Origin of the sequence: Streptomyces sp. NPDC018026, assembly GCF_044327745.1 — a bacterium.
GTDB lineage: Bacteria > Actinomycetota > Actinomycetes > Streptomycetales > Streptomycetaceae > Streptomyces > Streptomyces rubrogriseus.
The window spans coordinates 225,193-280,798 of sequence record NZ_JBIRFY010000003.1; the positions used below are offsets into that span (position 1 = coordinate 225,193).

Annotated in this window: 54 protein-coding genes (2 of these 54 running past the window's edge); 21 read left to right on the forward strand and 33 right to left on the reverse strand. The window is 73.2% G+C overall.

Annotated features, from left to right (window positions below; genetic code table 11):
* Positions 1 to 481, forward strand: partial view of a GNAT family N-acetyltransferase gene (locus tag ACH4D3_RS11145; RefSeq protein ID WP_398319556.1) — the 3' portion only. It extends 164 nt beyond the left edge of the window; 481 of the gene's 645 nt are visible here — the last part of the coding sequence; the start codon falls outside the window, past its left edge; the stop codon is at positions 479 to 481.
* Between the two features lie 15 nt (positions 482 to 496).
* On the opposite strand, the gene ACH4D3_RS11150 is transcribed toward ACH4D3_RS11145, so the two are convergent.
* The 3 genes from ACH4D3_RS11150 to ACH4D3_RS11160 are packed head-to-tail and all read right to left on the reverse strand — an operon-like array spanning position 497 to position 2,186.
* The gene (locus ACH4D3_RS11150) at positions 497 to 1,225 is read right to left on the reverse strand and encodes a metallophosphoesterase (RefSeq protein ID WP_398319559.1); all 729 of its coding nucleotides are present in this window, start codon (positions 1,223 to 1,225) and stop codon (positions 497 to 499) included.
* Positions 1,222 to 1,479 carry a BON domain-containing protein gene (locus ACH4D3_RS11155; protein ID WP_398319562.1) on the reverse strand — a complete coding sequence of 86 codons (258 nt, stop codon included), beginning with the start codon at positions 1,477 to 1,479 and terminating at the stop codon, positions 1,222 to 1,224. Before ACH4D3_RS11155 ends, ACH4D3_RS11150 begins: the two co-directional genes overlap by 4 nt.
* Complete coding sequence (locus tag ACH4D3_RS11160) at positions 1,476 to 2,186, reverse strand: nucleotidyltransferase family protein (protein ID WP_398319565.1); 711 nt, start codon at positions 2,184 to 2,186, stop codon at positions 1,476 to 1,478. Before ACH4D3_RS11160 ends, ACH4D3_RS11155 begins: the two co-directional genes overlap by 4 nt.
* A gap of 147 nt (positions 2,187 to 2,333) precedes the next feature.
* On the opposite strand from ACH4D3_RS11160, the gene ACH4D3_RS11165 reads away from it, so the two are divergent.
* The 4 genes from ACH4D3_RS11165 (at position 2,334) to ACH4D3_RS11180 (ending at position 6,473) form a co-directional block, all read left to right on the forward strand.
* On the forward strand, positions 2,334 to 2,645 hold the full coding sequence (locus ACH4D3_RS11165) for a hypothetical protein (RefSeq protein ID WP_398319568.1): 312 nt from the start codon (positions 2,334 to 2,336) through the stop codon (positions 2,643 to 2,645).
* A gap of 296 nt (positions 2,646 to 2,941) precedes the next feature.
* The gene (locus tag ACH4D3_RS11170; protein ID WP_398319571.1) at positions 2,942 to 3,355 is read left to right on the forward strand and encodes an SRPBCC family protein; all 414 of its coding nucleotides are present in this window, start codon (positions 2,942 to 2,944) and stop codon (positions 3,353 to 3,355) included.
* Positions 3,356 to 4,516: 1,161 nt separating this feature from the next.
* The gene (locus ACH4D3_RS11175) at positions 4,517 to 5,848 is read left to right on the forward strand and encodes a cation:proton antiporter (RefSeq protein ID WP_398319574.1); all 1,332 of its coding nucleotides are present in this window, start codon (positions 4,517 to 4,519) and stop codon (positions 5,846 to 5,848) included.
* Between the two features lie 181 nt (positions 5,849 to 6,029).
* The gene (locus tag ACH4D3_RS11180; protein WP_398319577.1) at positions 6,030 to 6,473 is read left to right on the forward strand and encodes a hypothetical protein; all 444 of its coding nucleotides are present in this window, start codon (positions 6,030 to 6,032) and stop codon (positions 6,471 to 6,473) included.
* A gap of 158 nt (positions 6,474 to 6,631) precedes the next feature.
* Here ACH4D3_RS11180 and ACH4D3_RS11185 read toward each other — a convergent pair whose 3' ends face one another.
* Positions 6,632 to 7,810: a S1 family peptidase gene (locus ACH4D3_RS11185; protein ID WP_398319580.1), complete on the reverse strand. Its 1,179-nt coding sequence runs from the start codon at positions 7,808 to 7,810 to the stop codon at positions 6,632 to 6,634.
* Between the two features lie 285 nt (positions 7,811 to 8,095).
* Between ACH4D3_RS11185 and ACH4D3_RS11190 the strand changes: the two genes are divergently transcribed.
* From ACH4D3_RS11190 to ACH4D3_RS11205, 4 genes are all read left to right on the forward strand, one after another.
* Positions 8,096 to 8,602 carry an SRPBCC family protein gene (locus ACH4D3_RS11190; protein ID WP_398319583.1) on the forward strand — a complete coding sequence of 169 codons (507 nt, stop codon included), beginning with the start codon at positions 8,096 to 8,098 and terminating at the stop codon, positions 8,600 to 8,602.
* Positions 8,595 to 10,214, forward strand: coding sequence for a phytoene desaturase family protein (locus tag ACH4D3_RS11195; protein WP_398319586.1), 1,620 nt, complete (start codon positions 8,595 to 8,597; stop codon positions 10,212 to 10,214). The genes ACH4D3_RS11190 and ACH4D3_RS11195 overlap by 8 nt, the downstream gene beginning before the upstream one ends.
* 43 nt (positions 10,215 to 10,257) lie before the next feature.
* On the forward strand, positions 10,258 to 11,136 hold the full coding sequence (locus tag ACH4D3_RS11200; protein WP_398319589.1) for an SDR family oxidoreductase: 879 nt from the start codon (positions 10,258 to 10,260) through the stop codon (positions 11,134 to 11,136).
* A 174-nt stretch (positions 11,137 to 11,310) separates the two neighbouring features.
* Complete coding sequence (locus ACH4D3_RS11205) at positions 11,311 to 12,249, forward strand: DMT family transporter (protein WP_398319592.1); 939 nt, start codon at positions 11,311 to 11,313, stop codon at positions 12,247 to 12,249.
* Here the strand turns inward: ACH4D3_RS11205 and ACH4D3_RS11210 are convergent.
* The 14 genes from ACH4D3_RS11210 to ACH4D3_RS11275 form a co-directional block, all read right to left on the reverse strand.
* A complete protein-coding gene (locus ACH4D3_RS11210) occupies positions 12,213 to 13,700 on the reverse strand; it encodes an MFS transporter (RefSeq protein ID WP_398321079.1) in 1,488 nt (495 codons plus the stop codon). The two genes, ACH4D3_RS11205 and ACH4D3_RS11210, sit on opposite strands and share 37 nt — an antisense overlap.
* 137 nt (positions 13,701 to 13,837) lie before the next feature.
* Positions 13,838 to 15,175 (reverse strand): lipase family protein, encoded by a 1,338-nt coding sequence (locus tag ACH4D3_RS11215; protein WP_398319594.1) that lies wholly within the window; start codon positions 15,173 to 15,175, stop codon positions 13,838 to 13,840.
* 158 nt (positions 15,176 to 15,333) lie between these two features.
* The gene (locus ACH4D3_RS11220; protein ID WP_398319597.1) at positions 15,334 to 15,930 is read right to left on the reverse strand and encodes an exonuclease domain-containing protein; all 597 of its coding nucleotides are present in this window, start codon (positions 15,928 to 15,930) and stop codon (positions 15,334 to 15,336) included.
* Positions 15,931 to 15,991: 61 nt separating this feature from the next.
* Positions 15,992 to 18,076: a siderophore ABC transporter permease CdtC gene (gene cdtC, locus ACH4D3_RS11225; RefSeq protein ID WP_398319600.1), complete on the reverse strand. Its 2,085-nt coding sequence runs from the start codon at positions 18,074 to 18,076 to the stop codon at positions 15,992 to 15,994.
* 7 nt (positions 18,077 to 18,083) lie between these two features.
* The gene (gene cdtB, locus ACH4D3_RS11230) at positions 18,084 to 19,067 is read right to left on the reverse strand and encodes a siderophore ABC transporter substrate-binding protein CdtB (RefSeq protein WP_398319603.1); all 984 of its coding nucleotides are present in this window, start codon (positions 19,065 to 19,067) and stop codon (positions 18,084 to 18,086) included.
* A complete protein-coding gene (gene cdtA / locus ACH4D3_RS11235) occupies positions 19,064 to 19,942 on the reverse strand; it encodes a siderophore ABC transporter ATP-binding protein CdtA (protein ID WP_398319606.1) in 879 nt (292 codons plus the stop codon). The genes cdtB and cdtA overlap by 4 nt, the downstream gene beginning before the upstream one ends.
* A 102-nt stretch (positions 19,943 to 20,044) precedes the next feature.
* Positions 20,045 to 20,611 (reverse strand): MSMEG_1061 family FMN-dependent PPOX-type flavoprotein, encoded by a 567-nt coding sequence (locus ACH4D3_RS11240; protein ID WP_398319609.1) that lies wholly within the window; start codon positions 20,609 to 20,611, stop codon positions 20,045 to 20,047.
* 110 nt (positions 20,612 to 20,721) lie between these two features.
* Complete coding sequence (locus ACH4D3_RS11245) at positions 20,722 to 21,513, reverse strand: SAM-dependent methyltransferase (RefSeq protein ID WP_398319612.1); 792 nt, start codon at positions 21,511 to 21,513, stop codon at positions 20,722 to 20,724.
* Between the two features lie 111 nt (positions 21,514 to 21,624).
* Positions 21,625 to 22,272, reverse strand: a complete 648-nt coding sequence (locus tag ACH4D3_RS11250; RefSeq protein WP_398319615.1) for a sugar O-acetyltransferase — start codon at positions 22,270 to 22,272, stop codon at positions 21,625 to 21,627.
* 41 nt (positions 22,273 to 22,313) lie between these two features.
* Positions 22,314 to 24,371, reverse strand: coding sequence for an RICIN domain-containing protein (locus ACH4D3_RS11255; RefSeq protein WP_398319618.1), 2,058 nt, complete (start codon positions 24,369 to 24,371; stop codon positions 22,314 to 22,316).
* Positions 24,372 to 24,495: 124 nt separating this feature from the next.
* Positions 24,496 to 26,541 (reverse strand): beta-galactosidase, encoded by a 2,046-nt coding sequence (locus ACH4D3_RS11260; RefSeq protein ID WP_398319621.1) that lies wholly within the window; start codon positions 26,539 to 26,541, stop codon positions 24,496 to 24,498.
* Between the two features lie 26 nt (positions 26,542 to 26,567).
* Positions 26,568 to 27,923, reverse strand: a complete 1,356-nt coding sequence (locus ACH4D3_RS11265) for an ABC transporter substrate-binding protein (protein ID WP_398319624.1) — start codon at positions 27,921 to 27,923, stop codon at positions 26,568 to 26,570.
* A gap of 98 nt (positions 27,924 to 28,021) precedes the next feature.
* The gene (locus ACH4D3_RS11270; RefSeq protein ID WP_398319627.1) at positions 28,022 to 28,972 is read right to left on the reverse strand and encodes a carbohydrate ABC transporter permease; all 951 of its coding nucleotides are present in this window, start codon (positions 28,970 to 28,972) and stop codon (positions 28,022 to 28,024) included.
* Between the two features lie 7 nt (positions 28,973 to 28,979).
* A complete protein-coding gene (locus ACH4D3_RS11275) occupies positions 28,980 to 29,906 on the reverse strand; it encodes a carbohydrate ABC transporter permease (RefSeq protein ID WP_398319630.1) in 927 nt (308 codons plus the stop codon).
* 192 nt (positions 29,907 to 30,098) lie between these two features.
* Between ACH4D3_RS11275 and ACH4D3_RS11280 the strand changes: the two genes are divergently transcribed.
* The 3 genes from ACH4D3_RS11280 (at position 30,099) to ACH4D3_RS11290 (ending at position 34,115) form a co-directional block, all read left to right on the forward strand.
* Positions 30,099 to 31,205: a LacI family DNA-binding transcriptional regulator gene (locus tag ACH4D3_RS11280; RefSeq protein ID WP_398319633.1), complete on the forward strand. Its 1,107-nt coding sequence runs from the start codon at positions 30,099 to 30,101 to the stop codon at positions 31,203 to 31,205.
* Between the two features lie 61 nt (positions 31,206 to 31,266).
* Positions 31,267 to 33,069: a thiamine pyrophosphate-requiring protein gene (locus ACH4D3_RS11285; protein WP_398319636.1), complete on the forward strand. Its 1,803-nt coding sequence runs from the start codon at positions 31,267 to 31,269 to the stop codon at positions 33,067 to 33,069.
* A complete protein-coding gene (locus ACH4D3_RS11290; protein WP_398319639.1) occupies positions 33,066 to 34,115 on the forward strand; it encodes an SDR family oxidoreductase in 1,050 nt (349 codons plus the stop codon). Before ACH4D3_RS11285 ends, ACH4D3_RS11290 begins: the two co-directional genes overlap by 4 nt.
* 27 nt (positions 34,116 to 34,142) lie before the next feature.
* Here ACH4D3_RS11290 and ACH4D3_RS11295 read toward each other — a convergent pair whose 3' ends face one another.
* The gene (locus tag ACH4D3_RS11295) at positions 34,143 to 34,949 is read right to left on the reverse strand and encodes a ribonuclease BN (protein ID WP_398319641.1); all 807 of its coding nucleotides are present in this window, start codon (positions 34,947 to 34,949) and stop codon (positions 34,143 to 34,145) included.
* Positions 34,950 to 35,101: 152 nt separating this feature from the next.
* On the opposite strand from ACH4D3_RS11295, the gene ACH4D3_RS11300 reads away from it, so the two are divergent.
* A complete protein-coding gene (locus tag ACH4D3_RS11300) occupies positions 35,102 to 36,259 on the forward strand; it encodes an enolase C-terminal domain-like protein (protein ID WP_398319644.1) in 1,158 nt (385 codons plus the stop codon).
* 18 nt (positions 36,260 to 36,277) lie between these two features.
* On the opposite strand, the gene ACH4D3_RS11305 is transcribed toward ACH4D3_RS11300, so the two are convergent.
* The 8 genes from ACH4D3_RS11305 to ACH4D3_RS11340 form a co-directional block, all read right to left on the reverse strand.
* The gene (locus tag ACH4D3_RS11305; RefSeq protein WP_003971727.1) at positions 36,278 to 36,682 is read right to left on the reverse strand and encodes a hypothetical protein; all 405 of its coding nucleotides are present in this window, start codon (positions 36,680 to 36,682) and stop codon (positions 36,278 to 36,280) included.
* A 98-nt stretch (positions 36,683 to 36,780) separates the two neighbouring features.
* A complete protein-coding gene (locus ACH4D3_RS11310; RefSeq protein ID WP_398319647.1) occupies positions 36,781 to 38,004 on the reverse strand; it encodes a cytochrome P450 in 1,224 nt (407 codons plus the stop codon).
* Entirely contained in the window at positions 38,001 to 39,242 is a 1,242-nt protein-coding gene (locus ACH4D3_RS11315; protein ID WP_398319650.1) for a cytochrome P450, read from the reverse strand. Before ACH4D3_RS11315 ends, ACH4D3_RS11310 begins: the two co-directional genes overlap by 4 nt.
* The gene (locus ACH4D3_RS11320; protein WP_398319653.1) at positions 39,239 to 39,880 is read right to left on the reverse strand and encodes a GTP-binding protein; all 642 of its coding nucleotides are present in this window, start codon (positions 39,878 to 39,880) and stop codon (positions 39,239 to 39,241) included. Before ACH4D3_RS11320 ends, ACH4D3_RS11315 begins: the two co-directional genes overlap by 4 nt.
* The gene (locus ACH4D3_RS11325) at positions 39,861 to 40,208 is read right to left on the reverse strand and encodes a DUF742 domain-containing protein (RefSeq protein WP_003971723.1); all 348 of its coding nucleotides are present in this window, start codon (positions 40,206 to 40,208) and stop codon (positions 39,861 to 39,863) included. The genes ACH4D3_RS11320 and ACH4D3_RS11325 overlap by 20 nt, the downstream gene beginning before the upstream one ends.
* Positions 40,205 to 40,612 carry a roadblock/LC7 domain-containing protein gene (locus tag ACH4D3_RS11330; RefSeq protein WP_361008784.1) on the reverse strand — a complete coding sequence of 136 codons (408 nt, stop codon included), beginning with the start codon at positions 40,610 to 40,612 and terminating at the stop codon, positions 40,205 to 40,207. Before ACH4D3_RS11330 ends, ACH4D3_RS11325 begins: the two co-directional genes overlap by 4 nt.
* Positions 40,609 to 42,183 (reverse strand): sensor histidine kinase, encoded by a 1,575-nt coding sequence (locus ACH4D3_RS11335; RefSeq protein WP_398319658.1) that lies wholly within the window; start codon positions 42,181 to 42,183, stop codon positions 40,609 to 40,611. Before ACH4D3_RS11335 ends, ACH4D3_RS11330 begins: the two co-directional genes overlap by 4 nt.
* Positions 42,184 to 42,339: 156 nt before the next feature.
* On the reverse strand, positions 42,340 to 43,032 hold the full coding sequence (locus ACH4D3_RS11340) for a GAF and ANTAR domain-containing protein (RefSeq protein WP_398319661.1): 693 nt from the start codon (positions 43,030 to 43,032) through the stop codon (positions 42,340 to 42,342).
* 131 nt (positions 43,033 to 43,163) lie between these two features.
* Between ACH4D3_RS11340 and ACH4D3_RS11345 the strand changes: the two genes are divergently transcribed.
* Entirely contained in the window at positions 43,164 to 43,616 is a 453-nt protein-coding gene (locus ACH4D3_RS11345; RefSeq protein WP_398319664.1) for a MarR family winged helix-turn-helix transcriptional regulator, read from the forward strand.
* Positions 43,613 to 45,334: an MFS transporter gene (locus tag ACH4D3_RS11350; protein WP_398319667.1), complete on the forward strand. Its 1,722-nt coding sequence runs from the start codon at positions 43,613 to 43,615 to the stop codon at positions 45,332 to 45,334. The genes ACH4D3_RS11345 and ACH4D3_RS11350 overlap by 4 nt, the downstream gene beginning before the upstream one ends.
* 12 nt (positions 45,335 to 45,346) lie before the next feature.
* Here ACH4D3_RS11350 and ACH4D3_RS11355 read toward each other — a convergent pair whose 3' ends face one another.
* Positions 45,347 to 46,249, reverse strand: a complete 903-nt coding sequence (locus tag ACH4D3_RS11355; protein ID WP_398319670.1) for an oxidoreductase — start codon at positions 46,247 to 46,249, stop codon at positions 45,347 to 45,349.
* A gap of 115 nt (positions 46,250 to 46,364) precedes the next feature.
* Here ACH4D3_RS11355 and ACH4D3_RS11360 point away from each other — a divergent pair, with 115 nt between their 5' ends.
* A complete protein-coding gene (locus tag ACH4D3_RS11360; RefSeq protein ID WP_398319673.1) occupies positions 46,365 to 47,225 on the forward strand; it encodes a helix-turn-helix domain-containing protein in 861 nt (286 codons plus the stop codon).
* On the opposite strand, the gene ACH4D3_RS11365 is transcribed toward ACH4D3_RS11360, so the two are convergent.
* Positions 47,226 to 47,663 carry a hypothetical protein gene (locus ACH4D3_RS11365; protein ID WP_398319676.1) on the reverse strand — a complete coding sequence of 146 codons (438 nt, stop codon included), beginning with the start codon at positions 47,661 to 47,663 and terminating at the stop codon, positions 47,226 to 47,228. It abuts the gene before it with no gap.
* A gap of 149 nt (positions 47,664 to 47,812) precedes the next feature.
* On the opposite strand from ACH4D3_RS11365, the gene nsrR reads away from it, so the two are divergent.
* Together nsrR and ACH4D3_RS11375 are read left to right on the forward strand one after the other, a co-directional pair.
* Entirely contained in the window at positions 47,813 to 48,259 is a 447-nt protein-coding gene (nsrR, locus tag ACH4D3_RS11370; protein ID WP_398319679.1) for a nitric oxide-sensing transcriptional repressor NsrR, read from the forward strand.
* Positions 48,260 to 48,331: 72 nt separating this feature from the next.
* The gene (locus ACH4D3_RS11375) at positions 48,332 to 49,528 is read left to right on the forward strand and encodes a globin domain-containing protein (RefSeq protein ID WP_398319682.1); all 1,197 of its coding nucleotides are present in this window, start codon (positions 48,332 to 48,334) and stop codon (positions 49,526 to 49,528) included.
* Positions 49,529 to 49,590: 62 nt separating this feature from the next.
* Here the strand turns inward: ACH4D3_RS11375 and ACH4D3_RS11380 are convergent, their stop codons facing one another.
* Positions 49,591 to 49,941, reverse strand: coding sequence for a hypothetical protein (locus ACH4D3_RS11380; RefSeq protein WP_398319685.1), 351 nt, complete (start codon positions 49,939 to 49,941; stop codon positions 49,591 to 49,593).
* A 190-nt stretch (positions 49,942 to 50,131) separates the two neighbouring features.
* Between ACH4D3_RS11380 and ACH4D3_RS11385 the strand changes: the two genes are divergently transcribed.
* Positions 50,132 to 50,824, forward strand: coding sequence for an adenosylcobinamide amidohydrolase (locus ACH4D3_RS11385; RefSeq protein WP_398319687.1), 693 nt, complete (start codon positions 50,132 to 50,134; stop codon positions 50,822 to 50,824).
* Between the two features lie 70 nt (positions 50,825 to 50,894).
* On the opposite strand, the gene snpA is transcribed toward ACH4D3_RS11385, so the two are convergent.
* Entirely contained in the window at positions 50,895 to 51,578 is a 684-nt protein-coding gene (snpA, locus tag ACH4D3_RS11390) for a snapalysin (protein ID WP_398319690.1), read from the reverse strand.
* Positions 51,579 to 51,818: 240 nt separating this feature from the next.
* Between snpA and ACH4D3_RS11395 the strand changes: the two genes are divergently transcribed.
* Both ACH4D3_RS11395 and ACH4D3_RS11400 read left to right on the forward strand, forming a co-directional pair.
* Positions 51,819 to 52,805, forward strand: a complete 987-nt coding sequence (locus ACH4D3_RS11395; RefSeq protein WP_398319693.1) for a LysR substrate-binding domain-containing protein — start codon at positions 51,819 to 51,821, stop codon at positions 52,803 to 52,805.
* A 67-nt stretch (positions 52,806 to 52,872) separates the two neighbouring features.
* Positions 52,873 to 53,634 carry a PepSY domain-containing protein gene (locus ACH4D3_RS11400; protein ID WP_398319696.1) on the forward strand — a complete coding sequence of 254 codons (762 nt, stop codon included), beginning with the start codon at positions 52,873 to 52,875 and terminating at the stop codon, positions 53,632 to 53,634.
* Positions 53,635 to 53,710: 76 nt separating this feature from the next.
* On the opposite strand, the gene ACH4D3_RS11405 is transcribed toward ACH4D3_RS11400, so the two are convergent.
* Entirely contained in the window at positions 53,711 to 54,946 is a 1,236-nt protein-coding gene (locus ACH4D3_RS11405; protein WP_398319699.1) for an MFS transporter, read from the reverse strand.
* 89 nt (positions 54,947 to 55,035) lie between these two features.
* Positions 55,036 to 55,606, reverse strand: the 3' end of a protein-coding gene (locus ACH4D3_RS11410) for a benzaldehyde dehydrogenase (RefSeq protein WP_398319702.1). 884 nt of this gene lie beyond the right edge of the window; the window shows 571 of its 1,455 coding nt (coding positions 885-1,455); the start codon falls outside the window, past its right edge; it ends in the stop codon at positions 55,036 to 55,038.

The following is a 55,606-nucleotide window of genomic DNA, read 5'->3' on the forward strand; positions in this document are numbered from 1 at the left end:
GGGCCTGGCCTTCGTGCTGGACGACGGGCGGGGCCGCGCGGTCGGCTACGTCCTCGGCACGGCGGACACCGCGCGCTTCGCCGCCGACTTCCGGGCGAAGTGGCTGCCGAGGGTCGCCGACCGGTATCCGGCCCCGCAGGGCCCGCCCGGCACCCGGACCCCGGACGAGGTCATGGCCGGGCTGCTGCACGACCCGGAGCGCATGGTCGTCCCGGAGCTGGCGGCCTACCCCGCCCATCTGCACATCGACCTGCTGCCCGACTGGCAGGGCCAGGGCCACGGCCGGACCCTGATGCGGACGTTGTGGCGGGCCCTGCGCGAACGCGGCGTCCCCGCCGTCCACCTGGTCATGGCGACGGCCAACACCCCGGCCAGGGCCTTCTACGACCGCCTGGGCTTCCACGAGATCACGGCGTCCGGGCTCGACCCCGCGGACGTCACCTGCCTGGGACGCACGACGCGGGACGCCGAACCGAGCTGACGGCCGGTCAGGCAGTCAGGCAGCCTCCAGCCGATAGACGTTGAAGGCCCGGCGGATGACGGGCTGCGCCACATTGCGCACCCGGACTCCGCCCGCCGTCATCCCGTGCTCCGTGCCCAGGTGGGCGTGTCCGTGGACGGCCAGGTCGGCGCCGGCCGTGTCGATCGCCTCCGCCAGGAGGTAGCTGCCGAGGAACGGATGGATCTCCGGCGGCTCCCCGGCGAGCGTGTCGGCGACGGGGGAGAAGTGGGTCAGCGCCACCCGCGCCGCGCAGTCCTCCTCGTCCAGCCGCTTCAGCGCGGCGTGCAGGCTGTCCGCCGAACGGCGGGTGGTCCGCACGAACTCCTTCATCACCGGCTCACCGAACTCACCGGCGCTGCGCCCCACGAACCCGCCGCCGAACCCCTTGGTCCCGGCGATCCCCACCCGGCCCCCGGCGCACTCCACGACGGTCGCCCCGCCCTCCAGCACGGTCACCCCGGCGTCCCGGAGGATCGCGGTGACCTCCTCGGGACGTTCGTCGTGGTGGTCGTGGTTGCCGAGGACCGCGACCACCGGCACCGGCAGACCGCGCACCTCCCGGGCGACCACCCGTGCCTCCTGAGAGGTGCCGTGCCGGGTAAGGTCCCCGGCGAGCAGCAGCAGGTCGGCGCAGTCGGGCAGGGTCTCGAACGCCGGCCGCAGCAGCCCTTCGCTGTCGGGTCCCATGTGGATGTCCCCGACGGCGGCGACCCGGATGGTCACAGCTCCTCCGCGTGGTCGGGGCGGGTGGCCTCGGCCACCACGACGTCGGCGTGCACGGTCAGCCCGGCCAGCTCCTGACGGGCCAGGCGCAGCACGGTCTCGCGGCACTGCGCCGAGGGCACCGTCCCGGTGAGCGCGACCGCCCCGGCCCGCACCTCGGCACGGACACCGAGTTCACCCAGTTCCTCCGCGGCGAGCCGGTCCTGCAGGTGCGCCACACGGTATTCGACGTTCTGGCCGCCGGAGTCGCTCATCGCGGACCCTCCTTCGAGGCCGTGGCCGGGGGACCGGCCGGAGGGATGATCTCCAGCCGTTCCAGGATGAAGAAGAACGCGGCGGGCATCGGATCGTCACCGCAGTCGCGGCGCAGCGCCGCCCAGTCGATCTTCTCGCGCAGGGTGCGGGCGATCGGCAGTACCGCACCGAAGTCGCAGTGGTGCTCCGAGAAGGCGGCCAGCAGACCGCGCAGCAGGTCGGTCGGCGACAGGACCGGCATCAGGACCGAGTCGACCGACAGGTCCCGGGCCCGGTCCAGCAGAGCCGTCGTGACCGGCTCGTGCGCCAGCTCGAAGATCAGGTCGACCTGCTGCCCGAGGCAGTCCGCCTTGAGCAGCCAGTCCTCGGGCGGCGTGTACACCGTCAGCCCCGCCTCCCGCAGCGTCGCGGCGACGGCGTCCGCGTCCTGCGGCCGGATGCAGAAGTCGACGTCGTGCTGGAGGTTCTGGGTGCCGCCGTGCGCGTACACGGCGACGCTGCCGGCCAGCGCGAACGGGTGCTCCGCCTTCTTCAGGGTCGAGCCCACCTGCTTGGCGGCCTGGAGGATCGCCTGGTTGCGGTCGAGCGGGAGATCCTCGCGAGGTGCCTCGCGGCGGGGGACGGGGCCACGGTCCCCGTCGGCCGGGCGCAGCTCGGAGACGCCGGCCCGTCGGCCGCTCGCGTGATCGTCGGCGGGCTGCCTCATCGCTGTCCCCTTCCCGGGCTGTCGCCGTCGGCGGAACGGACCGGACCGGCCCTCCCCTTCTCGCCGGGCGGGTACCCGGCGCCGTACCGCCGACACCGCGGCACGTGCCGGTGTGAGGCGCGCAGGTATCGCGGGCACTCGGCCGGCATGAGCGACGAGCGGATGCGACAGCGGACCGACTCCGCCGGCCGCCGGACCGTGGAACGGCTGGTGGCGGCCTGGCTGGCCGAGACCGAGCGGCACGATCACGAGGCCGCCGGGGAGGCCCGGGACGGATGGGAACGGGACGCGCTGTCCGACCGGTCCGCCCAGGACCTGGCCACCTGGGTCACCGCCAGGGTCACGGACACCGGCTTCACCGAGGACGAGGGCCCCTATGTGGCGGGCCCCGTGCGGATCACCCCGGCGGACAAGGACACCGTGCACGCCTGGCTGCGCGCCCGCGGGCACGCCGTGTGAGGCGGACACCGGTGCCGCCTCACGAAGGCGGCCGCCACTCGGACATCAGCAGCCTCGCGTCGTCCCGCAGCCGCCCCTCCTGCATCGCCAGGATCGAGTGCATCAGACGGCGCAAGGACTCGGTACGCCCACCCCGCCGCCGAGAGTCCGCCGCGGCGGGGACGAGTGCCCAGCAGTCTGGCACCGCCCGGCCCGCGCCGCCCGTCGGACCGAAGCGCCCCGCGCGAGCGCTTCGGCCCCGGCAGAAGGGGCACGCGTCCCCTCGTACGATCCCGAGCGCCGAGGAGTGGTGCCGCATGACCGAGTACGAGCGTTCCCGCACCATGCCCGCCCAGCCGGAGCAGGTCTTCGACCAGGCCGCGAACGTCGGACAGCTGGAGACCTGGCTGCCCCGGGACCTGCACGTGGAGCCGGAGGAACCACCCGCCGTCACCGTGCACGAGGACCGCACCGACCACGACACCTCGGCGCTGCTGAGCGCCCGGCCCGAGCAGATGCGGCTGGAGTGGGGCACCCGTGAGCAGGGCAGCTACGCCGGCTGGCTCCAGGTCGCCGGACTCGACAGCGGGGCCAGCGAGGTCACGGTGCACCTGTCGTTCTTCGACGACAGCCACGACCCGGGGCAGCGGACGGTGGCCGAGGCCCTCGACGGCAGCCTGCGGCGGCTGGAGGAACAGGTGAGGCTGCGCACCGACAACGCGGCCGGCTGAGGAAAACCCCGGGACCGGCCCCGGGTGTCCGTCCCGGCGGGTGGGATCCCGCCGCGCCGCATCCGCGCCCGCCTCCGCAGCGGCATCCTCGTCACCGGCGCGCACGCGCTCTGACCGGGCGTCAGGTCACCCGTCGACGTCGCGTCATGCCACCACTCGTGCAGGGCCGGTTGGCTGATCGTTTGCAGTCCTGCGGGTGCGCGTCCGACCCGGGCGGCCGAAGCGGCCGTCACCCGAATGGCCCCCGAGCGGTACTGGTCACGGCCGAACCGGTGTCTCCTGGAGAGTGTCAGCGGCGTCCAGGCTGGGAGGCCGATCATGTACGAAATGTGCGTGGGCCCGGAGAAGGCGGGCGGAGCGTTGGTGTGGCACGTACTGTCCAAACAGGCCGCGGCCACACTCTGCGGACAGCAGCTCCGCGAACGTATCGAGGCATCCGACGGTGAACGGGCGCGTCACTGCCCGGACTGCATGGCTTCGTTCGAGAAGTTGATGGCAACCACACCGTGCTGACGGACCGTCCGCAAGCCGTCCGCCCCGTCGCATCCCGCGGCGGGGCGGACGGCGTTCTCGGGCGCGGTCCCTGACCATCACTCGGTTGGTGCAGTGTCGTGGCGGAGAGCCGGGGAATTCGCCGGTCATGCCCCGGCGCGCGTCGTCCTCCCGTGCCCGGGGCCGCGGGACGCGCCGCGGCCGGGATCCCCGAATCGGCCGCGGCGCATCCTGCTCCGGCCGCCGAGCGGCTCCCCCGCCGGGGCGATGGGTGTCGGCCGCCGGACCATTTGGGTGTCGTCCCCGATGGCCGTGCCCGGGCCCGGCGTGTGACCGTGTACCGACGCTGCGCCCGGGGGCTTTCCGAGGCCGGGGCCGGGGCTGGGCGCGGGCAGGTCCGTCCCGCCCGTTCACGGGCGTCGCCGGTTGGCCGTCCGTTCCGGGTGCGCCGTGCGCCCCCTGGTGCCGGGGCGGTGTCCGGGGCACCGGCGCCCCGGGCCGACGCACTCGACCGTCTGCTGCCCGCCTGCCCGCCTGCCCGCCTGCCCGCCTGCCCGCCTGCTCGCTTGTCCGCCTGTCCGACGGCGCATCCCCGAAGAAGGAGAACCCGCATCAATCCCCGTCAAGTGAAGCCCTCCCGAACCTCCGCGCGGTCGAGGGCGGTGACCCGTGGGACACGCTGACACCCTGCTCGCCATGGGCGGCGCCTTCGTCGCCGCCGCGTTCCTCGCCCGCCTCGGCGGGAGGATCGGACTTCCGACGATCCCTCTGTTCATGCTCGCCGGCATCCTGCTCGGCCCTCATACCCCGGGCTTCGTCCTGGTGGAGGACGCGCACGACTTCGAGATGCTCTCCGCACTCGGACTGGTACTGCTCCTCTTCTACCTCGGGCTGGAGTTCCACCTCGACGACCTCAAGAGCGGCGGCAAACGGCTGCTCACCGCCGGGGGCATCTACCTGCTCCTGAACGTGGGTGCCGGACTCGGCTTCGGATTCGTCCTCGGCTGGGGCGTGCGGGAGGCGTTGGTGCTGGCGGGGGTGCTCGGCATCTCCTCCTCCGCGATCGTCACCAAGATCCTCATCGACCTGGGCCGGATCGGCCGCCCGGAGACCCGCCTGATCCTCGGTGTCATCGTCGTCGAGGACATCTTCCTCGCGCTGTACCTGGCCGCCCTGCAGCCGGTGATCTCCGGCGCGCACGGCGTCGCCGACACGGCCCTCCAGGCGGGCAAGGCCTTCGGCTTCCTGCTGGTACTGGCCGCCGCGGCCCGCTACGGCACCCGGCTCGTGGGGCGACTGATCCACACGCGGGACAACGAACTGCTCGTCATCAGCTTCCTCGGTGCCGCGGTGCTCGTCGCCGGTATCTCCGAAATCCTGGGCGTCGCCGACGCCATCGGCGCCTTCATGGTCGGTCTGATCCTCGCCGGCACCCCCTCGGGGCCGCGGATCCGCGAACTGGTGCACCCGCTGCGCGACGCCTTCGCGGCCATCTTCTTCTTCGCCTTCGGGCTCGCCATCGACCCCGGCGACCTCGCCTCCGTCGCCGGTCCGGTGGCCGCGGCGGCGGCCCTGACCGTCGTCATGAACATCGTCGCCGGGCTGTGCGTCGCCCGGGTCTACCACTACGGTTCCGAACCGGCCGCGGAGATCGCCACCACCCTCGTCGCCCGCGGGGAGTTCGCGCTGATCCTGGCCGCCATGGCCGCGGGTGCCGGACTCGACGCCCGGCTCGCTCCCTTCATCGCGGGATACGTGCTCGTCCTCGCCGTGCTCGGCCCCATCGTCGCCGGACGCGCCCACGTCCTCGCCGCCGCGCTGCGAGCCGTCGGCGGACTCCTGCCGGGGACCAGGACACCGGTCGCGGCGGCGGGCGGCGGGACCGGTGCGGGGACCGAAAGCGACGGCCGCCCGGAGCGGGGCCCGGTGCCGGTGCCGGCCCAGGCCTCGCCCTCGTTCGGGTCGTCGTCCGCCTCGGAGCACACCGAGGCGGAGCACTAGCCGGGCACGCGAACGGCCGCGCGAACGGCCGCGCAACGAGGCCCGTCGGCGTGGCCCGTCGGCGTGGCCGGTCGTCGCCCCGGGCGGCACGGCGGTCCGGCTCCCGGTGGGACAATCTGCCCACAGGGTCGTTGTCCGACGCCGTGGTCGGACGCGTCCGGGACCGGAAGGAGCCGTCAGCATGATCGAGTGGGTGCCCCTGGGCAGCGGTGCCAGACCCGTTCCCAGGCCGGTCGCGGCTCCGCTGGTGTGGGCCGGTGCGTTCGGCGGCGCCCTTCTCCTGGTCGGGCTGCTCAACGGCATCGTGGGCGCGGGGCGTCCGGGACTCGCCCTGGTCGCGCTCTCCCTGCTGGCGGCCGTGCTCGGCCTCTGCGCCCGGTTCACGGCCGCACCGGGGACGGCCGTGCTGTGCTGGCTGTCCCTCAACGGCTTCGCCATACCACCGGCCGGCACGCTCACCTGGGCCGGCCGGCGGGACGCGCTCTGGCTGGCCTGTCTGCTCGGCGCGGCCCTCGTCGGCACGGCGCTGGCCCGTCTGGTCCACGCGCGGGCCGCCTACCGTCGGCTGACCACGGCGACGGGCCTGGACGTGCCGGAGCCCGGGACCGGACCCGGCGACGTCTGAGCCCACCGGCACGCGGGGGACCGCGAAACCGCGGACACGGAGGGCCGGAGAGGGACGGACCGCGGACACCGGCGGCCGGGAAGGACGGACCGCGGACACCGGCGGCCGGGGAGGGACGGACCGCGGACACCGGTCCGTCCCTCCCCACCGCCGTCCGGTCAGGCCGTGTGCAGGGTCAGGCCGTAGCGGTTCAGGATCTCGTTGACCGGCTGGAACCAGGTCTCCCCGCCGCTGGAGCAGTTGCCCCAGCCGCCCGAGGTGACGCCCTGCGCCTGGTCACCGCTGATGAAGGAGCCGCCGGAGTCGCCGCCCTCGGCGCACACGCTGGTCTTGGTCAGCTGGTGCACCACCGAGCCGTCGCTGTAGTTGACCGTCTCGTTGTGGGCCAGCACCGTGCCGCAGTGCCAGTGCGTGGTCGAACCGGAGCGGCAGATCGAGGAACCGACGGGCGCCACGTTCGAGCCGCGCACGAGCTGGTCGGAGACGGTGCCCCAGCCGAGCACGACCGGTACTGTCCACCAGCCGCTGCCCACGCTGACCCACGCGTAGTCGTTGTCGGGGAAGGACGAGCCCTGGAAGGTGCCGATGTACGAGCGGTCCCAGCCGCTGACCCCGGCGCCGGCCCGGCCGCAGTGCCCGGCGGTGACGAACCCGCCGTGCACCGAGAAGCCGATGGAGCAACGGACGTTGCCGGTGTAGTAGGGGTCACCGCCGACGGTGCCCGCCGCGAAGGTCTGCGGTGCCGACGGCACCGTCCGCACCGTGACCGGAGCGGTCTCGCGGGCCTGCTTCAGGAAGCTCTGGACATCGTTGTCAGCGCGTTCACCCGCGACCACGTCCACGACGACCTTGTTGGTGGCCCGGTCGGCGCGCCAGCTGCTCACTCCGGCCGGTGCGTCGAGTCGGTCGACGCGTGCCTTGGCCGCGTCGAGCTGCTGTGCGCTGTGCTCCACGGTGCGGACCTGCGCCCCGGTGGCGCGGACCGCCCGCAGGGTCGAGGGTGCCGCGTCCGGGGTGACGGCCACCGTCAGCCGTCCGGCGTCCGCGTCGAACCAGGAACCGCCGAAGGCCTTTCCGGCCGCCCGGCGTGCCGCGGGCTCGATGCCGGTGGCCTCGCGTTCGGCCGCGAGCCGGTCCTCGGCCTCGGCCCGGGTGAGGCCGAAGTCCCGCTGCATGGCGTCCAGCAGACCGGCGGAGGCCGGCTGCTCGGCGGAGGAAGAGGGGGAGTGGGTGGTGGGGGCGTCGGCCGCCGAGGCCGGCAGGGTGCCGACCGCGGTGAGGCTGCCGAGCACGAGGAGTCCGGCCAGGCCGAGGTGCCTGAGTCTGCTGCGTCTCACGGGAGTTGCCCTTCGTCGTTCCAGCAAGGTGGGGGTGGAACAGATGACATGGAACAACCGCGGTTTGAGAGCGCTCTCATCGGGTCGCTTCGAGCTTAGCCAGCCCTTGTCATCAGGTCCATGCCAATGCACTGCCTTTCCGGGCCGGCCGGTTCGGCGCCGCGGCGACCCGTTCCCTCCGGTTGGCCGGGCGCCCTCCGGTTGGCCGGGCGCCGACGGGGCACTCAGTGCTGCGTCCTCGCGACGACGGCCGCACGGCGGCCACTGGAGACGTGGGAGGTACGCGTGGCGGTTCGGCACAGGCTCATCCAGGCGACCCCGGACGCGGTCTGGGACGTCCTCGCGGACGGCGACCTGTACGTGGAATGGGTCGTGGGACCCTCCGAGGTCACCCCCGGGGCCGGACAGTGGCCGCGGGTCGGCGCCACGATCGCGTACGAGGTGCGGCTCGGGCCGCTGCGGCTGCACAACGAGTCGGTGGTCAGACGCTGCGTGCCGGGCTCCGAGCTGGAACTGGAGGCGAAGGCGGGCAGACTCGGCACCGCCCGGATCGCCGTCGAGCTGCGCCCCTGGGGCGAGCAGTGCCTGGTGATCGTGGACGAACACCCCCTGCGCGGCCCCGGCGGCCTGCTGCACAACGTCGGCGTCGAGGCGCTGATCCAGGTGCGGCACCGGGCCATGCTCGCCAGGCTCGCGACACTGTGCGAGTCCGCGGCCGGAGAGCGGTGCCGTCCCGACCCCCCGGCCGCGACGGGGTCCGTGGAGTACCGGCCGGGAACCGGCCGTGCCTGACGCCGTCGTGGTCGGGGCCGGACCCAACGGGCTGGTGGCGGCGAACCTGCTGGCCGACGCCGGCTGGAGCGTGACGGTCCTGGAAGAGCAGCCCGAGCCGGGCGGCGCGGTGCGGCACGACGGCGAGGTCGCCCCCGGCTTCGTCAACGACCTGTTCAGCTCCTTCTACCCGCTCGCCGCCGCCTCCCCGGTCCTCGGCGGACTGCGGCTGGAGGAGCACGGGCTGCGCTGGGCCCACGCGCCCCACGTACTGGCCCACCCCCTGACCGACGGAACCTGCGCCGTCCTCGACCGCGACGTCGCGACCACCGCCGCCTCCCTCGACGCCTTCGCCCTCGGGGACGGCGCCGCCTGGGAGCGGCTGCACGCCGTGTGGGACCGCTACCGGGCCGACATCCTGGACGCCCTGTTCACCCCCTTCCCGCCGGTGCGGGCCGCCGCCCGGCTGGCCCTGCGGCTGCGCGGTGCGGGCGGACTCAGGCTCGCCCGCACCCTGGTGCTGCCGGTGCGCCGCATGGGCGAGGAGGAGTTCCGGGGCGAGGGCGGCAAACTGCTGCTGGCGGGCAACGCCCTGCACGCCGATCTCGCGCCCGAGGCGGCCGGCAGCGGCGGCTTCGGCTGGCTGATGTCGATGCTCGGCCAGACCTACGGCTTCCCCGTGCCGGTCGGCGGCGCCGGCGCCCTCACCGAGGCCCTGGTCCGCCGGCTGCGCGCCCGGGGCGGCACGCTGCACTGCGGTCGGCGCGTCGAACGGGTCCTGGTCCGCGACCGGCGCGCCGTCGGCGTGCGCACCGCCGACGGGGAGACGGTCACCGCCCGCCGCGCCGTCCTCGCGGACGTCTCCGTGCCCGCGCTCTTCGGCGGGCTGGTCGCCCCGGCGGACCTGCCGGACCAGGTCCGCACCGACCTGCGGCGCTTCCAGTGGGACTTCGCCACCTTCAAGGTGGACTGGGCGCTGGACGGTCCCGTGCCCTGGCGGTGCGAGGCGGCGGCGCGGGCCGGCACCGTGCACCTGTCCGACGGCCTCGACGAACTGACCCGGTTCGCCGCCCAGATCGCCATGCGGCAGGTCCCCGACCGTCCCTTCTCGCTGTTCGGCCAGATGACCACCACGGACCCGACCCGCTCACCGCGCGGCACGGAGTCCGCCTGGGCCTACACCCACGTCCCGCACGACATCCGCGCCGACGCGGGCGAGGAGGGCATCACCGGCACCTGGGACACCGGGGAGCGGGAACTGATGGCCGACCGGGTCGAACGCCAGGTGGAACGCTTCGCGCCCGGCTTCCGGGCGCTGGTACGGGCCCGCCGCGTGCTCGCCCCGCCGGCGCTCCAGGCCATGGACGCCAACCTGGAGGGCGGCGCCATCAACGGCGGCACCACCGCCATGCACCAGCAACTCGTCTTCCGGCCGGTGCCCGGCACCGGGCGGCCCGAGACCCCGGTGGCCGGTCTCTTCCTCGCCTCCGCGGGCGCCCACCCCGGGGGCGGGGTGCACGGCGCGCCCGGCGCCAACGCCGCGCGCGCCGCACTGCGCCAGCACCGGTTCGCGGGGCTCGCCCGGCTCCAGCGGGCCCTGACCCGGCGGGACCGGGCGGGTGACCGGCACTGACCGTCGCGACCGTACGCCAAGCACCCGAGGAAAGGGCCGACCGGTGACAGACAGTCCCCTGCAGAACCGCACCGTCGTGGTGACCGGCGCCGCGCGCGGACTCGGCGCCGCCCTGGCCCGCGCCTGCGCACTGCGCGGCGCCCGGATCGCGCTGCTCGGTCTCGAGAAGCCCCGGCTGGACGCCCTCGCGGCGGACCTGCCGACCCCGGCGCTCGCCGTCGAGGCCGACGTCACCGACCCCGCCGCGCTGGCCGACGCGGCCGGGGAGACGCGCCGGAGCCTGGGGAAGCCGTCGGTCGTGGTGGCGAACGCCGGGGTCGCGCACGGCGGGCCCTTCGCCACGTCGGACCCCGCCGAGTGGCGCCGCGTCGTCGACGTGAACCTGACCGGCAGCGCCCACACGGCCCGCGCCTTCCTGCCGGACCTGCTCGACACCGCGGGCTACCACCTCCAGATCGCCTCGCTGGCCTCGCTGGGTGCCGCGCCCATGATGAGCGCCTACTGCGCCTCCAAGGCGGGCGTGGAGGCCTTCGCCCACTCGCTGCGCGCCGAGGTGGCCCACCGCGGCGTCGCCGTGGGCATCGCCTACCTCAACTGGATCGACACCGACATGATCCGCGACGCCGACCGCCACCCGGTCCTGCGCGAACTGCGCGCCCACATGCCGCCCCCGGCCCGCCGCACCCTCCCGGCGGAGGACGTCGCCGCCCGGCTGGTCCGCGCGCTGGAGCGCCGCCGCAGCGCCGTGTACGTGCCGGGCCGGCTGCGCCTGGTGCAGCTGGGACGCGCGGCACTGCCGCCCGCGGTGGCCCGGCTGTCCCGCCGTGAACTGCCCCGCCTGGAGGCCGAGGACGCACTGGGACCCACCGGTCCGCTCGGCGCGGGCGGCCGGGCCGGCCACGCGGCCGGGACGCGTACGTAGCCACCGGTGCCGGGCGCGACGCCCGGGTCGGCGCGTCCCGAACCGGGAGCGCGGGGAGCCGGGAAGTGGTGACGCCCGGTCCGGTTAGGGACGGTCCTCGTCGCGGATTGGTCCCCGACGGCGCACGCGAAGTGGACCCCGTGACAGGCCGCCGCGCTCTCTAGCGTCGTGGCCATGAACGCCACCACCACGCGCGGGTCCCTGCTCGCCGCGCTCGCATGCGTCCTCGTCGGAGGGTCCTTCACCGCCAACAGCCTGCTCGGCGACTACCCGTACGCCGGCGGTCAGTTCCTGCGCTACGGCCTGGCCTTCCTGCTGCTCGTCCCGCTGGCCGGGCCCGGCGCGGCGGCCCGGCTGCGCGCCCTCGGCACCGCCCGGTGGCTGCGCCTGGCGCTGCTGGCGGCCGTGGGCATGGTCGGCTTCAACCTGGCCGTACTCGCCGCGGAACGCACGGCCGAGCCCGCGGTGCCAGGCGTCTTCGTGGGCTGCGCGCCCGTGGTCGTCGCAGTCCTGGTCCCCCTCCTGGAGGGGCGCCGTCCGCAACGGATCGTCCTGTACGGGGCGTTGTTCGTGGCCGTGGGCGCCTTCACGGTCCAGGGCTGGGGGCGCACCGACGGCGCGGGCATCGCCTTCTCCGTGTGCGCCCTGGTCGGCGAGGTCGGCTTCGCGGTGCTGGCGGTGCCCGTACTGCGGCCGCTGGGCCCGCGGCTGCTTTCCACCGTGGTGTGCGGTGTCGCGGCGGCCGAGTCGGCGCTGGCCGGTGTCCTGGCCGACGGGACCGGGTGGCTGCGCCGGCCCGACGCGGTGGAGGCGGGCGCGCTGCTGTGGCAGGCGGTGGTGGTCACCGTCGTCGGGTTCGTGTGCTGGTACATGGGCATGCAGCGGATCGGCGCCGAGCGCGCCACCCTGTTCTCCGGGCTGATCCCGGTCGCCGCCGCGTGCACGGCACCGCTCGTCGGCACCGGCTCCTACGGCGCCGCCCAGGCCGTGGGCAGCGCCCTGGTCTTCGCCGGGGTCGCCGTGGGCTCGGGCGCGGCACTCCCGTTCGCGCGCGGACGACGGCCCGCGGCGCGGCGTCAGACGGCGCCCGAGCGGTCCTTGGAGAAGCTGTAGAGGTCCTTCGAGGTCGTGATGAGTTCGCGCTGCTCGTGCCGGGAGCCGACCATGGGCTGCGAACCGCGCAGCGGCACCTGGGCGCTCTCCGGCAGGAACCTCACGGTCACCAGGCCGACGGCGCCCGCGGCCATCAGGTAGTAGGCGGGCATCAGTTCGTCGCCGGTGATGCTGACCAGCGCCTCGGCGACCAGCGGTGTGGTGCCGCCGAAGGCCGCGACGGCGAAGTTGAAGCCGATGGCCATGGCGGCGTAGCGCACGGCGGTCGGGAACAGCGCCGGCAGGGTGGCGGCGCTCGGCGCGGCGAAGCAGGCCAGCAGGGTGGACAGCAGCAGGACCCCGGCCACCGGCGCCCAGACGCCGTCCGCCTTCAGCAGCAGGAAGGCCGGGACGGCGAGGACGATCATCGCCGCCGCGCCGGTGGCGTAGAGCGGGCGGCGGCCGACGTGGTCGCTGAGCCGGCCCAGGAAGGTGATCAGCAGCACGATCCACACCATGCCGATCAGCACCAGCACGTCCGCGAAGCCGCTGGAGCGGTCCAGGGTCTCCGTCTGGTACGTCGGCAGATAGCCGGTCACCATGTAGTTGGTGACGTTGTAGAGCAGCACCAGGCCCATGCACACCAGCAGCGGGCGCCAGTGCTCTCGCACGATGGTCTTGAACTCGCTGCCCGCCGACTCCTGTGCCAGGCCCTTCTCGTGCTCGTCGAGCTGCTGCTGGAAGGCGGGCGACTCCTCCAGCTTGAGCCGCATGTACAGGCCGATGACGCCGAGCGGTCCGGCGATCAGGAACGGCAGCCGCCAGCCCCAGTGCAGCATCTGGGCGTCGGTCAGTGCCAGGTTCAGGACGGTGACCAGCGCCGAACCGAGGGCGTAGCCGACGAAGGTGCCGAAGTCGAGCCAGCTGGAGAGGAAGCCGCGCCGCCGGTCGGGTGAGTACTCGGCGACGAAGGTGGTGGCGCCGCCGTACTCGCCGCCCGTGGAGAAGCCCTGGACCATCCGGGCGAGCAGCAGCAGGGCCGGGGCGGCGATGCCGATGGTGGCGTAGCTGGGGATCAGGCCGATGGAGAAGGTGCCGAGAGCCATCATGATCATGGTGGTGGCGAGCACCTTCTGCCGTCCGATGCGGTCCCCGAGCGGCCCGAAGACCAGACCGCCGAGCGGGCGTACGACGAAGGCCGCGGCGAAGGTGGCGAAGGAGGAGATGACCTGGGCGGCCGGGGAGGCGCCGGGGAAGAACACCTTCCCGATGGTGGCGGCCAGATAGCTGTAGACGCCGAAGTCGAACCACTCCATGCAGTTGCCGAGCGCCGAGGCCCCGACCGCGCGCTTGAGCAGCGGTGCCTCGACGACCTGGACGTCCTCCTCGCGGAAGGCCCGCCCGGTGCGGCGCAGCCGGCGGGTCAGCTCCTCGCGCACCTGCCGCGGCAGGTGCGTGATCGTGCCCGGCATCCTCGCCCCGTCCGGGGGATCCGACCCGCCGTCGGGCTTCGCCTCCACCACGCCGTCGCCTCTCCGTCGCTCCGCCACGATTCGCCTGAGCGAATTCTGTGCAGGAATCCGGGGTCGGCGCATGCCGGGGGCAGGGCTCAGGGCTGTACGGGCATGCTCCAGCAGTTGGAGCCGGCGGGCTCGCCGGAGAGCCGGTCGGTGAGCCAGGCGATGGCGTTGCCCTGGTCGGCGAGCAACGGTGCGAAGTGGTTGAGCAGGCCGCTGCCCACGCCCGGGAGCAGTACGGGCACGTAGGTTGTCTTTCCGCCCTTGCCGCACCAGTCGACGGCCAGTTGGCGGGCCTGGCCGTGGGGGACCAGGTCGTCGCCGACGCCCGTGGCCACGCGGACCGGGCTGCCGGGCCGGATCGAGCCGATGCGCTGCTCGGCGAGGAAGCTCTGCAGCGCGGGTTCGGCGCGGATGACGTCGCTGATGGACTGACCGGTCTTGGTCCAGTCCGTGCTGCTGTCGCCGCCGTAGCCGAAGAGCGCGTCGCCCACGCACATGGTGGACAGGTCCGTCAGCGCCTCCTGCCCCGCCTCGTTGATGTACCGGTCGGCGATGGGCCGCAGGGCGGGCTCGCTCTGCAGGAAGCCGTTGAGCGACCAGCCCAGGGCGCCCGCGAGGTCGCTGCCGTCTATCGCCTTGGTCACCTCGGTGAGGTCGGCCGGCGGGGCCCCGGCATAGGTGCCGGCCAGCTGGACGTCCGGGGCGTAGGAGGGCTGCAGCTCGGCCGCGGCCGCCGTGGCACCGCCGCCCTGGCTGTACCCGAACAGACCCACCCGGGACTCGGAGGTGACGGACGCCGAGTCCAGGGAGCGCGCGGCGCGTACGGCGTCCAGCACGGCGTGGGCCCCGTCGACGCGGTTGACGTAGGTGTGCAGCCGGTCGGTGGTGCCGAGGCCGACGTAGTCGGTGACGACGACGGCGACGCCGCGCAGCAGCAGCCGGTAGACCGAGAGGTCCTCGTAACCGACGGAGACCGTCTGGCCGTTGAGCCGCAGCGGGTGCTCCAGGGCCATCGAGGCGGCGCACTGGTCGCCCTGCCCCATGGTGCCGGGCGCGACAGCGACCAGGGGGCGGGGGCCGTCGCCGCGCCACTTCGCGGCCGGTTCGATGTAGGCGCCGGTCACGGCGACGGCTTCGCCGTTCGCGTCGGTGGACTTGTACATCAGCCGGGTCGCCCGGCCGGGCAGGGGGCCGTCGATGCCCGGCAGGCTGAGCGCCAGGGGGAGCGGCTCGCTGCGGATCAGCGCGCCGTCGGCGCCGGGGAGTTCGGACGGCGGGGTGTAGAAGGCGGGGATCTCGACGCCGCGGGAGGTCGTGGTCGTCGAGTCGCCGGCCGGGCCGTCGGCCGCGGCGGCCGGGACGGCCTGGGCGCCGAGGGCGAGCGCGGCGGTGATCGCCGCGGCGAGCATGCGGGGACGTGGGGGCATGGCGAACCTCCTGGGGAAGGGCCGGATCCGGTCGTCCGCGGTCCCGTGGGGTCAGGGCCGTGGTCGCGCTGCTCCTGTGGGGTTACGGGACCGTAACCGGACAGGCGTTACCGTGGGTAGCACCTGACTCATTACGGTTCAGTAACTTGACGTCGCGTCTAACAAGAGCCGGGCCAGGCAGCCCGAACGGCCGGCCGGAGTACCAGCGCCGCGATGTTCCAGGCGTCGTCCACTCCCCGGTGGTGCCGCCCCTCCAGGGGCAGCCCGGCGATCTCCAGGGCCCGCGCCATGCCGGGCCGCCGGCGCAGCCCGTACGCCTCGGTGAAGACCGCCTTGGCGTTGGTGTGCGCACGCTCGGCCGGCCGGCCGAAGGGGTAGGGCACGCCGTCGGCCGCGCACTGGCGGAGGAACTGCTTGCGGTCGTAGTCGCCCCAGCTCGCCCAGGGCCGCACACCCGCGCCGTGCTCGCGCACCAGCGTCGCGCAGGCCTCGGCGAAACCCGCGCCCCGGTCGACCTCGGCCTGGGTGAGGCCGGTCAGCTCCGTGCAGAAGGCACTGACGCGGGAGCGGGCGGGCCGCACCAGGATCCGGTGCCGGGCCACCCGCTCCCGGGCGCCGAGGTCGACCACGGCGAGCCCGATCTCGACGATCTCGCTCACCTCGCCGGGCGGCGGCTGCCCGTCCCAGCAGGTGGCCTCGAGGTCGATGACGTTCAGCAGGCCCGCGTGGCCCCCGTCCGCGGCGCGCCGGTCCATGCCGGCACCGTACTCGGGCACCCGGCCCGCCGGCACCCGGATTTCCCCCGCCGGACAGGCCCTAGCGACGGCTCCGTACCAGCAGGTACAGGAAGTACGGCGTCCCGATCACCGCCGTCATGAGCCCGGCGCCGAGCTGGGCCGGGGCGATGACCGTGCGGCCGAGGAGGTCGGCGGCGCAGACCAGCGTGGCGCCGAGGAGGATCGCGACCGGTACGACCCGCACGTGCCGACGGCCCACCAGGGCGCGGGCCGCGTGCGGCGCCACCAGCCCGACGAACCCGATGGTGCCCGCGCAGGCCACCGCGGTCGCGCTGAGGACGACGCTCAGCACCAGGAAGCCGAGCCGCCCGGGTGCCAGCCGCAGGCCGAGCAGCCGCGGGGTGTCCTCGTCCAGCGAGATCAGGTCCAGCTCGGTGCGCCGGGCGACCGCGACACCGATGCCGACCAGCAGCGCCAGCGCGACCGGCACGACGTCCGGCATGGTCCGCCCGTAGGTCGAACCCGACAGCCAGGTCAGCGCCTTGTTGGCGTTGAACGGGTCGGTGAGCACGATCAGCAGGCTGATCAGCGCCGCCGTCCCGGAGGCCACGCCGATGCCGACGAGGACCAGCCGGTTCTGCCGGAAACCGCCCCGCGCGGCGAGCCCGAAGACGAGGACCGCGGTGACCGCGGACCCCGCGAACGCGGCTCCCGCCACGCCCCAGGTCCCGGCGGCCGGCACGGTGGTCACCAGGATCACCGCACCCAGGGCGCCGCCGCCCGTCACGCCGAGGACGTTCGGTTCGGCCAGCGGGTTGCGGGTGACGGCCTGCACGAGCGTGCCGGCCAGCGCGAGCGCCGCGCCCGCGCCCAGCGCGGCGAGCACCCGCGGCACCCGCGTGTCCAGCACGAAGGAGACGGTCCGGCCGGCCCGGCCCTGGGCCCAGTTGACGACGTCGCCGAGCAGCAGTTTGCTGTCGCCCACCAGCACGGCCGCGATCACGAGACCGACCAGGAGCACGACCAGGACGGCGACCGTGGCCAGGAACACCGCCCGGCTCGGGATCCGCAGCCGGTCTGGCGCCCCGGCCCCGGCGGTGTCGCGCACCCGCAGCGCCATGGCGACCAGGAACACGGCGCCGACCAGGCTCGTGACGACGCCCGTGGGCACGGACACCGAGCGTGCGTCCGAGATCAACGCCCGCAGCAGCACGTCCGAACCGAGCACCAGGGCCGCGCCGGTGAGCGCGGCCGCGGGCATGGCCGTACGGGAGCGGGCGAAGCCGCGGAAGCGGCGGGCGAGCGGGCGCACCAGGGCGGGTGCGCACAGGCCGACGAAACCGATCGGTCCGGCGAGCGTGACCGCGGCGGCGGAGAGCAGCGCCGCGAGCACGACGACCGTGACCCGGGTCGCCCGCACCGGGACGCCGAGACCGCGCGCCGCGTCGTCGCCGAGGGCCAGCGCGTCCACCCGGCGGGCCGTCAGCAGCAGGCCGGCCACGCCGACCAGGGCGATCGGCAGCATCTGCAGGACGCCGTCGAAGCCGTTCTGGGCGATGCTGCCCTGGTTCCACTCGTACAGGCCCTTGGTCTGCTCCGGGAAGAGCAGCAGGAGTGCCTGCGTCATGGAGTGCAGCCCCAGCATCAGCGCGGTGCCGGCCAGCACGAGCCGGACGGTGCCCGTGCCGAGGCCGGAGAGTCCGAGCACGACTGCCGCCGCCGCCAGGCCGCCCACGAAGGCGATGCCGGACGAGGCGAGCATCGGCAGCGAGACGCCGGTGGCACCGGCCAGCCCGAGCGCCAGATAGGAACCCGCGTTCACCGCGAGGGTGTCGGGCGAGGCCAGCACGTTGCGGCTGACCGCCTGGAGCACCGCGCCGGCCATGCCCAGCAGGGCGCCGACCAGGAGCCCCGCGGTCATCCGGGGCAGCCGGGAGGCGACGACGACGGACGCGTCGTCGGGGTCCGCCCGGCCGGTCAGGGCCTTGAAGACCTCGGAGGGTCCGACGGCGGCGGTGCCCTGGGTGATGTCGACGACGGCGAGGACGGCGACCAGCAGGACGATTCCGGCCGTCACCGCGGCCGCGCCCGACCGGGACGACGGGACCGTCGACGGACGGGCCGCGGTGGGCTCGGTGGCGGGTTCGGTCGTGGTGACGGCCATGGCCTCGCTACTTCGTCAGCGCGCCGACGACGGCGTCGATGTACGCCTCCATCGACCCGGGACCGCCGAACATCCAGATGCCGTCGTCGAGGCGGTGCACGTCCCCGGCCTTCACGAACGGCAGGGACTTCCACACCGGGTTCTTGGCCAGCTCACCGGTGAAGGGGGTGGCGCTCGGGTCGTCGTCGTTGCCGATGTAGGCGAACTGGGTGTCCTCGGGGAGCTTGGTCAGGCCCTCGACGTCGGTGGCGCCGAGACCGTAGGCCTCGTCGCCCTTGACCGTCCAGGCGTTCTTCAGACCGACGGCCTCGTTGACCTCACCGATGAGCGAGGTGGCGGTGTAGGGGCGGATCGAGACCTGGTTGGAGGCGACGTAACCGTCCGCGAAGGCGATGTCCTTGCCGGCCATCCCGGCGTCGGCCAGGGCCTTCTTGCCCTCGGCGACCTTGGCCTCGAAGCCCTCGCGCAGCGACTTCGCCCTGTCCGTGGTGCCGGTGGCCTTGGCGATGAGGTCGACGTTGTCCAGCATCCGGTCGATCTGGCCGGTGCCGTCGGCGGACGTCACCTCGATCACCGGTGCGACCTCGCGCAGCTGCTTCACCGCGGCGGGGGTGAGGTCCGTGGTGGCGACGATGAGGTCCGGGGCGAGGGAGGCGACGGTGTCCATGCTCGGCTCGCCGCGGGTGCCGATGTCCTTGGGCTCGTTCTTGAGCGGAACGGCGCTGTCCCAGGTCTTGTAGCCCTTGACGTCCGCGACGCCGACCGGGTCCACCCCGAGCGAGACGAGGCTCTCGACGACGTTCCACTCGGTGGCGACGACCTTGGTGGCCGGCCTGTCGAGCTTCACCTCGGTGCCCTTGCCGTCCTTGAGCGTGATCGCCTCGGAGGCCTTCTTCTCCGTCTTGTCGGCGGCGGGTTCGGTGGTGCCGCAGGCGGCCAGGGTGAGCGCCGCGGCGGTGGTGGCGGCCGCGGTGAGCAGGAGGCGTCTCATGAGGTGGTGCCGAGCCTTTCGGGAGTTCGTGTGCGGGGGGTGCGTATGTGGTGGCGGCCGATCGGGCGGGTGCGCAGCCGGCCGGTCAGGGGGTCGGTGTCGACGTCGATCCGGATGCCGTAGACGGCGGTGAGCCGCTCCGGCGTCAGCACGTCCTCGGGCGGTCCGTCGGCGACGATCCGGCCCGCTTCGAGGAGCGTGATCCGGTCGGCGACGGCCGCCGCCTGGTCGAGGTCGTGCAGGACGACACCGACGGCGATGCCGTGCTCGTCCGCCAGGTCGCGGACGAGGTCGAGGAGTTCGACCTGGTAGCGCAGGTCCAGGTAGGTCGTGGGTTCGTCCAGGAGCAGTACGCCGGTCTCCTGGGCGAGACAGCTGGCGAGCCACACCCGCTGCAACTGCCCGCCGGAGAGGTGGTCCGCGCCGCGGTCGGCGAGGCCGTCGACGCCGGTGAGCGCGAGCGCCCGCTCGACGGCGGCGGGGCCGTCCGGATCGGGCCGTCCCCAGCGGCCCCGGTACGGGTAGCGGCCGAACTCGACGACGTCCCGCACGGTCAGCCCGCCGGGCGTCGGACGTCCCTGCGTCAGCAGGGCGACGTACCGCGAGAACTCACGGGACGTCAGCGCCAGCCCGTCGGTGGCGCCGTCCAGGCTGAGCGTGGCACTGCGGGCCCGCTGCAGCCGGGCCACGGTCCGCAGCAGCGTCGACTTCCCACTGCCGTTCGGACCCACCAGAACGGTCACTTCGCCGGGCCTGAGCCTGACCCCCGCGTCGTGCACGACATCGACACCGTCGTACGCGACGGTCACGCCCGTGGCCGACAGCTCGTGTCCGCGCAGGCGCGGGGTACCGGCTGCGTCTTCACCTGATCTCACGCAGTGAAGGTTAGCCTAACCTAAAAAGCGCTGGTAGAGGCGGGGGTCACACAGGCTCCGCGGACGCTGCCCCGTCGCTCGCCGCGGGGCGGACCGAAGGGCTCAACTCGCCTGCGCGGAACCGGATTTCCACAGTCCCGCCCGGTTCAGGGACATCGGGCAGTGGAGGTAGATCTCGTCGATCTCCAGGAGCAGGGCGAGGTCCGGACGCCGTCCGTCGCGGGCCATCGCGTCGAAGAAGGGCGCGTCGGTGAGGATGCGCGCCCGGCCGTTGACCCGGAGCACCTCCTTGCCGCCGGGGATCAGGTAGAGCAGGCCGGCGTGCGGATTGTCGAGGACGTTGTGGAAGCTGTCCCCGCGCCGGTTGCCCGCCCGGTCCGGCAGGGCGAGGGTGCGGGAGTCCAGGACGTGGGTGAAGCCGGCTGCGTCGCCGCGCGGCGACACGTCGCAGTTGCCTCCCGCGTCGGAGGTCGCCAGGAGGCAGAAGGGGGAGCGGGCCAGGATGTCCCGGTCGTCGTCCGTGAGCCGGTCGTGCACCTTGTCGATGACGATGGGCCAGGGTTCGCCCAGCAGCTCACGCAGTTGAGCGCGCGAGCCGAGTTCGACCCAGCCCTCTTCGGCGGCGGCGGCGTCCGGCCGTTCTCCGGTCGTGTCGATCGCGTGCGGCAAGGCCGGCTCCCAAGTGTGCTCGCGGAACCGCCGGAAGCGTTGCCTCCGACGGTTGTTGCACACGCAACATTATCGGGGGCCGCACTCGTCATCTTCACCGCCACCAACCGTCAGGCGATGCGCGCCACGCCCGCGTAGATGCCGCTCTCCTCCGGCGCGGACGGCTCCAGGCCCTCGCCGTACCACTCGGTGGCCGTGACCAGGCCCGGCGGCACCAGTTCCAGACCGTCGAAGAAGCGGGCGACCTCCGCCCGGGTACGGAAGCCGAGACGGATGCCGCCCTTGGCGTACTGGGCGATCACCTGCTCCGCCAGCTCGGGGAAGAGGTCGAGCGCGGCGTGCGAGAGCACCAGGTGACTGCCCGCGGGGAGTGTCTCGACCAGACCCCGGACGATTCCGTGGGCGTCCTGGTCGTCGGGGACGAAGTGCATCAGGGCGATCAGCGACAGTGCGATCGGCCGGTCGAAGTCCAGGATGCCGCGGGCGTGCCGCACGATCTCCTCGGGCTCGCGGACATCGGCCTGGATGTAGTCCGTGGCCCCCTCGGGGCTGCTGACCAGCAGGGCCTCCGCGTGCCGCAGCACGATCGGGTCGTTGTCGGCGTAGACGACCCGGGCCTTCGGCACCGTCCGCTGGACGATCTGGTGCAGGTTCGGCTCGGTCGGGATGCCCGTGCCGATGTCCAGGAACTGGTCGATGCCCCGCGCGGCGAGGTGCGCCACCGCGCGGTTCATGAACGCGCGGTTCTGCCGCGCCGCGTCCCGCGCCTCGGGCGGCAGGGTCTCGCCCACCGCCTCGTCGACCGGGTAGTTGTCCTTGCCGCCCAGCAGCCAGTCGTAGACCCGCGCGGGGTGGGCCCGGCCGGTGTCGATGTGGGGAGGCTGGGTGTGGTCGGTGGTCATGGCAGGCTCCGTGGTCCGGGGGTGACGCTCGCCGCGGTTTTCGATCATCGTACTGCGGTGCCGCCGTGCCATGTGCCCGACGGGCGCCGGAAGTTGCCGAGCCCCGGGGGCTCACCCCGGCCCCGGCCCGGCCTCCAGGGTGCGGGGCGGACGGTAGCTCCACTCGCGGTCGGCGTCGGTGATCTCGCGCAGCACCCGCGCCGGGGTCCCGGCGACGACCGTCATCGGCGGCACGTGTGCCGTCACCACACTGCCCGCGCCGACCACCGATCCCCGGCCGACGGTCACCCCCGGCATGATCAGCGCGCCGGCCCCGATCCACACGTCGTCCTCGATGCGCACCGGCGCCGAGAACTGGGTGCCGTCCCTGCGCAGGTCCGGGTGGACGGGGTGCCCGGTGGTGCTGACCGTCACGTGCGGGGCGAACATCACCCGGTCGCCGACGAAGACCTCGACGTCGTCGACGAGGGTGAGGCCGAAGTTGGCGTACACGTCGTCGCCCAGGTGCACCCGGTTGCCGTAGGCCACGTGCAGCGGCGGTTCGATCCACACCCCGGTGCCGAGCGCGGCGAGCATCTCCTTCAGGAGCGCCCGGCGGCCCTCCTCGTCCTGTGCGCCGGTGCGGTTGTAGGCGTCGGCCAGCTCCTTGCCGCGCAGCCGCTCCGCCGCCAGGGCCTGAAGCCCCGGGGCGCCGTCCGAGTACAGCTCACGGGCCGCCATCCTGCGGCGGACCTCGCGTTCCCGGGGGTCGGTGGTCATGCGGTCTCCTCGCGTCCGTAGGGGGTGGGCCGGGGAAGGGTTCAGCCGGCGGACACGTCCGTCAGCGTCCAGCGCTGGTTGGCACCGGAGTTGGGCGGCCAGGTCGTGACGGCGGCACCGTCGTGGGTGGCCTGGCCGCCCACTTCGAGCAGGCGTCCGGTGGCCGCGTTGACCAGGGTCCAGGTGCCGTCGCCGGTGCTCGAGGCGAGCCACTCGGCGGCCCGGTGCCGCCTGCCCGTGTCGGGCTCGGCCACCGGGACGTCGTCGCGCACGGCGAGGCGCGTGCCGTCCTCGGGCCGGGTGAAGACGTAGCGGTCGCGGACGCCGCCGTCGTGGCGCACCGCGCTCAGCCGCCACTGCCGGGCGCTCGCGTCGGCCCCGGTGCCGAGGACCAGGTTCGTGCCGTCCGCGGCCACCGTGACGGCCTTGCCGCTCTGTACGCCGGTCAGCGTGTAGGTGTGCCCCTTGCGCAGCCCGGCGGCGTCCTTCGCGACCCCCGAGACGCCCTCGATCGCGAACGAGGTGACGGACCGGGCGGGCACGGTGAAGGTGGCGGTGCGGTCGCTCACCCTGATCGGGGACCGCTTCTCCAGCTTGCCGTCGGCGCTGGTCACGACCGGGGTCACGGTGGCCCGGCGGCTCACGTCGCGGAACTTGGACAGGTCGAGGGTGACCGTGCGGGCCTCGGTGGTGCGGTTGACGTGGACGAGCGAGGCGCCCTTGCCGTCGCGGGTGACGGCGGCGGCGCTGGAGGTGTCGTCGGTCTGGATCAGCCGGTCGCCGGGCTTGATGAAGTGGGTGAAGTTGCGGGCGGTGTCGAACTTGGTGTTGGTCCGGATCGGGCAGGTCTTCAGGGTGTCCCGGGCCGTGCAGTCGAACGGGAGCTGGATGCTGCCCCAGTTGCCGCCCTTCGCGGACTCACCGCCGGGCTTCATGTTGTCGTAGTCCTCGACGGGCTGCCAGAACACCCAGGCGCGGGGCTCCAGTTCCCGCAGGTCGTCGACGATCTGCTGGGCGAGGCCGAGGCCGGGCCGCATGTCCTGGAAGTCCTGGCCGTCGCCCCAGTCGCCGCCCACCTCGCTCATCCACAGGGGTTTGTCCGCGGCCTTGGCGAGGTCCCGCACGGTGGTGCGCTGCCCGGTGCCGTAGGTGTGGACGTTCATCTGCCCGACGAGGGCGCGGTCGGCCGCGGAGTAGGCGCTCCAGTTCTTCGCGAAGGTGCCCGGGTTGGTCTCGTCCATCGCCGAGATGTCCGCCCCGACCTTCGCCTTCTTCAGCGCGGGCGCGAGGGCCCGGAGCACCTCGCGCTGCAGCTCGGGACCCATGTGGGCGCCCTCCTGCCGGCCGCCGACGGGTTCGCCGTCCGCGCCGGGCCGGGTGCCCCAGTACGGGGTGTTGGGCTCGTTGAAGGGGTCCACGGTGTCGACCTCGATGCCCTCGGCCTTCTCCAGCCGCCGGGTCGCCCCCGCGACATAGGCGGCGAAGTCGTCGACCGACCCGGACCCCAGCTGGTCGGCGGAGGAGTCGAAGCCGCCGGAGACGTAACCGCTGACGGTCATGAACCAGGGCGGGGAGTTGCTGAACGTCTCCCAGTGGTCGATGTCGTCCTTGATCCGCTCGACCCACCAGCGCTGGGTGGCGTCGGCGTCCTCGTTCCAGTCGGCCGGGTCGTCGGCGCTCCACCAGTCGGTGTCCTCGCGCGTGGTGCCCTCGGGCGCCCGCCACCAGCCCTCGACCGCCCCGCCGGGCCGCAGGTAGTCCTTGACGTCCGGCGCGTTGCCGCCGCCGATGTTGTAGCGGGCGATGTTGAGACCGAGTCCGTCGTCGCCGAACAGCAGGCGGGCCAGCTTCTCGCGGATCTCGGGCGGGTAGTCGCCGGTGGCGTTGGCGAACCAGACCAGGCTGGTGCCCCAGCCCTCGAACTCCTCCTGCTGGTACGAGGGATCCGGCCGCACCGTGACGGAGGCGGGGGCGGAGGCGGAGGCGGGGGCGGCGGCCGGTTCGGCCTGTGCGGGGACGCCGAGCAGGGCGGCCCCGGTGGTCAGAGCGGTCAGCACCGCGGTGCCGAGGAGGCGTCTGCTGCGGGTACGGCGTGCCATCGTGTGCTCCCAACGGAAAGGTGTGGTCGCTGCGGTGGCCCCAGCCGCCCGGTTCGGGGCAGCGGGGGGCGGCCCCGGAGCGGGCCGTGCCCGCTCCGGGGAGCATGGGGTGCGGGGCGGGCGCCTAGGAGGCGGGCGTGCGCAGGACGGCGACCCCTCGGCCCGCCAGGACGACGGCGCCCTCGTCCCCGGTGTCGCCCACCAGGACGTCTCCGGTGAGCCCGGGGACGGTCACCGTCTCGTCGGTCCGGTTGACCAGGAACAGGAACCGTCCCCCGGCGCCCCGGCGCACGGTGGCCTCGACCCGTCCCCGCACCGAGGCGGGCAGCTCGCTCGTCACCCCGGCCGGCTCCAGCAGCCTCGGCAGCAGCGCGGCGAGCCCCTCGGCGCCGAGCCGGGTGGAGACGTAGGCGGCCGAGCCGCCGCCCGCCGGTCGCCGGGTGACGGCGGGGCGGCCCGCCTGGGTGCCGGTGCGGTAGTGCGCCAGGACCTCGGTCTCCGGCGCGGTCACGGTGATCCGGTCGGTCCACAGGCTCCCGCTGCCCGCGCCGTCCAGCTCCACGCTCTGCCCGGCGGGCAGCGGCCCGAACTCCTCGACCCGGATGCCGAGCAGGTCACGCAGCGCGCCCGGGTAGCCGCCCAGCCAGACGTGGTCGTTCTCGTCCACGATGCCCGAGAAGTACGTGGTGACCAGGTGCCCGCCCTGCTCGGCGTAGCGCGTGAGGTCCTTGGCCAGCTCGGCCGGGACCAGGTGCAGCACCGGCGCGATCAGCACCCGGTGGCGGCCGAGGTCGGCGCCGGTGGTGACGACGTCGGCGCGGATGCCCAGGGAGAGCAGCGCCGAGTACCAGTCGAGCGCCTCCTGGTGGTAGTCGAGCAGCGAGGTGGGGTGCGAGTCCTGCTCGCTGGCCCAGCGGGACTCCCAGTCGAAGAGGATGCCGACCTCGGCGGGCTCCCGCTCGCTCCCGGCGACCGGCGCGAGCGTCTTCAGGGTGTCGCCGAGCGCGGTGACCGCGCGGAACAGGTCGCTGTCCGCACCGGCGTGCGGGACCATCGCCGAGTGGTACTTCTCGGCGCCGGCCGCGGACTGGCGCCACTGGAAGAAGCACACCGCGTCGGCGCCGTGCGCCACGTGCGTCAGCGAGTCCCGGGCCATCTCGCCCGGCCGCTTGGCCAGGTTGACGGGCTGCCAGTTCACCGCGCCGGTGGAGTGCTCCATCAGGAACCACGGGCGGCCGCCCGCGATGCCGCTGGTGAGGTTCGCCGAGAACGACAGCTCGTCGCGGGCCTGGGGGTGCGGGACCACGTAGTGGTCGTTGGCGACGAAGTCGACCTCGCCGGCCCAGTCCGCGTAGTTCATGCCCTTGGTGCCGGGCATCACCATGAAGTTGGTGGTGACCGGGACGTCCGGGGTCAGCTCCCGCAGCAGGTCCCGCTCCGCGCGCAGGTGGTCCTTGAGCGCGTCCGAGGAGAAGCGCTTGAAGTCCAGTTGCTGGGTCGGGTTCGGGTGCGAGGCGGCGAGCCGGGGCGGCAGGATCTCCGCCCAGTCGCCGTAGCGCTGCGACCAGAACGCCGTGCCCCAGGCGTGGTTGAGGGCGTCCGTGGTGCCGTACCGCGCGCGCAGCCAGTCCCGGAAGGCGCGGGCGGCGTCGTCGGAGTAGTCGTAGACGTTGTGGCAGCCCAGCTCGTTGTTGACGTGCCAGGCGACCAGCGCCGGGTGTCCGGCGTAGCGGGTCGCCAGCTTCCGCACCAGGCGCAGGGCGTGCTCGCGGAAGACGGGCGAGGTCGGGCGCCAGTGCTGGCGCGCTCCCGGCCACAGCGTCTCGCCCCGGTCGGTGACCGGGAGGATCTCGGGGTGCGCCGTGGTCAGCCAGGGCGGCGGGGACGCGGTGGCGGTAGCCAGGTCGACGCCGACCCCGTGCTCGTGCAGCAGGTCCATCACCTCGTCGAGCCAGGCGAAGTCCCAGGTGTCAGGACCCGGCTGGATGCGGGCCCAGGAGAAGATGCCGAGCGACACGATGGTGACCCCGGCCTCCCGCATCAGCCGTACGTCCTCCTCCCACACCTCCCGGGGCCACTGCTCGGGGTTGTAGTCGGCGCCGTAGCCGAGACGCGGGGCGGGCGCACCGTCCGCCCCGCGGTGCGGGCGGGAGTGGAGGGTGGAGATCATGGCGGTCCTTCCGGTGGGGGCGTGCGCTACTTCTCGACGGTGAAGCCCTGCTCCTCGCCGTACTTGACCGAGGCCTCCTGCCAGGACTTGAGGCCCTCGGCGAGCGTGGTGCCGGAGACGTAGGCCTTGCCGACGGTGTCGTTGAAGACGGAGTTCGCGTAGACCTGGTAGGGCAGGTACGACCAGTCGTCGGGGACGTTCGCGGCCGACTCGGCGAAGATCTTGTTGGCCTTCTGGCCGCCGAAGTACGGGAACGCGGTGTCCTGGAACTTGGTGGACTGGAGGTCGGCGGTGGTCGCCGGGAAGGCGCCGTTCTTGAGCCGGGTCTGCACGCCGTCACCCGCGTTCGCGTACTCGACGAAGGCGTACGCCAGGGCCTCGTTCTTGCCGAGTTCCGGGAGTGCGAGCGCGCTGCCGCCGTTCTCGGCGCTGACCTTGTCGCCCGCCTTCCACTGGGGCATCGGGGCGACGCGCCAGTCGCCGGAGGCGGACTTCGCGCCGGACTCCAGGTTGGCGGGCATCCAGGCGCCGGTCGCCAGCGTCGCGATGCTGCCGTCGCCGAGGCCCTTGTACCACTCGTCGGTCCAGGCGGGGACGGAGGCGAGCAGCTTCTCGTCGATCAGCTGCTGCCAGGTGTCGGTGAACGTCTTGGCACCCTGGTCGGAGAAGTCGATCCCCACCTTGGTGCCGTCGACCGTGTAGGGGCGCGAACCGGCCTGCCAGAGCATGCTGGTGGCGAACCCGGCGTCGCCGTTGTCCGCCGTGATGTACGCCTTCGGATCGGCCTTGTGCAGGTCGCGGGCGGCGTCCACGTACTCGGCCCAGGTGGTGGGCACCTTGATGTCGTACTTGTCGAAGACCTTCTTGTTGTAGAACAGCGCCATCGGCCCGGAGTCCATCGGCAGCGCGTAGACGCCGTCCGAACCGGCCTTCACCCCGTTCCACGGACCGGGGGAGAACTGGGCGGAGAGCTTGTCGGCGCCGAAGGACTTGAGGTCGGTGAGCTGCTTGGTCAGGGCGTACTGACCCATGGCGTAGTACTCGATCTGCGCGACGTCCGGGACGCCCTTCTTCGCCGAGATGGCGTTCTGCAGCGCCGTGTACTGGTCCTTGTTGGTCCCCGCGTTGACCAGGTCGACCTCGACGCCCGGGTGTTCCTTCTCGAAGTCCGTGGCCACCTGCTTGAGCGTGGGCTCCCAGGCCCACACCGTGATGGTGCCGCCCTCCTTGAGGGCCGCCTGTATGTCCGCCTCGGAGACGGCCTTCCGGCTCGACCCCCCGTCGTCGGAGTCGCCGCAGGCACTCGCCCCCAGGGCGAGGGCGCAGACGAGGACCGTGCCGCGCAGGAGGCGGCGCGAGTGCTTGGTCAGGTGTGTGGGCATGGGTGTGCTTCCACTTCTTCGTGGCCGGAACCGGCACCGTTGAGGGTTGGCGGGGTTGCTGGTCGGGGGAGGGCAGGGGAAGGCGGGACGGGGGAGGGCTATTCCTTGACGCTTCCCGCGGCGAGGCCGGACTGCCAGTACTTCTGGAGCAGCAGGAACGCGGCGATCAGCGGCAGGATGGTGATGAGCGAGCCGGTGACGACGAGGTTGAAGACGGCCTCGCCGCCCGCGGTCGCGGCCTGCTGGTTCCAGCTGTTGAGCCCCAGGGTCAGCGGGTACCAGTCGGGGTCCTTGAGCATGACCAGCGGCAGGAAGTAGTTGTTCCAGGTCGCGACCATGGTGAACAGCAGGACGGTGACGATGCCGGGCGCCAGCAGCGGCAGCGCGACCCGGAAGAAGGTGCGCACCTCGCCCGCCCCGTCGATGCGGGCGGCCTCCATCAGCTCGGTCGGGATGGCCTCGGTCGCGAACACCCACATCAGATAGAGGCCGAACGGCGAGATCAGGGACGGGACGATCACCGCCCAGGGGGTGTTGGTGAGGCCCATCTTGCTGAACATCAGGAAGGTCGGCACCGCCAGCGCCGTCCCCGGCACGGCCACCGCGCCGATGACGACGGCGAAGACGGACCGCCGGCCGGGGAAGTCGAACTTGGCGAGCGCGTAGCCGCCGAGCACGGCGAGGAAGGTGGCGCCGCCCGCGCCCAGCCCCACGTACAGCAGGGTGTTGAGCAGCCAGCGGGTGAAGACGCCGTCGTCGTAGGTGAACGTCTCGGTGATGTTGTCCCACAGCGCGAAGTCGCCGTCGAACCAGAGACCGGCGGAACGGGACAGCCCCTCCTGCGTCTTGGTGGCGCTGACGGCCAGCCAGACCAGCGGAACCAGGCTGTACAGCAGGACGAGCGAGGTGAGCACGGTCAGCAGCACGCTGCGCCGGGGCCGGTCGGCGGAGTGCCGGCGCCGGGGCGTACGCAGCCGCGGGGCGGAGCGGGAGGTACCGGACGGCGTGGGCGCGGAACGGTCCGAGGCGGTGGCGACGGGGCTGGTCATCGCTGCTTCACACTCCCTTGCGCATGCCGCGCAGCTGCACGGCGTAGGCGACGACCATGGTGATCAGTCCCATGACGATGGCGACCGTCGCGGAGTAGTTGTGCTGCTGACCGTTGAAGGACAGCGCGTACGTGTAGTAGTTCGGCGTGTAGTCGGTGGTGATCGCGTTGCGCGCCAGGGGCTGCAGGATGCTGGGCTCGTTGAAGAGCTGGAAGCTGCCGATGATCGAGAAGATCGTGGCGATCACCAGGGCCCCACGGATGGCCGGGAGCTTGATGGCGGTGATCACGCGGATCTGCCCGGCGCCGTCGATCTGGGCCGCCTCGTACAGCGAGTGCGGCACGACGCGCAGTGCCGAGTAGAAGATCAGCATGTTGTAGCCGACGAACTCCCAGGTCACGATGTTGCCGATGGAGGCAAGCACCAGGTCGGGGGAGAGCGGGTCGGGCAGCGAGACACCCAGCGCGCCGTTGATGTCACCGACCAGCCCGAAGCGGGTGCCGTACATGAAGCCCCACATCAGGGTGGCCACCACGGCGGGCACGGCGTACGGCAGGAAGATGGAGATGCGGAAGAAGTCCCGGCCGTAGAGGCGGCCGCTGTCCAGCGCGAGGGCCACCAGGAGCGCGATGCCGAGCATGATCGGCACCTGTACGGCGAGGAAGAGCGAGACCCGGCCGAGTGAGGCCCAGAACCGGTCGTCCTGCAGCGCCTCGGTGTAGTTGTCGAGGCCGACGAAGGTGGTCCCGCCGATCAGCTGGTCGCGGAAGAGACTGAGGTAGACCGAGTACGCGATGGGCGCGAGGAACACCAGGGCGAAGACGGCCACGAAGGGGCCGAGGAAGCCCCACCCGGTCCAGGAGCGGCGGTCCCGCCTCACCGGGGGCGGGGCCGGCCGCGGCTCGGCGGTGGCCGGCGGTTGCAGCGTCGTCATGTCGTTCCTCGCTCGTCCACGTCCTGGAGCTTCGCCTGATGTTTACGTAAACATGGCGCACCGCGAAAGGGCGACGAGCTGTTATGTTTACGTAAACATCTGATGGCGGCATGTCTACACTGCCCCGATGACGACGGTCAAGGGTCCTCGCGCACCCGGACCCGACAGCGACAGAGAGGCGGCTGACGGCGAGTGAGCACGGCTGAGGAAGTCCCGACGAGCACACCCGCGCCACCCCGGCGCGGCCGGGACCGCACGGCCTCCATGGCGGACGTGGCCCGGCTGGCCGGAGTCTCCTCGCAGACCGTCTCCCGCGTCTCCAACGGCTACGCGGGCGTGACCGAGGAGACCCGGCAGCAGGTGCTGGCGGCCATGAAGGAGCTTGGCTACCGGCCCAACAGCGCGGCCCGGGCCCTCAAGCGCGGCGAGTTCCGCACCATCGGGGTCATCACCTTCACGCTGGCCACCACGGGCAACGTGCGCACCCTGGAGGCCATCGCGACCTCCGCGGCGAGCGAGGGGTACGCGGTGACGCTGCTGCCGGTCGCCGTCCCCACCCAGGACGAGGTGCGCGGCGCGTTCTCGCGGCTGGAGGAGCTGGCCGTCGACGCGGTCATCGTCATCATGGAGGTCCACCTCCTGGACGCGGCCTCCCTCAAACTGCCGCCGCACGTCCAGGTCGTCGTGGTCGACTCCGACGCGGGCGACACCTACACGGTCGTCGACACCGACCAGGCCGGCGGCAGCCGCGCCGCCGTGCGCCACCTGCTGGACCTCGGGCACGACACGGTGTGGCACCTGGGCGGCCCCGAGGGCTCCTTCGCCGCCCAGCGCCGCACCGACGCCTGGCGGCGCACGCTCACCGAGGCGGGCCGCACCCTGCCGCCGCTCGTCCGGGGCGACTGGTCGGCGGAGTCCGGCTACCGGGCCGGCCTGGAACTCGCCGCCCGCGAGGACTGCACCGCCGTCTTCGCGGCCAACGACCAGATGGCCCTCGGCCTGCTGCGCGCCCTGCACGAACGCGGCCGGCGGGTGCCCGAGGACGTCAGCGTCATCGGCTTCGACGACATCGCCGAGGCCGGTTCCTTCCTGCCCCCGCTGACCACCGTCCACCAGGACTTCGCCGAGGTCGGGCGGCTGTGCGTACAGGCCGTGCTGCGCAAGATGCGCGCGGCGGGCCCGGAACAGGGCACGACGCTGGTGCCGACCCGGCTGGTGACCCGGGCGAGCACGGCGCCGCCGCCCGCGCGGGGGAGGGGACCCGAGAGCGGCCGCGAGGGGGCCCGGGGGCCGGTTTAGGAGCGACCGCGACGGTAACCCCACACACCGACCGCCGTCCCCGCACGCCTGGGAGAGCCCCATGACCCAAGTCGCCGACTATGTGCTCCAGCGCCTGTCCGAGTGGGGCGTCCAGCGGGTGTACGGCTATCCGGGCGACGGCATCAACGGTCTGCTCGGCGCGTTCGACCGGGCCGGCGGCGACCCGGAGTTCATCCAGGCCAGGCACGAGGAGATGGCGGCGTTCATGGCCTGCGGTCACGCCAAGTTCACCGGCGAGGTGGGCTGTTGCGTCGCCACGTCGGGACCGGGCGCCGTGCATCTCCTCAACGGCCTGTACGACGCGAAGCTCGACCACCAGCCCGTGGTGGCGGTGGTGGGCCAGCAGAAGCGGCTGTCGCTCGGCACCCACTACCAGCAGGAGATCGCCCTCGACCGGCTCTTCGCGGACGTCTCCGAGTACTGCCAGATGGTCGTGCACCCGGGCCAGGCCCGGCACGTCGTCGACCGGGCCTTCAAGACCGCGCTGACCACCCGGGGCGTCGCCACCGTCATCATCCCGAACGACATCCAGGAGGAGGAGGCCCAGCCCTCCCCGCCCAGGGAGCACGGGTCCGTCTTCTCCAGCGTCGGCTGGAGCAGGCCCCGCGTGCTGCCCGACCTCGACGAGCTGCGCAAGGCCGCCGACGTGCTCAACGCGGGCAACAAGGTCGCCATGCTCGTCGGCCAGGGCGCGGCGAACGCGGAGGCCGAGGTGAAGGAGGTCGCCGAACTGCTCGGCGCCGGAGTCGCCAAGGCACTGCTCGGCCGCCAGGTCCTGCCCGACGACCTGCCCTACGTCACCGGCCCCATCGGCCTGCTGGGCAGCAAGGCCAGCGACAACATGATCCAGGGCTGCGACACCCTGCTCATGGTCGGCAGCAGCTTCCCGTACTCGGAGTGGCTGCCCGAGGAGGGGCAGGCCCGGGGTGTGGAGATCGACATCGACGGCCGCCTGATCGGCATCCGCTACCCCATGGACGCCCACCTCGTCGGCGACTCCAGGGAGACCCTGCGCGCCCTGATCCCGATGCTCCAGCGCAAGCAGGACCGCGGCTGGCGGGAGAAGATCGAGAAGGACGTCCGGGAGTGGCACGACCTGTGCGACCGCTGGGCCGGCGAGCACTTCGGCAAGACCATCAACCCCCAGGCCGTCGCCGCCGAACTCTCCCCGCGGCTGCCGGACGACGTCATCCTGACCGCCGACTCCGGCTCGGGCACCAACTGGTGGGCCCGCCACCTCCTGCTCCGCGACGGCATGCAGGCCTCGCTCTCCGGCACCCTGGCCACGATGGGCCCGGGGACGCCGTACGCCATCGCGGCGCGGTTCGCGTACCCCGAGCGTCCGGTGATCGCCTTCATCGGGGACGGCGCGTTCCAGATGAACGGCATGAACGAGATGATCACCGTCAAGCGCTATCTGGACCGCCTGTCCGGGTCGGCGCCGCTCGTCTTCTGCGTGTTCAACAACCAGGACCTCAACCAGGTCACCTGGGAGCAGCGCGCCATGGCCGGCGACCCCAAGTACCCGGGCTCCCAGGACATCCCCGACGTCCCCTACGCCGCCTACGCCGAACTCCTCGGCCTCAAGGGCATCGTCTGCGCCGACCCCAGGAAGGTCGGCTCCGCCTGGGACGAGGCGCTCGCCGCCGACCGGCCGGTGGTCCTGGAGTTCAAGGTCGACGCCGAGATCGCGCCGATCCCGCCGCACATCATGAAGGACCAGGGCAAGAAGGCCATCAAGGCGGCGCTGCACGACCCGGAGCTGACCGGGATCGCCACCAAGGGCGTTAGGCAGAAGCTCACCGAGTACGCCGGGCACCTCCCCGGCCGGGGCCGGAAGTGAGCGGCGCCCGGCACCTGGGGACGAACGGCACCGGGGTCGTCGTCGTCACCGGCGCGACCGGCGGCGTCGGCCGGGCCACCGTCCGGGCCTTCGGCGCCCGCGGGGCCGCGGTGGCCCTGCTCGCACGCGGCGAGTACGCCCTCCGGCGGGCGGCCGAGGAGGTCGAGGAGGCAGGCGGGCGCGCGCTGCCGCTGGTCGTGGACGTCGCCGACGCGGCGGCCGTGGACGCGGCGGCCGGCCGGGTCGAGGAGGAACTCGGCCCGATCGACGTATGGGTGAACGCCGCGTTCTCGACCGTCTTCGCGCCCGTCCCGGAGATCCGGCCCGAGGAGCTGAGGCGGGCCACCGAGGTCACCTACTTCGGCTTCGTCCACGGCACCCAGGCCGCCCTGCGGCGCATGACGCCGCGCGACCGCGGCACCATCGTCCAGGTCGGCTCGGCCCTGGCCGAACGCGGCGTCCCGCTCCAGGCCGTCTACTGCGGGGCCAAGCACGCCATCCAGGGGTTCACCGAGTCGCTGCGCTGCGAGCTGCTGCACGACCGCAGCGGGGTGCGGGTGACCATGGTGCAGATGCCCGGGCTCAACACGCCCCAGTTCAGCTGGGTCCTCACCCGGCTGCCCCGCCATCCGCGCCCGGTGGCCCCCGTCTACCAGCCCGAGGTCGCCGCCCGGGCCGTGCTGTACGCCGCCGACCACCCCGAGCGGCGCATGTACTGGGTCGGCGGCTCCACCGTCGCCACCCTGCTGGGCCAGAAACTCGCCCCCGGGCTCCTCGACCGCTACCTGGCCCGCACCGGCTACGACGGGCAGCAGACGGACGAGCCCGTCGACCCGTCGCGGCCGGTCAACCTCTGGAAGCCGCCGGACGACACCGCACCGGACGACCACGGCGCACACGGCGTCTTCGACGACGAGGCCCATCCGCGCAGCGTCCAGTTCTGGATCTCCCGCCACCGCCGGCCGCTGGCCCTGGCCACGGCCGCGACGGTGGCGGGGGCGGCGGCCGCGGCGCTGGCCGGGAGCCTGCGCCGACGCGCCTGTTGACCGTCACTCCGTCACTCCGTCCGTCCGTCAGTCCGGCGGTCTCCGGTCGATGTTCCGCGCCCACCAGTGGTGCTCGCAGAACCAGTGTCCGACCATCGCGCCGCCGAAGACGACGAACCCGACCCCGATCAGCCAGGACTCCACCACCAGCACGATGCCCACCGCGCCGTAACTGAACGCGTTGTCGAGGATCAGCGGCGTGAAGAAGAGATACGAGAAGCCGCGCAGGCCGATCAGCCCCACCATCGTGGCGAACGCCCCCGGCAGCAGGTCGCGCCAGCGGACCTGGCCGCCCAGCAGGAAGTGCTGGCCCCACCAGAAGAACAGCATGCCGCTGGCGGTCGACAGCGCGATCCGCGCCGTACCGTGCAGCGCGGTCCGCGTCTGCACCTCCTGGTAGAGGTAGGCGGTCAGCAGGACCACCCAGGTCATCTGGCGCCAGATGCGGTGCCACGGACCGGCGGGCAGTTCCCAGATGCGCTCGTAGCCGTTCTGGACGCTCGCCGCGAAGGACACGCCGAACACGCCGAGCAGGATTCCGCCCCACACGCTCGTCGTGCCGACGACCTTGGTCGGCGGACTGATGATGTCGGTCAGCACCTTGGCCGACCGCCCGGACAGCCCCATGCCGTCGGCCAGCCACGAGGCGAAGCCCCCGCGCCCCAGCGGGTCGGCCGCCGCCACCACGATCAGCAGCGGCGCCAGCGTGACCAGGGCGAGGGTGGCGAAGCCCATGGCCCTGTGCATCAGCTCCAGGTCCCGGCCGCGCCGGACCAGGGCGGACGCGGCCAGCCAGTCCCACACACGGTGGAACGGCCGCCACAACCGGTTCACGGGTGCTCCTCGGGCGTCCTTTCGATGGCTCGCGACGGGAGACTGAGTGACCCGGCCCGCGCCCCGACAAACGTCGGTTGACCCGGACGGCCCGCGCATGGACCGGACGGCGGGGGGAACCGGCCCGGGTACGCGAAGGCGAGGAGTGCGCGATGAAGTCGCCGACCGGCCCGGACACACCGGCACTGGACGAGTGCGTGGTCGACGCGGTCGACGTACACGCCTTCGAGGTCCCCACCGACGGCCCCGGGGGCCGCGAGCAGGACGGCACCCTGGAGTGGGACGCCACGACCCTGGTCCTGGTGCGCGTGCACGCCGGCGGCCGCACCGGCCTCGGTTACACCTACGGGGACGTGTCGGTGGCGTCCTTCGCGCACTCCGTGCTCGCGCCCGTCGTCAAGGGCCGGCCGGTCTCCTCGCCGCCCGCGCTGTGGGAGCGGATGGGGGCGCGGATGCGCAACGCCGGCCGTCCCGGCGCCGGGGCGATGGCCCTGTCCGCCGTCGACGTGGCGCTGTGGGACCTCAAGGCACGGCTGCTGGGTCTGCCGCTGGTCCACCTGCTGCCGGCCCACCACGACCGGGTGCCCGTCTACGGCAGCGGCGGCTTCACCAACTATCCCCTGGACCGACTCACCGACCAGCTCGCCGGATGGGTCCGCCAGGGCATCGGGCGCGTCAAGCTGAAGACCTCGCGGGACCCGGCGGCCGACCCGCGGCGCCTGACCGCCGTACGCCGGGCGGTGGGCGACGGGACCGAGCTGTTCACCGACGCCAACGGGGCGCTCGGCCGCAAGGAGGCCCTGTACTGGGCGCACCGCTTCCACGACGCGTGGGACGTGCGCTGGTTCGAGGAGCCGGTCGCCTCCGCCGACCTGGAGGGGCTGCGGATGCTGCGCGAGCGGGGCCCGGCGAGGCTGGAGATCACCGCGGGGGAGTACGCCTTCACCGCGCAGGACTTCGCCAACCTCACCGAGGGACCGGCCGTCGACTGCCTCCAGGCCGACGTCACCCGGTGCGGCGGCGTCACCGGTGTGCTGGAGGTCGCGGGGCTCTCCGCCGCCCGGCACCTCGACCTGTCCGCGCACTGCGCGCCCGCGGTGTCCGCCCACGCCTTCTGCGCCGTGCGCCGGCTGCGGCACCTGGAGTACTTCCACGACCACGTGCGCGTCGAGCGGCTGCTGTTCGACGGCGTCCCGTCGCCCGAGGGCGGGGCCCTGCGCCCCGACACCTCGCGGCCCGGCCTCGGCCTGGAGGTGAGGTGGGCCGACGCGGAGCCCTACCGGGTGCACGGAGTCCGGCCGCCGCGCTGACCCCGCGGACCGCCCACGTCAGGGGTCGCTGCGCTGCTGGGCCTCCCGCATGCGCTCGTTGTGCCAGGCGACGGCCGCCCGGATCTGGGGCTCCTGGAGGCCCGTCCGGCAGCCGAGCTGGTCCATGGAGAGGGCCGGCGGGCCGGTGGTCAGGGCCCGGGTCAGCTTGGCCGCCCACAGCTCCTCGTCCACGAAGGGCCGGTGCGCGTACCCGTCCTTGATCACGTCGAAGTGGTCGTCCGAGCACGCGGTGATGAGCCGCAGCCCGTCGAACCACTCGTTGGTGGCGTGCACCGCGGAGGAGTCCGGCACGTAGCCCGTCACCGACTCGTCCTCGGGGAAGACCCTGGCGCACAGGTCGCACAGCTCCATGGGGACCGGCCTGGCGGCCCGGCGGTCCTTCCTGCCCTTGCGCTTCCACATGGCGACTCCCGGGGATCGGTGTCCGGAATGCCGGAGTTACCCGCGGGGCGGGATGCAAACGCCCCGCGGGTGAGGGACCGGGCCGCGGCCGGGCGGGGTCAGGCCAGCCTGACCGGGAGTTCGAACAGGTCGTTCTGCGTGACCACCGGCTTGTTGCGCAGCTCCGTGGCCACGACCGCCAGGTCCAGGTGCGGGAAGCGGGCGTACAGGGCCGGGAGCGCCACGCCCGCCTCCATCCGGGACAGGGCCGCACCGGGGCACACGTGCGGGCCGTGGCCGAAGGAGATGTGCCGGTTCTCGGACGTGCGGGTGATGTCGAACCGGTCCGCCGTCGGACCGTGGGCCCGCTCGTCGCGGCCCAGCGCGCCGTACGAGACGATGAGCGCGTCCCCGGCGGGTATCACCCGGTCACCGACCGGGACGTCCTCGGCCGCGAACCGGATCAGGACGTGCGAGGTCGGCGTCGAGAAGCGCAGTGTCTCCTCGATCACCGCGGACCACTCAGCCTTGCCGGAGAGCACCAGGTCCCGCTGGTCGGGATGGGCGGACAGGTTGACGACGGCGTTGACGATCAGCGAGATCGTCGTCTCGTGCCCCGCGGCCACCATCAGCTGAAGCGTGGAGACGATCTCCGCGTCGGTGAGGCGGTCGCCGTCCTCGGACGCCTGGATCAGCGCGCTCGTCAAGTCGTCCCCGGGGTCCGCGCGCTTCGCGGCGACCGTGTCGGCCATGATCGAGGCCAGCTCGGTGAGCGTCGCCACGACCTCCTCGGGCGGGGTCTGCGTCGAGAAGAACTTCTCGAACAGCACCTTCAGACGCGGCAGCCGCGCCTCCTCGATGCCCATCAGGTCGGCGATGACGTACATCGGCAGCGGATAGGCGAAGGCCGCCTTGAGATCCACGACGCCGCCGTCCGCGGGCAGCTCGTCGAGCAGGCGGTCGGTCAGCTCGGTGATCCGCTCCCGCATGTGCTCCACCCGGCGCACCGTGAGCGCCTGCGCCACCAGGGTGCGCAGCCGGCGGTGCTCGGCGCCGTCCACCGTGAGCATCGAGCGGCCCGGGTTGGCCAGCCCGATCAGCGGCCAGTCGGCGGGGATCTCGCCGCGCCGCCAGGCGCCCCACACGTTGATGTCCTTGACCAGCCGCGGGTCCGTGAGCAGGGCCTTGGCCTCCGCGTGGTGCGTGACCGCCCACACGGGCACGCCGCCCGGCAGCTCCACGGCGGCGAGCGGTCCGGCCGCACGCAGCCGCGCGCTCTCGCCGTCCAGGTCGGTGACGAACGGGTCCAGCGGGATCCGGGCTTCTTCGGTGCCGGTCGTCATGCTGACGTGCCTCCCAGGGCAGTGGTCGGGGTGAACCGCACGGGCAACTCGGTCAGCCCCCGCAGCCAGGGCGAGGGGCGACGGGTGAGGGACCCGGCGGGCACCGCCAGGTCGATGTCCGGCAGCCGGTCGAGCACGACCTCGATGCCGGTGCGCGCGATCACCTCGGCGACCTCCTGCGCGGGGAACGGGCAGCGGTGCTCGCCGTGGCCGAAGGAGAAGTGCGCGTTGTTGCCGCCGGTGAGCGCGGAGCCGTCGGTGCGGACCTGCGGGTCGGAGTTGGCGCCCTGCAGCCCGAGCAGCACCAGGTCGCCGGCCCGGATGCGGCGCCCGCCGAGCTGGGTGTCCCGGGCGGCCCAGCGACCGGCCACGTTCTGCGTGGGCGTGTCCTCCCACAGCACCTCGTTCATGGCCTCGGCGACACTGTTGCGCCCGCCGAAGAGGGAGGCGGCGAAGCGGTCGTCGGTCAGCATCAGGCGCAGCGAGTTGCCGATCCAGTCCGCCGTCGGCTGGTGGCCCGCGGCCATCATCACCATCAGGTCCTGGGCGATCTCCTCCTCGGTGAAGCCGCTCGCGTCGGCCAGCATCCGGGAGGCGACGTCGTCGGCGGGCGCCGCCTTCCGGTCGGCCAGCAGCCGCGCCATGGAGGTGGCGAGGTGCGTCTGGCCCGCCAGGGCCCGCTCCCTGCCGTCGATCATGTCGTTGAGCGCGGTGACCAGTGCCGGACCCTGCTCGTCCGGGAACCCGTACAGGCGGGCCAGGACCCGGACCGGCAGCAGCATCGCGTAGTCCCCGACGAGGTCGGCCTCGCCCTTCGCGCACAGCCGGTCGACGAGTTCGTCGGCGAACCGCTCGGCGTGGCCGCGCAGCAGGTGCGGGTCGACGGCCTCCAGCGCGTCGCTGATCATGGCGGCGCGCTCGCGGTGCCGCTCACCGACCGTGTACAGGATCGACGGCTGCCTGCGGCCGATCATCGGCAGCAGCGGCCAGTCGTCCGGGATGTTCTCCCACTGGTTCCACAGGTCCGAGTCCCGGCTGAACAGCACCGGGTCACCGGTCACCTGGTGCAGCTCGCGGTACCCGAGCACCAGCCAGGCCGGTACGTCGCCGTCCAGCACGACCGGCGTGACGGCACCGTGCTCGCGCCGCATCCGCCGGTACAGCAGGGCGGGATCGGTCTGGAAACGGGGGCCGCCGAGCGGCACGGCGCCCGGGACGTCGTGGGCGTCGGTGCTCACGCGAACTCCTGTCGGGGCCGGGCGGCGGAACCGGCGTAGTGGGCCTGGAGATGCTCGACCAGCGTGATCAGCACCTGCTTGCTGGACTGGCGGGACCTGGCGTCGCAGGAGACCAGCGGCACCCTCGGATCCAGGTCGAGGGCCTCGCGGACCGCCTCGGGCGAGTGCTCCGGGCCGCCGAAGTCGTTGCAGGCGACGATGAACGGCGTGCCGTGGTGCTCCAGGCGGTCGATCGCGTACCAGGAGTCGTCGATGCGGCGGGTGTCCACGAGGACCACCGCGCCGAGCGTGCCCGAGAACAGCCGGTCCCACAGGAACCAGAACCGCTCCTGTCCGGGCGCGCCGAACAGATAGAGCACGTTGCGCGCGTCGAGGCTGATGCGGCCGAAGTCGAAGGCGACGGTCGTCGCGGACTTGCCGCGCACCTCGCTGATGTCGTCGACCGCCTCGCCGGCCTGCGTCATCGTCTCCTCGGTGCTGAGGGGACGTATCTCGCTGACCGAACGGACCATGGTCGTCTTGCCGACACCGAAGCCGCCCACGACCACGATCTTCAGACCGTTGTCGGCGGCCGCGCCCAGCGGGGTGCGCGCCGGGGCGCTCGCCGGGGTACGGGCGTCAGAGATTGCGGAGTCCAACGAGCACCTGCTCCAGGATGTCGGGATCGGGGACGGCTGCCGTGTACGGGTGGCGTGCGCTCACCCGGCCGGCGGCGTGCAGGTCGGAGAGCAGGATCTTGGTGATGCTCACCGGGAGCCGCAGTTCGGCGGCGATCTCCACGACGGCCGTGGGGGCCTCGGTCAGCCTGAGGATCGCCGTGTGCTCGGACTGCATGCCGGGCATCGGCGCGCACTCGGCGACCACGAGGGTGACCAGGTCGAAGGGGTTGTCGGGGCCCGAGCTGCTGCGTCCCTGGGTGACGGTGTACAGCCGGTCGGGCGCGTCGTCCCTGCCGGGGCGGCTCATGACGTGCGCGGCAGCGCGGTGAGGTGCTCGCCGAGCTGCTCGATGAGTTCGCTCATGTGGTGTCCGACGAGCCCCGCGTCCGCGTCCTCGGAGGTGACCACGGCGAGGTGCGCGCCCTCGCCGGCCTCCACGATGAACAGGATCCCGCCGTAGAACTCGGTCATCGCCGAACGCACCCCGCCGCTGCCGTCGCCGAACTCCACGGAGGCACCGTGGGACAGCGACTGGATGCCGGCGGCGATGGCGGCCAGCTGGTCGGCCTGGTCGACGGAGAGTTCCGGGGTGCGGCACAGCTTGAGTCCGTCACGGGAGAGGACGAGCGCGTGCCGCGCGCCCGGCGTGCGCTCCAGGAGGCCCTCGATGAGCCAGGTGAGCTTCTCGTCGGCGGTGGTCGAGCCGGTCATGGAGTGGTGTCGCCTTCCGGGTGCGCGGATGAGTGGGACGGGAGGTCGGGGGCCGTCTCGGCCGGTTCGGCGGCGGCGCCGGCGGTGGAGGTGGAGCTCCGGACGGCCTGGCGGAAGCTGCTGAAGCGGGCGGCGCGGGCCTTCGCGTCGTCGGCGGACGGCGTGGCGCGGGGCTCGGCGGCCCGGGCGGCGACGCGGGCGCGTTCGGCGGCGGCGAGGGTACGGCCACGACGGCGCTTGGGCAGCTCCTCGGCGGACGGGTCCGGTTCCCGGTCCGGCCCCTGGTCCTGCTCCTGCGCCTGCTCCTGCGCCTGCGCCTGCTCCTGGTCCTGCTCCGCGAGATCGTGGACGGGCGGCGGCTCGGGGGCCACGTCGGCCGGGGCGGGCCCGGTCGCGGGCGGCGCGGGGGTGTGCCGCCGGTCGTCTTGGACCTCCGCGGGCGTCGTCGCCGGGGTCGCCCCCGGCGCGGTGGGGACGGCGGGACCGCTCAGGATGTCCTGGGGGACGAGCATCAGCACGCCCGTACCTCCGCGCGCGGACGGCCGGAACGACACCTTCAGCCCGTACTTGGCCGACAGCCGCCCCACCACGGCCAGGCCCAGCCGGGTGCCGGTCAGGCCGCCGAGCCCCGCCGTCTCACCGGCCACCGCCCGCTCGGCCCGGCGCAGTTGGACCTCGCCCATCACCAGCCCACTGTCCTCCACGGACACGATGACACCGGCCGGCACCTCCTCCACGTACACGTGGATCTCAGCCGTCGGCGGGGAGAAGTTCGCCGCGTTGTCCAGGAGTTCGGCCAGGGCGTGCATGACACCTTCGGCGGCGTGCCCGGCGACCGCGGTGTCGCTGCTGGAGTGCACGCGCACGCGCCGGTAGCCGGCGATCCGGCCCATGGCGCCGCGCAGGATGGACTCCATGGCGATCGGGCGCGCCCAACGGCGGCCGGAGCGGGCGCCGGTGAGGACGGCGACGGAGTCGGCGAGCCGGCCCGCCTGTGCGGTGCGGTGGTCGAGGTGGAGCAGGTCGGCGAGGACGGCCTCGTCACTGTGCCGCTCCTCCATGGCCCGCAGATCGGCGAGCATGCCGGTGGCCAGCGCCTGCATCCGGCCGGCCGCGTTGGCGGTCGCGGAGACGGCGGCGGCGCGCTCACCGGTGGCCTGCCTGAGGCGCTCGCCCAGCCGCGCCGACTCCTCGGTGAGCCGTGTCACCTCCCGGTCCCGCTGCTCGGCGAGCCGCTCCCGCTCGCGCGTGAACTCGGCGACGAGGGCGTCCCGTTCACGTTCGGCGGTGGCCGCGGCCGAGGTCCGTGCGGCATCGGCCTCCGCCCTGGCGGCCGTCAGCACCCGGCGGGTGGCCCGTTCCGCGCGGACCGCGTGCACCGCCGCCGTCAGTGCCGCGCAGAGCAGGATCGCCGCGGCACCGGCGCCGAGTCCGAGCGGAAGGCGTACCGAGGCGGGCGCGGCGGCGACGGCCCCGCCGACGACGAGCGCCGACACGACGGCGCACGGCAGGGCCACTGCGGCGAGGGCGCGGGGGGTGGGGCGGTCGCCGGGGCGGGCGGGCGCGGTCATCAATCGGGTCCTCGCCTGGCCGCCGGAGCGGCCCTCGGGTCGTCCAACGGGGGCGCATGCGAGCCGAGGGCTGTCACGCGGCACTCAACTGACGATCACTATACGAGGGTTCGTGATCCAAAGGAGCGGAAACTCGTTCATCTTTTGTCCGTTGGCTCAGGGCAGGCCGCCCCGTTCGCAGACCTGTGCCGCCACGTCCCGCAGTTTGACGTTGTGATCCTGCGAGTACCGGCGCAGGGCCGCGAAGGCCTGGTCCTCGGAGATCCGGTGCCTGCCCATGAGGATGCCCATCGCTTCCCCGATGGTGTGCCGGGTGCCGATGGCCTCTTGCATCTGGGCGTGCGTCCGGGCGCTGGAGAAGGCGACCGCCGCGTGCGAGGCCAGCAGCCAGCCGGCCGTCTCGTCGGCCTCGGTGAACGCGCCGGGGCGGTAGGAGTACATGTTCAGCGCGCCGAGTTCCTCGTCCTCGGTGAACAGCAGGAAGCCCATCATGCTGCCGAGGTTCAGCTTGCGTGCCTCGGGGAGGTACTTGGGCCAGCGCCGTGCCTCGTCGGTGAAGTCGGCGATCCGGAACTGGCGTTCCCCCGTGTCGCTGCGGGCGGCGTCGAAGCACGGGCCCTCTCCGACGCGACCCTGCAGCGCGTCGCTGTCGATCACCACCTGTTCGGTGGGGGCCAGTGACTGCACCTTGGTGCCGCGCAGGATGAGGATGTCGGCGGCGTCGCAGTCCGCCACCAGTTCCGTGGCCGAGGCGGTGATCCGTTCCAGTGTGTCGTGCAGCGATTCCTGGGCCAGCAGATCGCGGGCCAACGAGGCCATCTGCTGCGCGAAGCCGCGCCAGTCGTCCATGCCGAGTCCTCCCAGTCCTGCCTGTCCTCCCTCGTTCCCGTGCCGGGTGCCCAGCGATGGCCGGAAGCAACGGGGCGGAGGCGGCCCCGGCCCATCTTGTTTCGTACTACATCTAAATGCATAATGCGCTTATGGACACGGCACCGGAGGGCCCGGACGACCTGATCATCGCCGTGGAGCAGATGATCCGCTACGTGCGGCAGAGCGCCCGGACCGGCGGTCTGAGCACCGCGGCCTCCTCGACGCTGGCCAGGCTGAGCCGCGATGGCCCCCAGCGGCTGACCGAACTGGCCAGGGCCGAGGGCGTCTCCCAGCCGAACATGACCCAGCTCGTCACACGCCTGGAGCGCGCGGGCCTGGCCCGGCGCACCGCCGACGCGAGCGACGGCCGCGGCGTCCTCGTGGCGGTGACGCCCACCGGCGTCGAGGTCCTGGACCGGCGCCGCGCCGAGCGTGCCGTGGCCCTCCGGGAGCTCATGGAGGACATGACCGGGCCGGAGCGGCAGGCCACCACCACCGCGCTGCTGGCCCTGGCCCGGGTCATCGACAACCGTCAGGAATCCTCGGAGGAAGACCGCGCATGAGTGCACCACGTGGAAAGGCCGCCAGTCCCTTCCGGCAGCCGAAGGCCGTCTGGGCGGTCGCCTTCGCCTGTGTCATCTCGTTCATGGGCATCGGCCTGGTCGACCCGATCCTGCCGGCGCTGGCCGAGAGCCTCGACGCCACCCCCAGCCAGGTCTCCCTGCTGTTCAGCAGCTATCTGATCGTCACCGCCGTCGCCATGCTCTTCGTCGGCTGGGTCTCCAGCCGTATCGGGGCCAAGCGCACCCTGGTCACCGGCCTCGCCGTCATCGTCGTCTTCGCCGCCCTGGCGGGAGCCACCGGCTCCATCAACGGCATCGTCGGCTTCCGGGCCGGCTGGGGACTGGGCAACGCCCTGTTCATCGCCACCTCCCTCGCGGTCATCGTGGCCTCCGCCAGCGGCGGCTTCAGCGGCGCGATCATCCTCTACGAGACCGCCCTGGGCCTCGGCATCGCCGTCGGCCCCCTGCTCGGTGGCGAACTGGGCGGCATCAGCTGGCGCGGCCCCTTCTTCGGCGTCGCCGCCCTGATGGCCGTCGCCCTGATCGCCACCCTCGCCTTCGTCCCCGACCTGCCCAGGCCCAAGAAGGTCACCTCACCGCTCGCCCCGCTCAAGGCCCTGCGCCACCGCGGCCTGCTCACCATGGGCATCATGGCCCTGCTGTACAACTGGGGCTTCTTCACCATGCTCGGCTACGCGCCGTACCCGATGGAGCTGGACGCCCACGAACTCGGCCTGGTCTTCACCGGCTGGGGCCTGCTGGTCGCGGCCTTCAGCGTCTTCTTCGCCCCGCGGCTCCAGGCCCGCTACGGCACCGCGCCCGTCCTCTACGCCAATCTGCTCGGCCTCGCCGTCGTCATGGCCGTCATAGCCGCCGGCGTCACCGACCCCACCACCGTGATCGTCGCGGTCGTCGTCAGCGGCGCCTTCATCGGCATCAACAACACCCTCACCACGCAGGCCGTCATGCTCGTCTCGCCGGTGGAGCGCCCCGTGGCCTCCTCCGCGTACGGCTTCCTGCGCTTCATCGGCGGCGGGCTGGCCCCCTACGTCGCCGGAAAGCTAGCCGACGCCACCGATCTGAGCGTCCCCTTCTACCTCGGCGCCGCCACCTTCCTGCTCGCCGTCCCCGTCCTGGCCAGCGGCCACCGGCTGCTGCGCCGGGCCGAGACGGACACCGGCGAGGGCGAGCCCGTGACCCCCGCGCTCACCCCCGTCGGTGCCCCGGCGGCGACCGACGCGCGCCCCGTGGTCGTAGCCGTCGGAGCCCACCGCGAGGCGGCCGCCGTCGTGGACGCCGCGGCCCGCCTGGCCCGTGACACCGCGAGCCCGCTCGAGGTCGTCCACGTACGGCGGACCGCCGTCGTCGAGGAACAGGCCGCCGACACCGAGACCGACGAGCAGGCGAAGGCCGCCGTCACCGCGCACCTCGACCGGCTCGGCGGCATGGGAGTGGCCGCCACCGGCCAGATCCTCACCGGCGTCGGCGACCATGCCGCCGCGGGCCGCGCCCTGGCCCGGCACGCCGCCGAGGCGGGGGCCCGCACGGTCGCGGTCGGCCGATCCCCGCGCGGCCCGCTGGCCCAGTTCGCCGACGGCAGCTTCACCAGCGCCCTCACCCACGCGGCCACCTGCACCGTCGTACTCGTCGACCCGGACGCCGAACCGCGCCCCCTGACGGCGCGGTCCCTCACGGAGCTGCGTGCCGAGGCACGGTGAACGGGCCCGGGTTCAGGACACCCGCTCCAGGTCGGTGCTGCGGGTGAGGGCCTCGTTGGCGTCGATCTCGTGCCGCAGCCGTTCCAGGCGGGCGCGGGCACCGGCGAGCGCGTCCGAGCCCAGCAGGAGCCGCAGCGGCGGAGCCGCGGCGTCCACGACGGTGGCGATCGCGGCGGCGGCGCGGACGGGGTCGCCGGGCTGGCGGCCGGAGACCGCCAGGGTGGCGGCCCGGCGGCTGCCCGCGGTCTGCTCGTAGTCCGGGAGCCGGGTCGGCGACTGCCGCATCGACGTTCCGGCCCACTGGGTGCGCAGGCCCCCGGGCTCGACGAGAGTGACCGCGATGCCGAGCGGCGCGACCTCCGCGGCCAGCGACTCGGACAGTCCCTCAAGGGCGAACTTGGTCGCGTGGTAGTGGCCCGTCGCCGGGAAGGCGGCGAGACCGCCGAAGGACGAGATGTTCACGATCCGTCCCGAGCGGCGCGCCCGCATGCCGGGCAGGACGGCCTTCAGGACGGTGACCACGCCGTGCACGTTGGTGTCGTACAGGGTGCGCACCGCGGCCTCCTCACCTTCCTCGACGGCGGCGAGGTAGCCGTATCCGGCGTTGTTGACCAGGACGTCGATGCGCCCGAACTCCTGCTCGGCCGCCGCGACGGCGGCGACGACCGAGGCGGCGTCGGTGACGTCCAGGCGGAGGGCGAGCGCACGGTCCCCGTAGGTGTCCACGAGGTCGGCGACACCAGACGTGTCACGGGCGGTGACGGCGACCCGGTCGCCGCGCTCCAGGGCGTGCCGGGCGAGTTCGCGCCCCAGGCCGCCCGAGCATCCGGTGATCAGCCAGACCGGCGTTTCCCCGGATCCGCCCGAGGCGCGGGCCCGGTCGTCGTCGTCCAGTGCTGTGGTTCGTTGGTTCATGCCCCCATTGCAGCCGGACCCCAGGCGGTGGTGCCACACCTCCTCGAGGCAGGCCCCCGGAGGGTCTGTCGGCGGCGTCGCCGCAGGTGGCCGGTCACGCGGTACAGTCGGCCCGATGTCCCGTGACGACCACACCGACGACAATCCGATCGGTTCCTTCCTGCGCAGCCGCCGGGAGCGGATCGACCCCGGCTCCGCGGGCGTCGTCGACAACACACGGCGGCGGGTCAAGGGCCTGCGCCGCGAGGAGTTGGCGCTGCTCGCGGGGGTGAGCCCCTCCTACTACAGCCGTATCGAGCAGGGCCGGGACCGGCATCCCTCCCGCGAGATCCTCCAGGCCCTGGCCGACGTGCTGGGCCTGGACGACACCGAGCGGGCCTACCTCTGGTCGCTGGTCGCGCCGTCCCTCGCCCCTGCGAACGACCGGGCGACGGTCCCCGCCGGCACCGTCCGGGCGGGGGTGCGGGTCCTGCTGGAGCGCTGGTCCGACCTGCCCGCCCTCGTCGTCGGTCCCCGCCGTGACGTCCTGGCCGCCACCGCCCTCGCGCACCGCGTCAACCCGGCGTGGAGCCCGGGACACAACCTCGTCGAGTTCACCTTCCTCGACCCGCGGGCCCGGCAGGTGTACCCGGACTGGGAGGAGATCGGCCTCCAGGCGGTCGCGGGTCTGCGCACCACCGCGGCCGCCAGGCCCGCGGAGCTCGCCGGGTTCGTGGCGGCCCTGCGCGAGCGCAGCGAGACGTTCCGGGCCCTGTGGGACTCCCACGACGTGTACGACCGCGTGACGGGCCGCAAGCGCCTGGCGGTCGACGGTGTCGGGATCCTCTCCCTCGACTTCGAGACGTTCGCACTCGCCGGCCCCGAAGGGCACGTGCTGTACGTGTACTTCCCGCGGCCGGGCAGTGCGGACGACACGGCGCTGCGGGCCCTCGCGCGCGAGGCGGACACCGGCCCTCCGGCGTCGCCCGCGCCCTGATCAGGCGCCGTCGCCGAGGGCGGACCGCAGCCGGTCGGCGGCCTCCGGCGGCTGGATGCGCATGCCGGGGCGCCGACGGTGCACGGTCAGGTACGTCACCCCGTCCGGCCCGGCGAGGACGGCCCGGGTCGAGCCGTGCGGCAGCCAGGTCAGGACGCCCGCGGGCAGCGGGTGCTCGCCGTCGGTGGAGTCGAGGCGGGCCGCACCGTCGAGGACGAGGAGCAGGACGTCGAGGTCGGGCTCGGTGTGGGTGTCCACCCGGCCGCCGGCGGGGAGGCGGACGACGTTGGCGTCGAGCTGCCGGCCGGGTTCCGCCAGCTTCCACAGGGCGCCGGCCGGCGCGTCGCCGCCCAGGGACAGGAGCTCCGCCGTGTCGCACAGCACCCGGGGGAGGGGAGGGCCCGCAGTGCCCGGGGAGCCGCCGTCTTCCGCTGCCATCTGGTGCCGCCGTTCCGTGTGCCCAACCGTGCCCGTACGCCGCCCCGTTGAGCGGTCCGTGCCGGGGCGGCCGGTCCAGTGACGCACCGCACAGGCTCAGTACCCCGGGTAAAGGCGAATCTAGCATGCGCATTTGATAGCGTCCTGGTGTGCGGCTGACGAAGTTCACCGACCTGGCGCTGCGTTCGGTCATGCGCCTGGCGGTTGTGAGAGACGGTGACGAACCACTGGCCACCCGAGAGGTGGCGGAGGTCGTGGGGGTGCCGTACACGCACGCGGCGAAGGCAATCACCCGCCTGCAGCACCTGGGTGTGGTGGAGGCGCGGCGCGGTCGCGGCGGCGGGCTGACACTGACCGACCTGGGCCGGCACGCCTCGGTGGGCTGGCTGGTGCGCGAACTCGAGGGCGACGCCGAGGTGGTCGACTGCGAGGGCGACAACCCCTGCCCGCTGCGCGGGGCCTGCCGGCTGCGCCGTGCGCTGCGCGACGCCCAGGAGGCGTTCTACGCGGCGCTCGACCCGCTGACCGTGACCGACCTGGTGGCCGCACCGACCGGCCCGGTTCTGATCGGCCTGACGGACCGCCCCTCGGGATGACGGGCGGCGGCCCCGGAGGCCGTCGAGCTGTGACCTAAAACACGAATATCATCTACCAATTAAGGAGTCGCTGTGCTCTCCGAACAGTCCGTTCCCGTGGTCCGAGCCACCCTCCCCGCCGTCGGAGCGGCCATCGGCGACATCGCCGACCTGTTCTACCGCAAGCTCTTCGACGCCCACCCGGAGCTGCTGCGGGACCTGTTCAACCGGGGGAACCAGGCCAACGGCGAGCAGCAGCGGGCCCTGGCGGGCTCGGTCGCCGCGTTCGCCGGTCTGCTGCTGGAGAACCCGGACGAACGCGCCGACGTGATGCTCTCCCGCATATCGCACAAGCACGCCTCGCTCGGCATCACCCCCGACCAGTACACGATCGTCCACCGGCACCTGATGGCCGCCGTCGCCGACGTGCTCGGCGACGCCGTCACCCCCGAGGTCGCCCGGGCCTGGGACGAGGTCTACTGGCTGATGGCCAACGCGCTCATCGCCCTGGAGGCCCGCCTCTACGCCGAGAAGGGCGTCGCCGAGGGAGACGTCTGGCGCTCCATGGAGATCGTCGACCGGGTCGAGGAGAGCGCCGACGCGGTCTCGCTCGTCCTGGGGTCGGCCGACGACCGTCCCGTCGTGCCGTTCCGGCCCGGTCAGTACGTCAGCGTCCAGGTCGAACTGCCCGACGGCGCCCGGCAGATCCGCCAGTACAGCCTGTCCGCCGCGCCCGGCCGGTCCGACTGGCGCATCACCGTCAAGCGCGTCCGGGGCGACGGACAGCCGGACGGCGAGGTCTCCTCCTGGCTGTACGCGAACGCCCGCAAGGGCGACGTGCTCGACGTATCGCTGCCCGCCGGGGACCTGGCCCTTGCGGAGCACGACGGCCCGCTGCTGCTGGCCTCCGCCGGCATCGGCGTCACCCCGATGCTCTCGATGCTCGACCACCTGGCCGCCGCCGGTGCCACCCGCCCGGTGACCGTCGTGCACGCCGACCGGACCCCCGACCACCACGCCCACCGGCAGGAGCAGCTCGACCTGATACGCACGTTGCCCGACGCCCGGCTCCACCTGTGGTACGAGGAGCCCGGCGACCAGGCGCCGGAGGCGTCCACCGGCCGAGCCGACCTCGGCGGCATCGACCTGCCCGCGGACCTCACGGTCTACCTGTGCGGCCCGGTGCCCTTCATGCGCGCGGTCCGCGGCGACCTGCTGCGCCGCGGGGTGCCCGCCGAGGCCATCCACTACGAGGTCTTCGGCCCCGACCTCTGGCTCGCACAGCAGTAGCGGCGGCGGCAGTGGCGACGGTGGCGGCCGACGTCGCCCGCCGCGGAACTCCGGTACGTGCGTTAGGCCGCGGCGGTGAACGCGGTGCTGATCGCGGTGTCGACGCGGGCGTGCACCACCAGGCGCGGCCCCGAGGAGTCGGCGTTGGCGTCGAGCAGCCGCCGGACGGGCGCGCTGTGGGTCACGACGGACATCAGGACACCGAGCCGCCCGCACCACTGATGGGCCCGGAGCACCGCGCTGACCGCGGCGTGGCCGCCCGCCCGCTCGGTCAGGACGATGACGACGGGGGTCGGCCGATGGGCGTCGACCAGGTTGGTGATGTGCGTGGTCAGCGTGGCCCGCCCGGCGATACCCGGGTCCTGGTCCACCGTGATGACCAGGACCCCATGCTCCAGGGTGTGGGACAGCATCGCGGCCTCCGATCCGTCGCCTGGTGGCGAAGTTGTGTTCAGTGAAGGTGCCCGGACCCGGGTCCGCAATGCGCCCCGCGACGGACCGGCCGGCCGGCCGCCGGGACACCGGCCCCGAGTACGATCGTCCGGTCCGTCTTCGTCCGGTCCGTCTTCGACCTGCGCCGATCACCGCTGGGAGCCCCGACCCGTGCCCGCCCTCCTGCCCCCGCCCCGCACCGGGGCCGACCGCATGCCGGCCCCGGAAGACCTGACCCGGGTGGAGGACGGCGAACGGCTGCACGCCCTGCTGTGGCGCCCGGGACCGGGCTGGCGGATGATCAGCAGCGCCGTGCTGGGCGGCGGGACCGGGGAGCGCGCCTGGGTGCTCAACGCGCAGGTCGCCCACGGCTACCGGCGCACCGACCCCGCACGGCACCTGGCCGACCTGGCCCGAGCCGCCGGGGCCCGTGGGCCGGGCGTGGGCCTGATGACGGCCGCCGACGTCTCCGCCCACGGCCGGGCGCGGGACGGCGGGGCCGAGGCGGTGGCGACGGCCGGCATCTCGGTGCGGGGCTGGGCGGCCGCGCCGGAGGACGGCGCCGCCGGGGCCGTGCCGCCCGGAACGATCAACATCGTCGCCGCGCTGCCGGTGGCACTGAGCGACGCCGCCCTGGTCAACGCGGTGATGACGGCGACCGAGGCCAAGGTCCAGGCACTGCTCGACGCCGGTCTCGACTGCTCCGGCACCCCCACCGACGCGGTGTGCGTCGCCGCGCGGGCCCCGGTCGGCGACGCCGAGGTGCACGCCTTCGCGGGACCCCGTTCCGAGTGGGGCGCCCGGCTGGCCCGGGCCGTCCACCGGGCCGTACGCGCCGCGCTCCCCGCCGTCGCGCAGCCCTGAGCGCGGCGCGCTCAGGTACACGCGTGTGTGGGCGGCCCGGCCGGGCCGCCCACACGGTGGTCCGCGTACGTCAGCGCTGGGAGGCCTTCTCCAGCGCCTTGTCGAGGGCGGCCTGGAAGCCGTAGGCCCACAGCTGGTTCACCCGGCTGCGCTCGTTGGAGTTCGGGTAGGGGTTGGTGCAGGACGGGCCGGGGCCGCCGCCGGACATCAGCTCGCTGCACGGCCCGGAGTAGTGGTCGGGGAGGCCGAGCACGTGCCCGGTCTCGTGGGCGGTCACGCGGGTCGAGTCGTACTGCTGGTTCTGCCGGTAGTCGAGGAAGATGTAGCCGCTGCCGTGCCCGTCCGTGGAGGCGTACGAGCCGCGCGAGTCGTTGCCCTCGTAGTACGCGAAGTCCGCGCCGGAACTCGACTCCGCGAGCCGCACGTTGGACACCGAGCTGTTCCAGATCTGGGCGGAGCGGGATATCTGGGAACGGAAGCTCGGCGCGTTGGTGGCGCTGTAGTAGACGGTGACCGCCGCGGCGGCGGACGGGTTGGCGGCACGCTTCTCGGCGACGGACTTGACGACCGCCTCGAAGAACGCACGGTTGGCGGCCGCGTCCTCGCCCGAGCCGACCGAGGGCTGGTAGCCGAGCTGGGCGGCCCGGACCGGCTCCTGGGGCGCCGCGGCCGTCGCGGCGGGGCCGGCGCCGAGCACGGCGGCCGTCAGGCCGAGACCGACCGTGGTGGACAGCAGGGGCAGGGTGATACGCATCGATGACTCCTTGAGTGGGGGAGTGGGGAGAAGTCGTCATCGGTGAGTGTGGGGCGCCCACGAACCCGCTGTGATGATGGCAACAGGTGATAGGGCCGGGCTATCACCCACCCTTCGGCCACTCGGCACGGCCACCCGGTCCGCCACTCGTCGCGGCTTTGACCAGAGTGCAGAACTCGCCCTGTTCCGCCGCGTTTTGTTCACCTGGCGCAACCAACTGTTCCGCTTTACGCTCCCTGCATGGAGCTCGAGGTGAGGCACCTACGCGCACTGTGCGCCATCGCCGACGCCGGCAGCCTGCACCGGGCGGCGCGCCAACTGGGCGTCGCACAGCCCACGTTGAGCACCCAGTTGACCCGCATCGAACAGGCCCTGGGCGGACCGCTGTTCACTCGGGAGCGCACCGGCTGCCGCCCCACCCCGCTCGGCCGGACGGTGCTCGGCCGGGCCCGTCCGCTGCTGACCGACATGAGCACCCTGGTCCGCGAGGCCCGCGCCGCCGCGGCCGGCGGCGACAGCAGGCTGCGGGTCGGCTCCACGGCCAGCCGGGCCCTGGCCGGCTGGCTGCGCCGGCTCAGACGGCCGGGTCTGGAACCGACCCTGCAGATGGACGTCTCCGCCAACGCGCTGCTGCGCCGGGTGACCGACGGGCAGCTCGACGTCGCCTTCGTGCACGAGGTCGAGGGCTGTGCGCTGCACATCCCCGAGGACCTGCGGCTGCGCGTCCTGGTCGAGCGCGAACCGCAGTTCGTGATGCTGCCCGCCGACCACCCCGCGGCCGCCCGGCCCGTCGTCCGCCTCGCCGACCTCGCCGACGACCGGTGGATGGTCGACCCCACCGTCGACGGCGAATGGGACGGCGTGCACCGTATGCTGCGCGCCGTCGGCCTCAACCCCCGGGTGCTGCACGGCGACTACCACACGACCGCCTCCCTGGTCGCCACCGGTGAGGTCGTCACGGTCTGCCAGCCGAGCTCCCAGTCCCGGCCCGACATGGCGGTGCGGCGCCTGTACGGCGACCCCCTCGGCGTACGCCTGCTGCTGGCCGCCCGCACCCGGGCCGAGCTGGACGCCGTCTTCCCCGCCCTGGAGGACGCGTACTGGGAGGTCGCCCGGCAGTCCACCGCGTACCGGGAGTGGCTGGAAGGGGGCGGGATCCGGACGCTGCCCCGATGCCCGGTGACCGCCACGGGAGGCGGCCGGGTGGAGTTCGTGCGGGCTCACTGAAAGCCAATAGGGTGATTTTCATACCGGTCCGGTGTGTCTGCGTGACGGAGCGGTTACGGACAGCATCATGAGCTCTGCACGACGACTTCCCCCTTTGCGTTCGCTGGCCGTGACCGGTGCCCTGGGCGCCTCCGTCCTGCTGCTGACGGCCTGCACGAACGCCGATACGAACCGTTCCAGCGTCGCGGAGGCGGCCCAGACCGAATCCCCCTCCGCCACCGACACCGCGTCCGCGTCCCCCACCGGCTCCCCGTCGGCCTCGATGAACGAGGACCAGACCGAGCGCAAGGACCTCGTCACGGCGACGAAGGTCACCTGGGACAAGGCCGCCGACACCGCCGTGAAGGAGGTCCCCGAGGGCAAGCTCGTGGACCTCGAACTCAAGCGCGTGGAGGCCGACGCGACCGCGTCGCCGACCGGCTCCCCGACCGGCTCGCCGAGCCCCAGCATGCCGAACCCGGCACCCAGTGAGGGCGCCCCGGAGTGGGAGGCCAAGGTCGCCCAGTCCGACGGCACCCTGCACCGCATCGACATCGACGCGGTGAACGGCAAGGTCTTCCGCACCATGGTCGATCCGGACCAGGACCCCGACGACAAGACCCAGGTGACCGACTGGCTGGACAAGGCCAAGCAGACGCCGGAGCAGGCGGTCGAGGCGGCCACCGCCAAGGCCAAGGGCACCGTGACCCACGTCGAACTCGGCGACAACGACGACCAGCAGGTCGTCTGGGGCGTCGACGTGGTCGACAAGAGCAACTGGAACAAGACCACCGTCGACGTCGACGCGGCCAACGGCAAGGTGCTCGGCCAGAAGGTCGACAAGGACTGACACACCGGCCCCCGGACACCGACGGGAGCAGTGGGCCGCGCGGCCCACTGCTCCCGTTTCCCATGCCCTCGGGGCGTCACCCGGCAGGCTCGGCCCCGTCGCCGCGCGGCAGCGTCAGCACGGCCAGGAAGCCGAGGACCGCCACCGCCGCGAAGAAGTAGAAGCCCCACGGGTGCCCCACCCCCGACGCGACCAGCGCGCCGGTGATCGACGGGCCGACGATCGAGCCGATCCGGCCGATGCCGGACGCGGAGCCCAGCGCGGTGCCGCGCACGGACGCCGGGTAGTAGTGCGTCACATAGGCGTAGACCAGCACCATGGCCGAGAAGACGAACACGCCGGTGAAGAAGACCACCACGTTGAGCAGCAGGTCGCTCTCCATCTTGACGCTCAGGCACCCCAGCATGAGCACCGAGACGGCGAACCAGACCATGGTGGTGCCCTTGATGCCCCGCCGGTCGGCCACGTACCCGCCCAGGACCAGGCCGACGACGCCGCCGATGTTGAGCACCAGGAGCTGGGTCACGGCCGTCGGCACGGGGTAGCCCGCGTCGTTCATCAGCTTGGGCAGCCAGGTGTTGAGGCCGTAGACCAGCAGCAGGCCCATGAACGAGGCGACCCAGATGCCGATGCCCGCACGCAGGTACGCCGGCTTGAGCAACTCCGTGAACGGCACCCGCTGCGCCCCGTCCCGCTTGGCCCGTTCGAAGGCCGCCGACTCCGGCAGCTTGAACCACTGGATCGCGGCGATCACCAGGCCGACGACGCCGAGCAGGTAGAAGAGGATCTCCCAGTTGTCGCTCACCTGGAGAGCCAGCAGCGAGGTGATCACCGCACCGGTGTGGTAACCGGTCATCGTCAGGGTGCTGGCCCGCGCCCGGCGGCTGGCCGGCATGTGCTCGGCCATCATCGTGAGCGAGACCGGCATGCAGGCGCCCAGGCCCAGACCGGCGAGGAGGCGCAGCGCGGCGAACATCGCGACGGAGTTCGCCAGCGGCACCACGATGGTGAGGACCGAGAAGAGCACGACCGAGCCGATGAGCAGGCGGCGGCGGCCCAGCCGGTCGGCCAGCGGACCGACGCAGACCGCGCCGATGGCGACGCCCACCAGCGAGAGCGTCGCGATGGTGGTCGCGTCGCCCGCGGTCATGCCGAGGTGGTGGGTCTTGAGCAGGGTGGGGATGATGGCGCCGAGGACGACGAGGTCGTAGCCCTCCAGCAGGACGGTGATCCAGCACAGGATCACCGTCCAGGTGCCGCCGGCGGCGCGGCCGGCCTGCGCGGGCGCGCCGGACGTGGTGGTGGAAGCCATGGTGACTCTCCCCCCGGGGACGGGTGTGAGTGAGCGGAGCCGGACCGGCCGGGGCGGCCGGGTGGGACCGGTACGGGTGACCGGAGGGATCAGAACGGGTAGTCGGCGATGTCCGGGCGGACCGTGAGCCACTGGGTCTCGGTGAACGCCTCGACGTTGGCCGCGGCGCCGCCGAACCGGGAGCCGGTGCCGGACGCCTTGACCCCGCCGAAGGGGGCGTTGGGCTCGTCGCTGACCGTCTGCTCGTTGATGTGCACCTTGCCGGAGTCGATCCGGTCGGCGAGCTTCATCGCCGTACCGACGTCGCCGAGGATGCCGACCGACAGCCCGTACTCGCAGTCGTTGACGATCCGCGCGGCCTCCTCCGTGGTGGCGAAGGAGATGACGGGCGCGACCGGGCCGAAGATCTCCTCGCGCCAGGCCGGCATGTCCGTCGTCAGGCCGGTCAGGACGGTGGCGCGGTAGCCGGCGCCGTCGATCTCGCCGCCCGCGGCGACCTTCGCGCCCGCCGCGACGCTGTCGGTGACGATGCCGTGCACCCGCTCCAGCTGCCGCCGGTCGATGATCGGTCCGAGCGCCACGTCCTCCCGCGCCGGATCGCCCACCGGCAGCGCCTCGGCCTTCGCGGCGAGCGCGGCGGTGTACTCCTCCACCAGCGAC

Coding starts and splice junctions, on each gene's coding strand:
- ACH4D3_RS11345 (WP_398319664.1), top strand. CDS start 43,164: ATGGACACGGCACCGGAGGGCCCGGACGACCTGATCATCGCCGTGGAG.
- ACH4D3_RS11270 (WP_398319627.1), bottom strand. CDS start 28,972: ATGACCAGCCCCGTCGCCACCGCCTCGGACCGTTCCGCGCCCACGCCG.
- ACH4D3_RS11265 (WP_398319624.1), bottom strand. CDS start 27,923: ATGCCCACACACCTGACCAAGCACTCGCGCCGCCTCCTGCGCGGCACG.
- ACH4D3_RS11340 (WP_398319661.1), bottom strand. CDS start 43,032: ATGGACGACTGGCGCGGCTTCGCGCAGCAGATGGCCTCGTTGGCCCGC.
- ACH4D3_RS11305 (WP_003971727.1), bottom strand. CDS start 36,682: ATGTGGAAGCGCAAGGGCAGGAAGGACCGCCGGGCCGCCAGGCCGGTC.
- ACH4D3_RS11250 (WP_398319615.1), bottom strand. CDS start 22,272: ATGACCACCGACCCCCGGGAACGCGAGGTCCGCCGCAGGATGGCGGCC.
- ACH4D3_RS11380 (WP_398319685.1), bottom strand. CDS start 49,941: ATGCTGTCCCACACCCTGGAGCATGGGGTCCTGGTCATCACGGTGGAC.
- ACH4D3_RS11360 (WP_398319673.1), top strand. CDS start 46,365: ATGTCCCGTGACGACCACACCGACGACAATCCGATCGGTTCCTTCCTG.
- ACH4D3_RS11350 (WP_398319667.1), top strand. CDS start 43,613: ATGAGTGCACCACGTGGAAAGGCCGCCAGTCCCTTCCGGCAGCCGAAG.
- ACH4D3_RS11355 (WP_398319670.1), bottom strand. CDS start 46,249: ATGAACCAACGAACCACAGCACTGGACGACGACGACCGGGCCCGCGCC.
- ACH4D3_RS11210 (WP_398321079.1), bottom strand. CDS start 13,700: ATGCCGGGCACGATCACGCACCTGCCGCGGCAGGTGCGCGAGGAGCTG.
- ACH4D3_RS11285 (WP_398319636.1), top strand. CDS start 31,267: ATGACCCAAGTCGCCGACTATGTGCTCCAGCGCCTGTCCGAGTGGGGC.
- ACH4D3_RS11205 (WP_398319592.1), top strand. CDS start 11,311: ATGAACGCCACCACCACGCGCGGGTCCCTGCTCGCCGCGCTCGCATGC.
- ACH4D3_RS11365 (WP_398319676.1), bottom strand. CDS start 47,663: ATGGCAGCGGAAGACGGCGGCTCCCCGGGCACTGCGGGCCCTCCCCTC.
- ACH4D3_RS11160 (WP_398319565.1), bottom strand. CDS start 2,186: ATGAGGCAGCCCGCCGACGATCACGCGAGCGGCCGACGGGCCGGCGTC.
- ACH4D3_RS11325 (WP_003971723.1), bottom strand. CDS start 40,208: ATGAGCCGCCCCGGCAGGGACGACGCGCCCGACCGGCTGTACACCGTC.
- ACH4D3_RS11335 (WP_398319658.1), bottom strand. CDS start 42,183: ATGACCGCGCCCGCCCGCCCCGGCGACCGCCCCACCCCCCGCGCCCTC.
- cdtB (WP_398319603.1), bottom strand. CDS start 19,067: ATGAGACGCCTCCTGCTCACCGCGGCCGCCACCACCGCCGCGGCGCTC.
- ACH4D3_RS11220 (WP_398319597.1), bottom strand. CDS start 15,930: ATGGACCGGCGCGCCGCGGACGGGGGCCACGCGGGCCTGCTGAACGTC.
- ACH4D3_RS11215 (WP_398319594.1), bottom strand. CDS start 15,175: ATGCCCCCACGTCCCCGCATGCTCGCCGCGGCGATCACCGCCGCGCTC.
- ACH4D3_RS11155 (WP_398319562.1), bottom strand. CDS start 1,479: ATGAGCGACTCCGGCGGCCAGAACGTCGAATACCGTGTGGCGCACCTG.
- ACH4D3_RS11170 (WP_398319571.1), top strand. CDS start 2,942: ATGACCGAGTACGAGCGTTCCCGCACCATGCCCGCCCAGCCGGAGCAG.
- ACH4D3_RS11395 (WP_398319693.1), top strand. CDS start 51,819: ATGGAGCTCGAGGTGAGGCACCTACGCGCACTGTGCGCCATCGCCGAC.
- ACH4D3_RS11255 (WP_398319618.1), bottom strand. CDS start 24,371: ATGGCACGCCGTACCCGCAGCAGACGCCTCCTCGGCACCGCGGTGCTG.
- ACH4D3_RS11245 (WP_398319612.1), bottom strand. CDS start 21,513: ATGACCACCGACCACACCCAGCCTCCCCACATCGACACCGGCCGGGCC.
- ACH4D3_RS11165 (WP_398319568.1), top strand. CDS start 2,334: ATGAGCGACGAGCGGATGCGACAGCGGACCGACTCCGCCGGCCGCCGG.
- ACH4D3_RS11330 (WP_361008784.1), bottom strand. CDS start 40,612: ATGACCGGCTCGACCACCGCCGACGAGAAGCTCACCTGGCTCATCGAG.
- ACH4D3_RS11275 (WP_398319630.1), bottom strand. CDS start 29,906: ATGACGACGCTGCAACCGCCGGCCACCGCCGAGCCGCGGCCGGCCCCG.
- ACH4D3_RS11405 (WP_398319699.1), bottom strand. CDS start 54,946: ATGGCTTCCACCACCACGTCCGGCGCGCCCGCGCAGGCCGGCCGCGCC.
- ACH4D3_RS11260 (WP_398319621.1), bottom strand. CDS start 26,541: ATGATCTCCACCCTCCACTCCCGCCCGCACCGCGGGGCGGACGGTGCG.
- ACH4D3_RS11310 (WP_398319647.1), bottom strand. CDS start 38,004: ATGACGACCGGCACCGAAGAAGCCCGGATCCCGCTGGACCCGTTCGTC.
- snpA (WP_398319690.1), bottom strand. CDS start 51,578: ATGCGTATCACCCTGCCCCTGCTGTCCACCACGGTCGGTCTCGGCCTG.
- cdtC (WP_398319600.1), bottom strand. CDS start 18,076: ATGGCCGTCACCACGACCGAACCCGCCACCGAGCCCACCGCGGCCCGT.
- ACH4D3_RS11180 (WP_398319577.1), top strand. CDS start 6,030: ATGATCGAGTGGGTGCCCCTGGGCAGCGGTGCCAGACCCGTTCCCAGG.
- ACH4D3_RS11400 (WP_398319696.1), top strand. CDS start 52,873: ATGAGCTCTGCACGACGACTTCCCCCTTTGCGTTCGCTGGCCGTGACC.
- ACH4D3_RS11300 (WP_398319644.1), top strand. CDS start 35,102: ATGAAGTCGCCGACCGGCCCGGACACACCGGCACTGGACGAGTGCGTG.